Consider the following 50,588-nt stretch of genomic DNA (forward strand, 5'->3'; position numbering starts at 1 on the left):
GGCCGGGCACCCCACCGCGCCCGACGGCGCCGACCCGGCCGCCGCGGGCCCCCTGCCGTCCCGCCGGGCGCTGCTGTTCGGCTGCGGCGTGGTGCTGCTGGCCGGCGCGGGCGGGCTGACCGCCTGGGCGCTGGGCGGCGGCACGACGAAGGACCCGGCCCCGTCGCCGGCCCCGTCGACCGGCGGCCCCACCGGCAGCCCGACCGCCGCCGCGTCGAGCGCCGCGCCCAGCCGCGCCCCCGGCATGCCCCCGGCCCCGCTGTGGACGTACCGGACCGCGGGGAACAACGCCGGCAGCCTCGGCATGGCCTTCTCCCCCGGCCTGCTGCACCTGGGCAGCGCCGACCTGGTCGCGGTGAGCCTGGCCGACGGCAAGGAGAAGTGGATCACCAAGGACGCGATGGCCTACAACATGGCCTGCGCGGGCGGCACGATCAGCTACGGCACCGTCTCCGACCTGATCACGGTGGACGCCGCCACCGGCACCGTGCTGTGGAAGTACCAGGCCGAGCGCGGGAAGCCGAACGGCACCCAGATCGCCTCGGACATGGTGCTGAACGCCGACGACCGCGCCGTGTACGCGATGTGCTCGTACCTGCAGATGGACGACAAGGGCATGCCCGACCTGGGCGCCAAGACCGGCAAGGGCATCATGGCGCTGTCCCGCAAGGACGGCTCGATGCTGTGGAACCAGCACCGCCAGCAGACCGCCGACTACACGGTCAGCTCCGACCTGACCGCGGACGCCCTGCTCTACACCGACAGCAAGGAGAACCTGGTCGCCCGGTCGCTGGCCGACGGCACCCAGACCTGGTTCGCCGCCACCAACTCCCGCTCGGAGTACCAGCCGGTGCTCCAGGACGGCCTGGTGTTCTGCTCGGTCGAGCCGAACGGCATCCAGGGCGTGCGGGTCTCCGACGGCAAGCAGGTCTGGACGAAGACCTCGGACCGCGCGACCCACATGTGGTACTCGCCGCCCGCGGCGGGCAACCACGTCGTGTACTCGGTGCTCGGCGGCATGACGCTGACCTACCAGGGCACCACCTACACCCCGGCCGCGGCGACCCGGGTGGTGGCCTTCAACGCCGCCGACGGCACCGAGCTGTGGCACCTGGAGCTGCCGGTGGAGGTGTCGATGGACACCAACCCGGTGCTGGTCAAGGAGACCCTGTTCGTGCCCAGCCCCGAGCACGGGATCTACGCCGTCGACGTGGTGAACCACAAGATCCGCTGGGTGTTCCAGACCAACGCCGGGGCCGAGCTGCCCTGGCACCTGGCCGGCGGCGAGGACCTGCTGATCGCCGTCCAGGGCAACCAGGTGATGGCGCTGCCGACCGTCTAGGAACGCGCCGGGCCGGGGCCGTGGACGGCCCCGGCCCGCAGTGCGGTCGGTCTCCGGTCAGACGTTCACGCCGAAGTCCTGGGCGATGCCGCGCAGGCCGGAGGCGTAGCCCTGGCCGATGGCGCGGAACTTCCACTCGTCGCCGTTGCGGTACAGCTCGCCGAAGACCATCGCGGTCTCGGTCGAGGCGTCCTCGGAGAGGTCGTACCGGGCGATCTCGGCGCCGCCGGCCTGGTTGACCACCCGGATGAACGCGTTGCGGACCTGGCCGAAGCTCTGCTGCCGGTTCTCCGCGTCGTAGATCGACACCGGGAAGGCGATCTTGGCGACGTCGGCCGGGACGCCGGCCAGGTTCACCTTGATCTGCTCGTCGTCGCCCTCGCCCTCGCCGGTGAGGTTGTCACCGGTGTGCTCGACCGAGCCGTCGGCGCTCTTCAGGTTGTTGAAGAAGATGAAGTCGGCATCGGAGCGGACCCGGCCCTGCTCGGTGCAGAGCAGCGCGCTGGCGTCCAGGTCGAAGTCCGTGCCGGTGGTGCTGCGCACGTCCCACCCGAGGCCGACGACCACGGCGGTCAGGCCGGGCGCCTCCTTGGTGAGCGAGACGTTGCCGCCCTTGCTGAGGCTGACACCCACGTGGTCCTCCAAGAAGTCGGGTTCCCGATCCGTCAACGGCCCGATCGTAGTGCGGGGTTCCCGGGCCGCCCCCGCGACTCGGCCCGGCGCCCGGCGGAAAGTTCCGCCGCACCGGGCCGGGAGGGCTGCCGGCGGGAGGGTCAGAGCGCGCCGAGGGCGGCCAGGTACTCCTGGGTGTCGCGGGCGTCCGGGAGGCCGTTGACGATGCTCCAGCGGACGGTGCCCTCCTTGTCGATGACGAAGGTGCCGCGCACCGCGCAGCCCTTCTCCTCGTTGAAGACGCCGTAGGCGCGGGAGACCTCGCCGTGCGGCCAGAAGTCCGACAGCAGCGGGTACTCCAGGCCCTGCTGGTCGCCGAACACCCGCAGCGAGAACGGCGAGTCGTTGGAGACCGCGAGCACCTGCACCTCGTCGTTCTGCAGGCGCGGCAGCTCCTTCTGGATCTCGCAGACCTCGCCGGTGCAGACGCCGGTGAAGGCGAACGGGTAGAAGACCAGGACGACGTTCTTCTCGCCGCGGAAGTCGGACAGCTTCACCGACTCGCCGTGCTGGTTCTTCAGCTCGAAGTCCGGGGCCTGGGTGCCGATCTCGACGGTCATGGGGGGACCTTCCTGCCGATGCGATGGTGCGGTCGGGAAGATCCTCCCACTCGTCCGCCCCCGTTCGACCGTTCGGGTGAGCCGGACCGGCCGTCCGGGCGCCCCGTTCGCCCTGGGTGAACACGCCGGAACGCCGACGGGCCCCGCCGGCGCGTCCCGGATTCCGGGTGCTCGCCGGCGGGGCCCGCCGCGGGGGTTGCTCCGAAGGTCAGCGCTTGCCGGCCTTCGACGCCTTCGGGGTGGCCAGGCGGGTGCCCGCCCAGTCCTTGGCGATCGCCACCGAGCTGGTCTGCGAGAGGCCGGCGGTCTTGGCCGCGTCGGCGATCTCGTGCGCCTCGACGTGCCCGTCACGGCCGGTCTTCGGGGTGAGCAGCCAGATCAGGCCGCCCTCCGCCAGGTACTCCAGGGCGTCGACCAGGGAGTCGGTGAGATCCCCGTCCTCGTCGCGGTGCCACAGCAGGACGCCGTCGGCGACGTCGTCGTAGTCCTCGTCGACGAGTTCGGTGCCAGTGATCTCCTCGATCCCCTCCCGGAGGTCCTGGTCACTGTCTTCGTCGTACCCGAGCTCCTGGATGATCTGGCCCTGTTCGAAGCCGAGGCGGAGAGCCGGGTTGGACTTGTCCGCGGGGTCCGCGGTCGCGCTCACGGGAATAACCTCCAGTATTCGGCCCGGCGTCCATGCCGGGGCTGTGGCCGTAGTCCACACGGGAGCGGCGGTTCGCGCAAGTACCCGACCCCCGATCCCACCCAAAGGTTGACGTGTCGCCGGGCGACACGCCGCCCACTGTGGTGGTGAACACACCCATATGTCCGTGTCCGTACCGACAAGGATGCTTCGTCTCGTACCCGCTTCCGACCCGTTCACCCCCCGCACGCCTGCCCGAGATACGAACGGCATTCGGGTCCGGGCAGGGTGCGGGCGTAAAGTCTCCTGTTGGCCCTCATCCCGACCGGCCGCCATCGTCCGGCCGGGGTCCCAGGTCGGACCACCTCCTGAACCGTACCGTCCACCAGGCGGAACGGTTACCGATCGGTAGAGATGACGGATCTCCGAACGCGGTAGCACGATGGAGGCGGCGCGACAACTCAGTTTCGACCGACAGTGAAGGAACAGCGTGGCTTCCGGATCCGATCGCAACCCGATCATCATTGGCGGCCTCCCGAGCCAGGTCCCGGACTTCGATCCCGAGGAGACCGCGGAGTGGCTGGAGTCGCTTGACGCTGCCATCGACGAGCGCGGGCGCGAGCGCGCCCGCTACCTGATGCTGCGGCTGATCGAGCGCGCCCGCGAGAAGCGCGTCGCCGTGCCCGAGATGCGCAGCACGGACTACGTCAACACCATCGCCACCAAGGACGAGCCGTTCTTCCCCGGCAACGAGGAGATCGAGCGCAAGATCCTCAACGCGACGCGCTGGAACGCGGCCGTCATGGTCTCCCGCGCCCAGCGGCCCGGCATCGGCGTCGGCGGCCACATCGCCACCTTCGCCTCCTCCGCGTCCCTGTACGACGTGGGCTTCAACTACTTCTTCCGCGGCAAGGACGCCGACGGCGAGTCCGGCGACCAGGTCTTCTTCCAGGGCCACGCCTCGCCGGGCATCTACGCCCGCGCCTTCCTGCTGGACCGACTGACCGAGCAGCAGCTCGACGCGTTCCGCCAGGAGAAGTCCAAGGCGCCGTACGGCCTCTCCAGCTACCCGCACCCGCGGCTGATGCCGGACTTCTGGGAGTTCCCGACCGTCTCGATGGGCCTCGGCCCGCTCGGCGCGATCTACCAGGCCCGGATGAACCGCTACCTGGAGCACCGCGGCATCAAGGACACCTCCGACTCGCAGGTGTACGCCTTCCTCGGCGACGGCGAGATGGACGAGCCCGAGTCGCTCGGCCAGCTCTCGCTGGCGGCCCGCGAGGGCCTGGACAACCTGACCTTCGTGGTGAACTGCAACCTGCAGCGCCTCGACGGCCCGGTCCGCGGCAACGGCAAGATCATCCAGGAGCTGGAGTCGCAGTTCCGCGGCGCCGGCTGGAACGTCATCAAGCTGGTCTGGGACCGCAGCTGGGACCCGCTGCTGGCGCAGGACCGCGACGGCGTCCTGGTCAACAAGCTGAACACCACCCCGGACGGCCAGTTCCAGACCTACGCCACCGAGACCGGCTCGTACATCCGCGAGCACTTCTTCGGCGGCGACCTGCGCCTGCGCGCGATGGTCGAGAACATGAGCGACCACCAGATCCAGCACCTGGGCCGCGGCGGCCACGACCACCGCAAGGTCTACGCCGCGTTCAAGGCCGCCCGCGAGCACAAGGGCCAGCCGACCGTCATCCTGGCGCAGACCGTCAAGGGCTGGACGCTGGGCCCCAACTTCGAGGGCCGCAACGCCACCCACCAGATGAAGAAGCTGACGGTCGAGGACCTGAAGCGCTTCCGCGACCGGCTGCACCTGCCGATCACCGACAAGCAGCTGGACGAGGGCTACCCGCCCTACTACCACCCGGGTCGCAACTCGGAGGAGATCCAGTACATGCACGACCGCCGGCAGGAGCTCGGCGGCTACGTGCCCACCCGCAAGGTGCGCCCGCGCAAGCTCGAACTGCCGGGCGACGACGCGTACAAGGCGGTCAAGAAGGGCTCCGGCAACCAGACCATCGCCACCACCATGGCGTTCGTCCGGGTGCTCAAGGACCTGATGCGCGACAAGGGCATCGGCAACCGCTTCGTGCCGATCGCGCCCGACGAGTACCGCACCTTCGGCATGGACTCGCTGTTCCCGTCCGCCAAGATCTACAACCCGCTCGGCCAGACCTACGAGTCGGTCGACCGCGAGCTGCTGCTGGCGTACAAGGAGTCCCCGTCCGGCCAGATGCTGCACGACGGCATCTCCGAGGCCGGCTGCACCGCCTCGCTGATCGCCGCCGGCTCCTCGTACGCGACGCACGGCGAGCCGCTGATCCCGGTGTACGTCTTCTACTCGATGTTCGGGTTCCAGCGCACCGGCGACCAGTTCTGGCAGATGGCCGACCAGCTGGCCCGCGGCTTCGTCATCGGCGCCACCGCCGGCCGCACCACCCTGACCGGTGAGGGCCTGCAGCACGCCGACGGCCACTCGCACCTGCTGGCCTCCACCAACCCCGGCGTGGTCGCCTACGACCCGGCCTACGGGTACGAGATCGCGCACATCGTCCAGGACGGCCTGCGCCGCATGTACGGTTCCTCCGCCGAGCACCCGCACGGCGAGGACGTCTTCTACTACATGACGGTCTACAACGAGCCGATCAAGATGCCGGCCGAGCCGGAGGGCGTCGACGTCGAGGGCATCCTCAAGGGCCTCTACCGGCTCAAGGGCGCCGAGGCCGGCCAGATCCCGGCGCAGATCCTCGCCTCCGGCGTGGCCGTGCCGTGGGCCCTGGAGGCCCAGCGCATCCTCGCCGAGGAGTGGAACGTCAAGGCGGACGTCTGGTCGGCGACCTCCTGGAACGAACTGCGCCGCGACGCCGTCGAGGCGGAGGAGTTCAACCTGCTGCACCCCGAGGAGCCGCAGCGCGTCCCGTACGTGACCACCAAGCTCTCCGGGGCCGAGGGTCCGTTCGTGGCCGTCTCCGACTGGATGCGCGCCGTCCCGGACCAGATCTCCCGCTGGGTCCCCGGCCAGTACCAGTCCCTGGGCGCCGACGGCTTCGGCTTCGCCGACACCCGCGGCGCGGCCCGTCGCTTCTTCCACATCGACGCGCAGTCGATCGTCCTGGGCACGCTCACCGAGCTGGCCAAGCAGGGCAAGATCGACCGCTCGGCGCTGAAGGACGCGATCGACCGCTACCAGCTGCTCGACGTGGCGGCGGCCGACCCGGGCGCGGCGGGCGGCGACGCCTAAGCGCTAGCCGCTGACCGGAAAGGTCCGCCCGGAGAGGGGGTTTCCCTCTCCGGGCGGACCTTTCCGTCTGTCCGTGGCTGCGCGAGCGACCCCGGCAACGCGAGGATCCGCCCGGGAAGGGAACTCCCTTCCCGGGCGGATCCTCGGGCGGTGCGGCCGGCTCAGATGTGGACCGAGGGGCCCGTCTCGTTCACGCCGCGGCGGGTGAGCAGGCCCAGCGCCGCCGCCGCCAGGGCGACGATCGCGGCGACCACGAAGGCCAGGCCCATGCCGCTGACGAAGGAGGAGTGGACGGCGTCGGCGACGCCCTGGGGGGCTCCGGGCGGGGCCATGCCGAGCTGGGCCAGCTGCTTGAGCTGCTCGCCCTGCTCGCCGCCGGGCAGCGGCTGGCCGGTCGCGGCCTGCCACTTGTCGGGCAGCGCGCCGGTGACCTTGGAGGCCATCACCGCGCCGAGCACGGCGGTGCCGAGGCTGCCGCCGACCTGCATCGCGGCCTGCTGGAGGCCGCCGGCCACGCCGGACAGCTCCATCGGGGCGTTGCCGACGATGACGTCGGTGGCACCGACCATGACCGGGCTGAGGCCCAGACCCATCAGCAGGAACCAGAGCGACATCACGCCGGTGCCGGAGTCGACGTCCAGGGTGGACATGCCGAGCATCGCGGCGGTGGTGAGCACCATGCCGCCGACGATCGGGATCCGCGGCCCGACCTTGCCGATCAGGACGCCGGCCACCGGCGCGCCGACGATCATCATGCCGGTCATCGGGAGCAGGTGGACGCCGGCGTCGACCGGGGCCATCCCGTGCACGTTCTGCAGGTAGAAGGTGACGAAGAAGATGCCGCCGAAGAAGGCGAAGGCCATCAGCACCATCAGCAGGGTGCCGGCCGAGAGCGGCACCGAGCGGAACAGCGAGAGCGGGATCAGCGGCTCCTTGGCGTACTTCTGCCAGATCGCGAAGAACACCAGGGCGAGCAGCGCGCCGCCGAGGAACAGCAGGGTGGTGGGGTCGCCCCAGCCCCAGGTCGGGGCCTTGATGATGCCCCAGACCAGCATGAACATGGCGCCGGAGAGCAGCACGATGCCGGGGATGTCGAAGGACTTGGCGGCGTTCTCGGCCCGGACGTCCTTGAGCACCAGCAGGCCCAGCACCAGGGCGACGATGCCGACCGGGATGTTGATGTAGAACACCGACTCCCAGTTGACGTGCTCGACCAGCAGGCCGCCGACGATCGGGCCGGCCGCGGTGGAGGCGCCGATGACGCCGCCCCAGATGCCGATCGCCATGTTCAGCTTCTCGGCCGGGAAGGCCCCGCGCAGCAGGCCGAGCGCGGCGGGCTGGAGCAGCGCGCCGAACAGGCCCTGGAGCACGCGGAAGAGGATCACCTGCTGGATCGAGCCGGCGAAGCCGATCGCGGCGGAGGTGGCGGCGAAGCCGACCGCGCCGACCAGGAAGGTGGTCTTGTGGCCGAACCGGTCGCCGATCTTGCCGGCGGTGATCAGGAAGACCGCGAGGGCCAGCAGGTAGCCGGAGGTGACCCACTGGATGTTGGCGGGCGAGGCGTGCAGGTCCTGCTGGATGGCCGGGTTGGCGATGGCGACGACGGTGCCGTCGAGGGCGACCATCATGACGCCGACGGCGACGGTGAGCAGCGTCAGCCAGGGGTGTCCCCGCAGCCGGCCGCCGGCGGTCGGAGCCGCTTCCTTGTCGAGTACTACGGACTGGCTCATGTCTCGGGACTTCCCCGTTCGTGTGGTGACGCTGGGACCGCTGGGAACGAAAAACGGCGGCGTCCGGCCCTCACGCCCGTCCCCACGAGCTCCAAGACAGACGGACACCGCCATCGCGGAACATTATGTCAGCTGCTGACATTCGACAAACGGTGACTCCTGTCACGTGATGCCAGTTCACGATCACGGCGCTATCGTTGGCCCCATGGCCATGCCCACCACCGCCGCCGACCCGCAGCCCGTCGGCCTGCGGGAACGCAAGAAGCGGCGCACCCGGGACGCCCTGGTCGACGCCGCCCACCGGCTGTTCCTCTGCCACGGCTACGGACGCACCACGGTGGACGAGATCGCGTCCGAGGTGGAAGTCTCCCAACGCACCTTCTTCCGGTACTTCGCCAACAAGGAGGAGGTCGCCCTCGCCGTGCTGGCAGAGGCCGAGGAGGCGTTCCTGGAGTTCCTGCGCGCCCGCCCGGCCGGCGAGAACCCGCTGGAGGCGATGCGCGGCGCGGTCCGCGAGGTCTGGCAGGCCGTCGACCGCGGGCAGGACAGCGGGCCGGCCGCGCTGGAGCTGTTCGAGCTGATCGAGTCCACCCCGACGCTGCTCGCCGCCCACCTGCGGCACGCCATCCAGCAGGAGGTGGAGGTCGCCCGGATCCTCGCCGACCGCGAGGGCCTCGACCCGGCCGTCGACCTGCGCCCCCGCCTGCTGGCCGCCGTGTTCGGCACCGTGGTGCGGATCTCGCACCTCGCCTACGCCGCCGACCCGGACGCCCACCGCCACTCGATGGACGGCATGCTGGCCCTGATCGAGCGCCACTTCGACCAGTTGGGCCCGGCCCTGGCCGGCTCCTGGCGCTGACCGGCCGGGCGCCCCGCGCCGACCCCCTACCGCGGTGGCACCCGGACGCGCTACCGGAGTATGAGGACAGCGCCGCCTCCCCGGCCTACCCTCGGCCCGGTGACCATCCGGGAAGACTTCCTGCGCGCCCTCACCGAGCCCCTCGGCGTCCGCCGCCCGCCGCTGGCGACGGCCCGCCGGGCGTGGATCCGGGCGGTCCCGTACCTGCTGGCGGGGGCCGCGGTCGGCGCCCTGCTGCCGACCGGCATCGTGGCCCTGATCCGGTTCCACGGGGTGGACCCCTCGCTGGCCACCGTGCTCGCCGTGGTGCAGTCCGGGGTGCTGCTGCTGGGCCTGACCCGGCCGCTGCTCGCCTGGCAGCTGATGGTGCCGTCGGTGCTGGTCGGCGCGGCCGCCGCGCAGGGCACCGCCGCCGAGCAGCCCTGGCCGTGGCCGATCACCACGCTGCTGTCGTACCTGTTCCTGATGGTGCTGCTGGCGATCCGCGAGCGCGGCCGCACCCTGCTCGCCGTCTGGGTGGTCACCTTCCTCGGCTGCAGCCTGAGCTGGACGGTCTTCAACCAGCACTTCGACGGCACCTCGGTGGTGGTCACCGCGCTGTCCGGGGCGGTCCTGCTGCTCGGCTGGAGCCTGCGCGGGCGCGGCGAGGCCAAGCGGCTGCTGGCCGAGCAGGAGCAGATCTCCGGGACCGAGCGGGCCCGGCGCACCCTGCTGGAGGAGCGCGCCCGGATCGCCCGCGAGCTGCACGACGTGGTCGCCCACCACATGTCGGTGATCACCGTCCAGGCCGACAGCGCGCCCTACCGGATCGCGGGCCTGCCCCCGGCCGCCGTCGAGGAGTTCGGGCAGATCGCCGCCGCCGCCCGCGGCTCGCTCGCCGAGATGCGCCGCCTGCTGGGGGTGCTGCGGGCCGACGGGAGCGCCCCCGACAAGACCCCGCAGCCCGGCCTGGCCGACCTGCCGAAGCTGCTGGCCACCGCCGGGCAGGCCGGGGTGCGGGCCGAACTCGCCGTCGAGGAGGGGGTGTCGGCGCTCGGCCCGGTGCCGGACGCGGTCGCCCTGTCCGCGTACCGGGTCGTCCAGGAGGCGCTGGCCAACGTCGTCCGGCACGCCCCCGGCGCCACCGCCGAGGTCCGGCTCTCCCCCGCGGACGGCGCGCTCGCCCTGACCGTCCGCAACGGCCCGCCGCCCGGCCGGGCCGCCGCCGTGGAGAGCTCCGGCGGCACCGGGCAGGGACTCGTCGGAATGCGCGAGCGCGTCCGCCTGCTGGCTGGCACCCTGGACACCGGCCCGACCGCCGACGGCGGCTACCGGGTGAGCGCCGTCCTGCCGCTGCACGGCGCCGCGACCGGCACCGACCCGGGCGCCGGCCCAGGCGCGGACACCGACGCAGGCATCGACCCCGGGGAGAGCACCGCATGACCATCCGCGTCCTGATCGCCGACGACCAGGCGATGGTCCGGGCCGGGTTCGCCGCCCTGCTGAACGCCCAGAGCGACATCGACGTGGTCGGCGACGCGGCCGACGGCCGGCAGGCGGTCGAGGCCAGCGGCCGCACCCACCCCGACGTGGTCCTGATGGACGTCCGGATGCCCGAGATGGACGGCCTTGAGGCCGCCCGCCGACTGCTCGACCCGCCACCCGGGGTGGTCCACCGCCCGCGCGTGCTGATGCTCACCACCTTCGACGTCGACGACTACGTGTACGAGGCGCTGCGGGCCGGCGCCAGCGGCTTCCTGCTCAAGGACGCCCCGCCCGCCGACCTGATCTCGGCCGTCCGGATCGTCGCCGCGGGCGACGCGCTGCTCGCCCCCTCGGTCACCCGCCGCCTGATCGCCGACTTCGCCCGCAGCCGCCCGGCCCCGCGCCGCGACCCGCGGCTGCGCCTGAACGGCCTCACCCCGCGCGAGACCGAGGTGCTCGAACTCATCGCCCGCGGCCTGTCCAACCAGGAGATCGCCGCCCGCCTCGTCCTCGCCGAGCAGACCGTGAAGACCCACGTCGGCCGGATCCTCGGCAAGCTCGACCTGCGCGACCGCGCCCAGGCCGTCGTCCTCGCCTACGAGAGCGGCCTGGTCCAGCCCGGCGTGCAGTAGGGCGCACCCGCTACCCCTCCGGTATGACCCGCGGGTTGGCTCCGCGGGGTGACGCCCGGCCGCCCGTCCCGTTCCTACCTTCCACCTCGTTGCCGAACGAGCGGAGGAGGAGCGGATGTCGTCGCGTCTGCGTCGGGGGACGGCCGCGGTCGGGCTGGTGCTGGCCGCGGTGCTGGGGGTGGGGTCGTGGGCGTCGGCGGACGCGCAGACGCCGCTGACGGGGCCGCCGCCGGGAACGGCGGCCTGGCGGGCCGACACCGCGCTGGGGGTGCGGCTGCCCGATCCGGCGAGCGCCCCGCCCGCCGAGGTCGCCGCGTTCTTCGCGGGCCTGGCGCCGGCCCGGCGCGAGTCCCTCGCGGTGCGCCACCCGCAGGTGGTCGGCAACCTGGACGGCGCCCCGGTCGCCCTGCGGCTGCGGGCGAACGCGCTGGCCGTCGCGGAGGAGCGGGAGCAGCAGCTGGCCCGCGCCCGGGACGCCGCGCTGCCGTCCGCCGAGCGCGCCGCGGCCGCCGCGCGGGCCGACCGCTACGGGGAGCTGGCGCACCGCGCGCTGCTGGCCTTCGACCCGCGCGGGCGCGGCCAGGTCGCCGAGGTGTTCGGCGACCTGGAGCACGACGAGCGGACGGCCGTGCTGGTGCCGGGCTCGGACACCGACCTGTCGACCTACGACCGGCCCTCCGCGGCCGGCTACGACACGGCCGCCGGGATGGCCCGCTCGCTGCGGGCCGCGAGCGGCGGCCGGGTCGCGGTGGTGGCCTGGGTGGGCTACACCACGCCGGTCGGCCTGGGGACGGACGCGGCCCGCGAGGAGCTGGCCGAGGCGGGCGCCGTGCGGCTGGACCGACTGCTGGCGGGGCTGGCCCCGGTGACCGGGCGGGTGGAGCTGTTCTGCCACTCGTACGGGTCGGTGGTGTGCGGGCGCTCGGCGCCGGACCCGGCGCTGGTGGCCTGGGTGGTGGCGGTGGCCTCGCCCGGGATGGGCCTGGAGCGGGCGGACGAGCTGCGGGTGCCGGTGTGGGCGGTGCTCCGCAACGCCGAGGACTGGGTCGGCGACGTCCCGCACGTCTCGCTGCTGGGTTTCGGCCACGGCGCCGACCCGACCTCGGGCGGTTTCCGCGCCCGGCTGCTGCCGTCCACCGGTTCGCGCGGCCACAGCGGCTACTTCGCGCCCGGCTCGGTCTCCCTCGCGGTCCTCGCCGCCCTCGCCCTGGCCCCCGACGCCTGACCGCCCCTCCCCTCCGCCCCTCCCCACTTCCCTCCCCCATCCCCTTTCCCCCGACCGGCCCTGACGATCCGTCGGCGACCCGAGGAGACCCCGTGACCACTGCCCTGGCCCGACTGCGCCGCACCGCGGCGACGGTCGACGCGAAGACCCCCGCCACCCGGGACCGCGCCCTGGACGGGCTGCGCGCCCTGGCCCTGCTGTCCGTCCCGGTCGGGCACTGGCTGCTCGGCGGATTCACCACCGGGGGCGGGGTGCTGCACAACGCCAGCCCGCTGGGGGCGCTGCCGTCCATGGCGCCGCTGAGCTGGCTGCTGCAGATGCTGGGGGTGTTCTTCCTGGTGGGCGGCCGGGCCTCGGCGCTGTCGCTGCGCCGGGCGACCGACCGCGGGGTGCCGGTGGGCAGTTGGCTGCGCGGCCGGGTGCTGCGGCTGGTGCGCCCGGTGCTGGGGGTGGCGGCGGTGTGGGCGGCGCTGGTGCCGCTGCTGCGGGCGCTGGGCGTGCCGGACGGGACGGTGCGCACGGGCGCGGTGCTGATGGTGCAGCCGCTCTGGTACATCGCGATGTACCTGGTGCTGACCGCGCTGACCCCGCTGTGCGTCAAGTTCGGTGCCTGGGCCAGGGGTTGGGGCGCGGCCGGGCTGCTGGCGGCGGTCGCGGCGGTGGACCTCCTGCGGTACGGGCCGTGGGGCGCCTCGATGCCCGGCTGGCTGAGCCTGCTGAACCTGCTGCCGGGCTGGCTGTTCGCCTACCAGTTGGGCGTGGACTGGGCGCACGGCCGGCTGACCCGGGCCGGGGCGAAGCTGCTGGCGCTGGGCGGGGCGGCGCTGTTCGCGGTGCTGCTGCTGGTGTTCCACTACCCGGCGAGCATGGTCGGGGTGCCGGGCGCGGCCCGGACCAACTCGCACCCGCCGTCCCTGCTGGTGCTGGCGCTGGCCTCGGTGCAGGGCGGCGCGGCGGTGCTGCTGAAGGACCGGCTGGGCCGGGCGCTGCGGCGGCCGCTGCTGTGGCTGCCGGTGGTGGTGGTCAACCTGGGCGCGATGACGGTCTTCTGCTGGCACCAGAGCGCGATGTTCCTGACCGCGCTGGCCGGTTCGCACTTCGGCGCGCTGCCCGGCCTGACCACCGCCCCGGACTCGGTCGGCTGGGCGCTGGCCCGGCTGGCCTGGCTGCCGGTGTTCGGCGCGGTGCTGGCGCTGATCGGCCGCTGGGCCCGGCGTTTCGACGCCCCGTGGCCGTCGCGGACCTGGCGGGCGCTGGCGGGCGCGGGCGCGGCGCTGTTCGCGGTGTACGCGCTGGGCGCGGTCTGAGTTCGCGTCAACTGTCGGTGCGGGCACCTACCCTGACGTCATGGCGACCTTCGAGGAACTGACCGCGCTGGCCCTGGCCCTGCCGGGCACCCACCAGGAGGAGACCTGGGAGCAGGTGACGCTGCGGGCCGGGCGGAAGATCTTCGCGATGGGCCGCCCGGAGACGGGCGAGGCCACGGTGAAGGCCGCCCCGGCCGAGCAGGCCGAACTGGTCGCCGCCGCGCCCGGGGTGTACTCGGTGGCGCCGTACACCGGCCGGTTCGGCTGGGTGCGGGTCCGGCTGGCCGGGGTGGAGGCGGACGAACTGCGCGAACTGCTCACCGACGCCTGGCGTTCGGTCGCCCCGAAGCGGGTGGTGAAGGAGTACGGGGGGTAGCGTCCGGGCGAATGTGACGGGGAACACTGTTTGCTCCCTGCCTCCGGGGTCGGTCGCCCTCTACGCTGGCTGACTAGTAGTTGGCAGTCACAGCACCGTCGGGCCCGTCCCGCCGCGATGTACCGGCCCGAGGGAGTGGACGCCATGCACCGCAGGCGGGTCAAGCGGATCCTGATCGGCGTGTTCGCCGGCTGCGCCGCGCTGGTGGACGCGGGTGCGGCCGCCGCGACGGCCGCCGCCTCCAACGAGCAGCTGACCATCACCACCCCGCCCGCGGGCAGCACCGCCTGGGTCGCCGACCACACCCTCGGCCGCCCGCTGCCGGACCCGGCCACCGCCGACCCGGCCGCCGTGGCCGCGTTCTTCGCCTCCCTGTCGCCCGCCGAGCTGGACCACCTGGTGGCCGAGTACCCGCTGGTGGTCGGCAACCTGGACGGCGCCCCGCCGGCCGTCCGCTACCGGGCCAACCGGGTGGCGATCACCGCCGAGCGGGACCGCGCCCGGCAGCGCGCCGCGGACACCTCCCAGGACGCCACCACCCGCGCGCTGGCCGTCTCGCGCGCCAACGACTCTGACCGGCTGCTCGCCGGGGACCGGCAGATCCTGGCCTTCGACCCGCGCGGCCGCGGCCTGGTCACCGAGGTCTGGGGGGACCTCGCCACCGCCCAGCGGGTCGCCGTCCTGGTGCCCGGCTCGGACGCCGACCTCGGCCACTTCGACCAGAGCGGCGACCCGCTGCGCTCCCCGGCCGGCATGGCCCGCGCGCTGTACGCCGAGGAGCACGCCCAGTCGCCCGGCACCCGCACCGCGGTGATCGCCTGGACCGGCTACGTCACCCCGCAGGGCCTCGGCCCGGACGCGGTCACCTCCCGGCTGGCCGACGCGGCCGCGCCGCGGCTGAACCGGCTGCTGGCCGGCCTCAAGCAGACCGCCCACCCGGACGCGCCGCCCGCGCTGCTGTGCCACTCGTACGGCTCGGTGGTGTGCGGCACCGCCGCCCCCGCGCTGCACGACGCGCAGCCCACCGACGTGGTGGCCTTCGGCAGCCCCGGGATGGGCGTCGACTCGGCCGCCGAGCTGGGCACCGGTGTCCAGGTGTGGGCGGCCCGCAACCTCAGCGACTGGATCGGCAACGTCCCCTACCTGGAGGTCGGCGGCCTCGGCCACGGCGCCGACCCCACCACCCACGCGTTCGGCGCGGTGTCGATCTCCTCGGTGGGCGCCAGCGGCCACACCGGCTACCTGGCCGAGGGCACCGCGAGCCGGCACAACTTCGCCGCCATCGCGCTCGGCCACTACGGCGAGGTCAGCGGCCCGTCCGAGAGCCAGGGCTGACGGACCGCCACCTCACCGGCCCTCAGACCTCGCGGGCGTCCGCCGTGGAGCTCATGTCGGCGTAGCGGCCGCCGGAGACCCGGCCGGAGACCGGCTCCAGCTCGGCCAGGTCCTCCTTGTCCAGCACCAGCCGGGTCGCGCCCAGGTTCTCCTCCAGCCGGCTGCGCTTGCGGGTGCCGGGGATCGGCACCACGGCGCTCAGGCCGTGCACCTCGGCCCGCTGCTGCACCCAGGCCAGCGCGACCTGCGCGGCCGTCGCCCCGTGCCGCTCGGCGATCGCCCGGACGGGGGCGACCAGTTCGGCGTTCCCGGCCGCGTTCGCGCCGGTGAACTGCGGCAGGTGGCGGCGGAAGTCGCCCGCGTCCAGCTGCCCGGCGTCGGCGAACGCCCCGGTCAGGAAGCCCCGGCCGAGCGGCGAGTACGGCACCAGCGCCACGCCCAGTTCAGCCGCGGCGGGCACCGCGCTGCGCTCCACGCCCCGGGCGAAGAGCGACCACTCGGACTGCAGCGCCGCGATCGGGTGCACCGCGTGCGCCTCCCGCAGCTCCGGGCCGGTCACCTCGGACAGGCCCAGGTGCCGGACCTTCCCGGCCGCGACCAGCTCGGCCATCGCGCCCACCGACTCGGCCAGCGGCACGTTCGGGTCGCGGCGGTGCATGTAGTAGAGGTCGATCACGTCGACGCCGAGCCGGCGCAGCGAGGCGTCCACCGCCGTGCGGATGTACGCCGGGTCGTTGTTGATCCCCCGGTAGGCGGGGTCGTCGGCGCGCCGCTCGATCGCGAACTTGGTGGCCAGCACCACCTGTTCGCGGTGCGCCCGGACGAACGGGCCGATCAGCTCCTCGTTGGCGCCGGAGCCGTAGATGTCGGCGGTGTCGAACAGGGTCACGCCCAGTTCCAGGGCGCGCTCCAGGGTGGCCAGCGCCTCCCCGGTGTCGGTCGGGCCGTAGAACTCGCTCATGCCCATGCAACCCAGCCCCTGCACGCCCACGACCGGGCCGCCGGTGCCGAGCCGGGTGGTCTCGATGCTGCTCATGCGCTCTTCCTGTCCTGTGCGGAGTGGTCCGAGGTCGTCGTCTCGCCGGGGACCGGGTGGTCGGACCCGCCGTAGTGGTCGATCTTCTTGTCGATCACGGCGAGCGTGGCGTGCAGGTCGGCGAGCCGCTGCCGGACCTCCTCGCGGTGCGCGACCAGCAGGTCCCGCCGCTCGGCCCGGGTGCCGTCCCCGGCCCGCAGCAGCTCGACGTACCGGACCATGTCGGCCACCGGCATGCCGGTCAGCCGCAGCTTGGTCAGGAACGCCAGCCGGGCCAGGTCCGCGTCGCTGTAGCGGCGCTGCCCGGCGTGCGAGCGGTCCACCGGCTCCAGCAGGCCGATCCGCTCGTACCAGCGCAGCGTGTGCGCGCTCAGCCCGCTGATCGCGGACACCTCGCTGATGCCGTGCCGCGGCGTCGGGTCCGGTGCGGGCACCGGAGCTCCGAACGCCGTCGCGCACTCCGCCGCCCCCTGCTCGGGCACTGCCATGATCTCCGGACCCCCGTATCGACGACGACGACTGACGCTACCGAGTTGGAGCGCACTCCAAGCAAGCCTGGCACGCCGCCCGCCCTCCCGGGCCCGGCCCGCTGGGTAGAGTGCGCCCATGCAGAGCTTGCGGATGATCGAGGACTGGCCGGTACCCCACGCCGCGGCGGCGGTGGTCCGCGGGAGCGACGGCGCGCTGCTGGGCGCGCACGGCCCGCAGGAGCACCTCTTCCCGCTCGCCTCGGTGACCAAGCTGCTCAGCGCGTACGCCGTGCTGATCGCGGTCGAGGAGGGCGTCTTCGAACTCGACGACCCGGCCGGCCCCGACGGCTCCACCGTCCGCCACCTGCTGGCGCACACCTCCGGCCTGGCCTTCGACGAGCACCGGGTGATGGCCGAGCCCGGCAACCGGCGGCTCTACTCCAACGCCGGCTTCGACGTGCTGGCGGCGACGCTGGAGGACGCCGCCGGGATCCCGTTCGCCCAGTACGCCGCGGAGGCCGTCTTCCAGCCGCTCGGCATGCACGCCACCCTGATCAACACCGCCCACCGCGCCCCCGCCGGCGCGGGCGGCCTCTCCACCCTCGCCGACCTGGTCCGCTTCGCCGCCGAACTGCAGTCCCCCAAGCTGCTCGACCCGGCCACCGTCCGGACCGCGACCCGCGAGGTCGCCTTCCCCGGCACCAGCGGCGTCCTCCCCGGCTTCGGCCACCGCCGCCCCAACGACTGGGGCCTGGGCTTCGAGATCCGCGACCACAAGTCCCCCCACTGGACCGGCACCGCCAACTCCCCCGCCACCTTCGGCCACTTCGGCCAGTCCGGCACCTTCCTCTGGGTCGACCCCGCCGCCGACCTCGCCTGCCTCGCCCTCACCGACCGCGACTTCGGCCCCTGGGCCGCCGAAGTCTGGCCGCGACTCAGCGACGCGGTCCTCGCCGAAAACGGCTGACACCGGCCCCACGGAGGGCGCGCCACCGCACCAAACCCCCGCGCAGCCAGGAGCGCGGGGAGAACTGCCGCATCAGACCCCGCGAAGCCAAGAACGCGGAGCGAAGCACCAAACCCCGGCGAAGCCAGGGGCGCGGAGCGAACTACCGCGTCAAACCCCCGCGAAGCCAGGGGCGCGGGGAACTGCGCGAGCAACCCCGCACCCACCGCGAGATCGCGGGCCGACATCAACTCGCCGCCCGCCTCGCGGCCTTGCGGACGCCCACCTGCCGCCGCGCGCAGTTCCCCGCGCCCCTGTCCGCACCGTTCCGCCGTTCCGCCGTTCCGCCAAGTCCCGCTAGCCGTACGTGACCGGGCTGTGCATCTCCCAGAGCAGCAGTTCGACGCCGTCCTCCCCCGCCGTCGGGTCCGCGAACGCGTCGCCGGTGATCCGGACGGAGTCGCCCGCGACCGCCGAGCGGCCGCCGCCCTGCGGGCCGGGGACGGTGCGGTAGCCAACCGAGCCGGACACCACGTGGACGTAGCGGTAGGGGGCGGCCGGCAGTTCGGGCAGCGGCATCCAGGCCGGGGTCCGGACCAGCCAGAGCGCCGCGTCCCCGCGCCGCAGCCGCAGCGCGCGTTCCGCGTCCGCCGGCCGGCCCGAGGCGAGCAGGGTGAGGCCGTCGCCGTCGGGGACGGTGCGCAGGCCGAGGCCGGGCGCGGCGCCGTACGCGTCGGGCTGGAGCCACATCTGGACGAAGGTGACGGGTTCGGTGGCCCCGCCGGCGTTGCGTTCGGTGTGGGTGATGCCGGTGCCGGTGGACTGCACCTGGACGGTGCCGCGTCGCACGACGCTCGCGTGGCCCGCGTCGTCGCGGTGCGCGAGGGCCCCCGACACCACCCAGGTGACGATCTCGGTCTCGCTGTGCCGGTGCGCCTCGTACCCGGCGCCGGGGGCGAGGGTCTCCTCGTTGCAGGCGAGCAGCGCGCCGAAGGAGGTGTTCTTCGGGTCGTAGTGGCCGGAGAAGGAGAAGGCGTGCCGGGTGGTGATCCCTTCGGCGGGTTCCGACAGGTAGCGTTCGGCGGTGCGCCTGAGGTCGGCGCGGCCGCGCTCCTTCCGGAGCGGACCGGACGCCGGTTCGAGGGGCTCGAATGCCTGCCCGCCCCGGGGCGAAGATTCCACGCTCACGGGCACCACGGTAGCCGGTGTGACGGGGGCCACCGGACGACATCGGGCCCGGCGTGCACGAGCACCCTTCGGCGTGAGGCAGGCTAGTGCCGTGCCAGCCGCTTCAGCGAAACCCGACAAGCCCTCCGACCGGTCGTCCGGCGAGCGCTCCTCCCCGGAGCGGCCCGCCGAGAAGGCGGCGGAGCGGAAGCCCACCCGGCGCGCCGCCGCGTCCGGGCGTCCCGCCGCGGTGCCGGGCCGGGGCCGGATGACGGCCGAGGAACGCCGGTTGGCGGCTGACCGGGCGGAGTTGCGGGCGGCGACGCTCAAGCGGCTGGAGAAGTCGGCGGGCAAGCTGGCGTCGGCGGCGATCGCGCGGATGGACGACCAGCTGACCTGGTACCGGCGGATGCCGCCGGAGCACCGTTCGTGGATCGGCCTGGTCGCGCAGGCGGGCATCGCGGCGTTCACCGAGTGGTACCGGCGTCCGGAGGCGTCGCAGGCGATCTCCACGGACGTGTTCGGGACCGCGCCGCGGGAGTTGACCCGGGCGATCACGCTGCGGCAGACCGTGGAGCTGATCCGCACCACCATCGAGGTGATGGAGGAGGCCATCGAGGAGGTGGCCGCGCCCGGCGACGAGGCGGGGATGCGCGAGTCGGTGCTGGTCTACGCCCGGGAGATCGCCTTCGCGACGGCCCAGGTGTACGCGCAGGCCGCCGAGGCGCGCGGCGCGTGGGACGCCCGGCTGGAGGCGCTGGTGGTGAACTCGCTGCTGTCCGGGGACGCCGACGAGGGCGTGCTGTCGCGGGCGGCGGCGCTCGGCTGGGGGCAGCCCAGCCAGGTGCGGGTGGTGATGGGCAGCGCCCCGGACGGGGACAGCGAGCTGGTGGTGGAGGCGATCCGGCGCGCGGCCCGGTACGCCAAGCTGCACGTGCTGACCGGTGTGCTGGGCCGCCGCCTGGTGGTGGTGGTCGGCGGCGACAAGGAGCCGGTGCACGCGGCCCGGGCGCTGATCGGCCAGTTCGCGCCGGGCCCGGTGGTGGTCGGTCCGACGGTCGGCGACCTGCTGTCGGCGACCCGCTCGGCGCACGCCGCCGCGCAGGGCCTGAAGGCGTGCGCGGCCTGGCCGGACGCGCCCCGCCCGGTGCTGGCCGACGACCTGCTGCCGGAACGGGCCCTGGCGGGCGACGAGGTGGCGCGCCGTCAGCTGGTGGAGGAGATCTACACACCCCTGGAGGAGGCCGGCTCGGCGCTCCTGGAGACGCTGAGCGTCTACCTGGAGCAGGCGTCCTCGTTGGAGGGGGCCGCCCGGATGCTCTTCGTTCACCCGAACACCGTGCGCTACCGGCTGCGTCGTGTGACAGACGTCACCGGCTATGCTCCGTCAGACGTACGTTCGGCCTTCACCCTGCGCATCGCCCTTGCTCTGGGGCGTCTCGGTTCCGGCTCTGACCAGGGCTGAACCGACTGTAGGGACCCCACAAGCCGACGTGCTTTTCTTCGTCATCGTCGCCTACCCGCCCCCGGGCGTCCGGCGAGAGAGGGTTGAACCGTGCTCGTTATCGTCGCCCCTGGACAGGGTGCCCAGACTCCCGGCTTCCTCAACCCCTGGCTCGAACTGGACGGCGCCGCCGACCGGCTGCGCCGGTGGTCGGCGACCGCCGGGCTCGACCTGGTGCACGCCGGTACCGCGGCCTCCGAGGAGGAGATCAAGGACACCGCCGTCGCCCAGCCGCTGCTGGTGGCCGCCGGCCTGGTGACCGCCGCCGCGCTGTTCCCGCAGGGCCCGACCGGCCCGGTGGGCGCGGTGGCCGGCCACAGCGTCGGCGAGATCACCGCCGCGGCGCTGGCCGGGGTGCTCTCCGAGGAGGACGCGCTGGGCTTCGTCCGCGAGCGCAGCCTGGGCATGGCGGAGGCCGCCGCGGCGACCGCGACCGGCATGACCGCGGTGCTCGGCGGCGACCCGGCCGAGGTCCTCGCGAAGCTCGCCGAGCACGGGGTGACCCCGGCGAACAACAACGGCGGCGGCCAGATCGTCGCGGCCGGCACGCTGGAGCAGCTGGACGCGCTGAAGGCGGACCCGCCGGCCGGTGCGCGGCTGATGCCGCTGAAGGTCGCGGGCGCCTTCCACACCGCGCACATGGCCCCGGGCGTGGCCCGGCTGGAGAAGCTGGCGCCGACCCTCACCGTCGCCGACCCGGCCGTCACGTACCTCTCGAACAAGGACGGCGAGGTGGTCGGCTCCGGCGCCGAGGTGCTCGCCCGCCTGGTCTCGCAGGTCTCCAACCCGGTCCGCTGGGACCTGTGCATGGAGACCCTGCAGCGGATCGGCGCGACCGCCGTGATCGAGCTGTCCCCCGCCGGAACCCTCACCAACCTGGTCAAGCGCAACGTCAAGGGTGTCGCCACGCTGGCCCTGAAGACCCCCGCCGATCTCGACAAGGCCCGCGCACTCGTGGCCGAGCACGGCAACCAGGAGACGACCGCATGAGCGCGACCATCAAGCCGGCCACCGGCGCCCAGTACTCCCGCATCCACGGCGTGGGCGGCTACCGGCCGACCCGGGTGATCCCCAACTCCGAGGTGCTGAACTGGATCGACTCCTCGGACGAGTGGATCCGCACCCGGTCCGGGATCGCCGAGCGCCGCTGGGCCGGCCCGGAGGAGACCGTCGCCGAGATGTCGGTGCAGGCCGCCGGTAAGGCGATCGCGATGTCCGGGATCCGTCCGGAGCAGATCGGCGGCGTGATCGTCGCCACCGTCTCGCACCTGAAGCAGACCCCGGCGATCGCCACCGAGATCGCCCAGCGGCTCGGCTGCGGCACCGCCCCGGCGTTCGACATCTCGGCCGCCTGCGCGGGCTTCGGCTACGGCCTGAGCCTGGCCGACGGCATGGTGCGCGGCGGCAGCGCCGAGTACGTGCTGGTGATCGGCGTGGAGCGGCTGTCCGACCTGACCGACGTCACCGACCGCTCGACCGCGTTCATCTTCGGCGACGGCGCGGGCGCCGCGATCGTCGGCCCGTCCGAGACCCCCGGCATCGGCAAGGTGATCTGGGGTTCGGACGGTTCGCAGGCCGAGGTGATCTCGCAGACCCAGGCCTGGGACACCGCGTTCGCCAAGCCGGACGCCGTCAACGGCGCCGGTGCGGAGACCAAGTGGCCGGCCCTGCGGATGGAGGGCCAGACGGTCTTCCGCTGGGCGGTGTACGACATGGCGAAGGTCGCCGAGCAGGCCCTGCAGGCCGCCGGGATCACCGCCGACCAGCTGGGCGCGTTCATCCCGCACCAGGCGAACATGCGCATCATCGACGCCATGGTCAAGAAGCTGGACCTGCCCCCGAACGTCCCGGTCGCCCGCGACATCGCGGAGACCGGCAACACCTCCGCCGCCTCCATTCCGCTCGCCATGGAGCGGATGCTGGAGCGCGGCGAGGCCAAGAGCGGCGACCTGGCGCTGATCATCGGCTTCGGTGCCGGTCTGGTCTACGCCGCCGCGGTCGTTACTCTCCCCTAGGCGTTTTTCCCCGCCCCACCCCTGGAAACCCGCGCCGGTCCGCCGGACCGGCGCGTTCAACACCGAGAAGGAGCAGCCGATATGGCTACCCGCGAAGAGGTTCTCGAAGGTCTCGCCGAGATCGTGAACGAGATCGCCGGCATTCCCACCGAGGACGTCGCGCTCGACAAGTCCTTCACCGACGACCTGGACGTCGACTCGCTGTCCATGGTCGAGGTCGTCGTGGCCGCCGAGGAGCGCTTCGGCGCGAAGATCCCGGACGACGAGGTCAAGAACCTCAAGACCGTCGGCGACGCGGTGGACTTCATCGTCGCCAACGTCTGACCTCCCGTCAGACCCCCGGTCGGGGCGCGCCCCGCGCGTCCCGGCCGGACCCCTCCCCCTCCTGCCCCGGTCCTCCCCTCATAAGTGAGAGAAGAAGAACCAGTGACTGCTGAAAACCGCACCGTGGTCGTCACGGGTATCGGCGCCTTCACGCCGCTGGGCGGCGACGCCGCCACTTTCTGGGAGGGCCTGCTGGCCGGCAAGTCCGGGGTCCGCGCCCTCACCGAGGACTGGGCGGCCGAGCTGCCGGTCCGGATCGCCGCCCGGGTCGCGGTCGAGCCCGGCGAGATCCTGCCCCGCCCGCTGGCCCGCAAGCTGGACCGCTCGGCGCAGTTCGCGCTGATCGCCGCCCGCGAGGCGTGGAAGGACGCGGGCTACGAGGCCCCGGCCACCGACGAGGCCAACCCGCTGGCCCCCGAGCGCCTGGGCGCGGTCATCGCCTCCGGCATCGGCGGCGTCACCACCCTGCTCGACCAGTACGACGTGCTCAAGGAGCACGGCGTCCGCAAGGTCTCCCCGCACACCGTCCCGATGCTGATGCCCAACTCCCCGGCGGCCAACGTCGGCCTGGAGGTCGGCGCCCGCGCGGGCGTGCACACCCCCGTCTCCGCCTGCGCCTCCGGCGCCGAGGCGATCGGCTACGCGATCGAGATGATCCGCACCGGCCGCGCCGACGTCGTGGTGGCCGGCGGCACCGAGGCGGCGATCCACCCGCTGCCGATCGTCGCCTTCTCCAACATGATGGCGATGTCCAAGAACAACGACGACCCGCAGCACGCCTCCCGCCCGTACGACAAGGCCCGCGACGGCTTCGTGCTCGGCGAGGGCGCGGGCGTGATCGTGCTGGAGTCCGCCGCGCACGCGGCCGCCCGCGGCGCCCGGGTCTACTGCGAGGCCGTCGGCCAGGGCCTGTCCTCGGACGCCCACCACATCGCGCAGCCCGAGCCGACCGGCGCCGGCGTGGCCCGCGCCATCGACGACCTGTTCGCCCGCAACGAGCTGGACCGGTCCGAGGTCGTGCACGTCAACGCGCACGCCACCTCGACCCCGCAGGGCGACACCGCCGAGATCAAGGCGCTGCGCCGCACCCTGGGCGAGCACCTCGACCACGTGGCGATCTCCGCCACCAAGTCGATGACCGGCCACCTGCTCGGCGGCGCCGGCGGCATCGAGACCGTCGCCACCGTGCTCGCGCTGTACAACCGGATCGCCCCGCCGACCGTGAACGTGGACGACCTGGACGACGACATCGACGCGGACATCGTCCGCGACGAGGCCCGCAAGCTGCCGGTCGAGGGCCGCATCGCCGCCCTCAACAACTCCTTCGGCTTCGGCGGCCACAACGTGGTGCTGGCCTTCCGCACCGTCTGACGCACCGTCCGTTCCGGGCACCCGGAAGGGGGGTGCGGGGTCTCCTCCCCGCACCCCCCTTCCGCCGTCGGTCAGACCACCTGGTGCAGCCAGCGCACCGGCGCGCCCTCGCCCGCGTAGCGGAACGGCTCCAGTTCGTCGTCCCAGGGCTTGCCGAGCAGCCTGGAGATCTCCGCCTCCAGGTCGCCGCCCTCGCTGCGGGAGCGCAGCAGCACGGCGCGCAGCCGGTCCTCGGGGATCAGGATGTCGCCGTGGATGCCCGTGACGGCGTGGAAGACGCCGAGCGCGGGCGTGGAGGAGTACCGCTCGCCCTCCGCCGTGGCGCAGGGCTCGCTGGTCACCTCGTAGCGCATCAACTGCCAGCCGCGCAGCGCGGAGGCGAGCTTGGAGGCGGTGCCGGGCTCTCCCTGCCAGGAGAGCTCGGACCGCCAGTGGCCGGGCGCGGCGGGCTGCCGGATCCAGTCGAGGTTGATCCGCACGCCGAGCACCCCCGCGACCGCCCACTCGACGTGCGGGCACAGCGCGCGGGGCGCGGAGTGGATGTAGAGCACACCACGTGTCGTCACCGGGACCTCCTGGCTGTGGACGAGGGTCGCCTTCCCCAGCTGCCTCGCACCGCCGCCGGCAGGTACTGACCAGTGGCTACCCCGTGAAGCTCAACTTATTCGACATTAGGTCATCAAATCGAGCAAAACGGACAAGCTTTCACCCCATGCTAGTCGGTTCCCCCGACAGGTCTACCCCCGCAGCGCCCACCTCCCCCGAACGGCCGCACGCGCGCGCCCCCACCGGGAACCGCGCTCCGGTGGGGGCGTGCTGACGGCCGGACAGCCGGCGGGACGTCAGACCTTGACGACCATCTTCCCGGTGTTGGCGCCGCGCAGCAGGCCGATGAAGGCCTCGGCGGTGTTCTCCACGCCCTCGACCACGGTCTCGTCGAAGCGCAGCTCGCCGCTGCGCAGCCAGCCGCCGACCTCGGCGAAGAACTGCTCGCGCAGCGCGGCGTGGTCGCCGACGATCATGCCCTGCAGCCGCAGCCGCTTGCCGATGGCCAGCGCCAGGTTGCGCGGCCCGGCGGGGGCGGAGGTGTCGTTGTACTGGGCGATCGCCCCGCACAGGGTGACCCGGCCGTGCACGTTGAGCGCGCCGATCGCGGCCTCCAGGTGCTCGCCGCCGACGTTGTCGAAGTACACGTCGATGCCCTCGGGAGCGGCCTCGGCGAGCTGCTCGGCGACCGGGCCCGCCTTGTAGTCGAAGGCGGCGTCGAAGCCGTACTGCTCGACCAGGGTGGCGACCTTCGCCGCGGAGCCGGCCGAGCCGACGACCCGCTTCGCGCCCTTGAGCCGGGCGATCTGGCCGACCAGCGAGCCGACCGCGCCGGCCGCGCCGGAGACGAAGACGGTGTCGCCCTCCTTGAAGGAGGCGACCTCCAGCAGCCCGGCGTACGCGGTCATGCCGGGCATGCCGAGCACTCCCAGGTAGGCGGAGAGCGGGGCGAGCTCCGGGTCGACCTTCACCGCGTGCGCGGCGCCCAGCGTCGCGTACTCGCGCCAGCCCAGCCCGTGCAGCACGGCGTCCCCGACCGCGAACCCCTCCGCCTCGGAGGCCACCACGTACCCGACCGCCCCGCCGTCCATCGGCCCGCCGAGCGCGTACGGCGCGACGTAGGACTTGACGTCGTTCATCCGGCCGCGCATGTACGGGTCGACCGAGAGGTAGGCGTTGCGCACCGTGATCTCGCCCGGGCCGGGGCGTCGGACGGGGGCCTCGACCAGGGCGAAGTCCGCCGGGACGGGCCAGCCCTGCGGGCGCGCCGCCAGGTGCCACTCGCGTCCGGTGGCGGGGACGTCCTGCTCTGCTGCCATCACGCACTCCTCAGGGTGAAATGTTCACTAGCTAAAGCAATCGTGGAGATGAAAGGTTCAGGTTGTCAAATGTTCAGTTAGACTCGAAGGCATGGCGCAGCGGGAGGAGCAGGTCATGGCCGAGGAGCAGGCACCGACTGTCGACCCGATCACCCTGGAGGTCGTCGACCTGATGGCGCGCCTGGTCGGGGTCTTCCACCGCGAGTACGAGGAGGCCGCGGCCGCCCGTTCGCTCACCGGCGCCCAGGCCAAGGTGCTGGCCCTGCTGCGGCGCGGGCCGATGCCGATGCGGCACATCGCGCAGACCCTCTCCTGCGAGCCCTCCAACATCACCGGCATCGTCGACCGGCTGGAGGGGCGCGGCTTCGTCACCCGGGAGGCCGACCCGCAGGACCGCCGGGTCAAGCTGGTCGTCGCCACCGACGCCGGCCGCTCGGCCTCCGCCGAACTGCGCGAGTCGCTGAACTTCGCCCGCGAGCCGCTGGCCGCCCTGGCGGGCGAGCAGCGCGCGCAGCTGCGCGACCTGCTGCGGCAGATGCTCGACTCCACCGGCGGCAAGACCGGCTGACCCCCCGTCGGGGCGCCGCGCGCCGCCCCCGGAAGGCACCCCCGCCGCGGCTCCGCGGGACCGCTGTGGCACTGTGTCACCGGCCTCCGCCCCGGTTCGAAGAAACTCTCGAAAAAGATGGTTCGCGTGTAACCATTCCGTGCGGCGAACCGTCCAAGTAATGACGAGTGCGATCCGCAGTGCCGCGGATCAGCCGGGTGCCTGCCCTCGGGCACGAGTTGCCGCTGCGCGCAGAGAGACCGCCGACCGATGACCGACGCCACGCCGACGACCGCCCCGGCCCGTTCCCGGGGCCGCCGAATAGCCCGGGGCCTGGGGGCCGCCGCCGCCGCGCTGGTCGTCACCGCCGCCGGGGCGGGCGCCTGGTACTACCAGCGGCTGGACCGCAACATCACGACCTTCGCGCCCGAGGGCATCGCCTCCAGCCGCCCCCCGGTCGCCACGCCCGCGCCCACCGGCGGGGTGCCCGTCAACATCCTGCTGCTCGGCTCCGACACCCGCGACGACGGCAACGGCGCGCTGGGCGGCGGCGACGAGGGCGTGGGCCACTCCGACACCGCGATCCTGCTGCACGTGTACGCCGACCACAAGCACGCCGTCGGCGTGTCGATACCCCGCGACACCCTGGTCACCATCCCGCCCTGCCTGCTGCCGGACGGCAGGTGGAGCCCCCAGCGGACCAACCAGATGTTCAACTCGGCCTTCACCGTCGGCGAGTTCCAGGCGGGCAACCCGGCCTGCACGCAGAACACCGTGGAGACGCTGACCGGCCTGCGGATCGACCACACCCTGGTGGTCGACTTCAAGGGCTTCGCGGCCATCACCAGCGCGGTCGGCGGCGTGGACGTCTGCGTGCCCAACGACGTCGACTCCTACGGCATCCACCTCAGCAAGGGCCGGCAGACCGTCTCCGGCCAGCAGGCCGTGGACTACGTCCGGGCCCGGCACGGCATCGGCGACAACTCCGACATCGGGCGGATGCTCCGCCAGCAGGCGTTCATGTCCTCGCTGATCAAGAAGGTGCAGAGCAAGGGCTTCGACCTGACCACCCTGCTGCCGCTCGCCGACGCCGCCACCAAGTCGCTCACCGTCGACCCCGGACTCGGCTCCCCCTACAAGCTCGCCGAGTTCGCCCAGTCCCTCCAGGACATCCAGCTCTCCGACATCCAGTTCGTCACCCTCCCCTGGCGCTTCCAGGGCGCGCGCGTCGCCGTGGTCGAACCCGACGCCGGCATCCTGTGGAACCTGCTGCGCCAGGACCGCACCCTCGACGGCCGGCTCACCGGCACCGGCGCCACCCCGAGCGCGAGCCCGGACGCCGGCGCCCCCGGCGCCACCGGCTCGGCCTCGCCCGGCACGTCGCCCTCCGCCCCGGCCTCCCCGACCGGCGGCGTCGGCGCCGCCGATCCCGCCCTGCTCGACGTGCCCGTCACCGTGCACAACGCCGCGCTCTCCGGCGGCCTCGCCGGCCGCACCGCGCTCGCCCTGCAGGGCAAGGGCTACACCGACATCACCATCGGCGCCGACACCAAGGCCCGCCGCACCACCCTGATCGAGTACGCCCCGTCCCGGCGGGCCGCCGCCGAGCAGCTCGCCCGGCTCTACCCCGGCGCCGAACTGCGCGCCGGAAGCGTCGACGGCATCGTCCTCACCCTCGGCCAGGACAGCGCCACCCCCAACACCCCCGACCTGAACACCCCCGACCTGCCCGACGCCTCCGGCGCCACCGGCAGCGGCTCCCCCACCGCCCTCCCCTCCAGCATCCCGTCCGGGATCGCCGACAACACCCGGCCCGCCGACACCGACCTCTGCAACGACCTCAGCTTCGGCTGACCGACCCCGCGACGGCACCCGGCGGGGCCGGGACGGGAGCGGGGCCGGGACGGGAACGGGGGCCGGGGCGGCTTCAGTCCACCGGGTCCGGCACCCCGGTCACCACCACCGTCACCCGGCACCCGCGCAACCCGCCCGCCCGCAGCGTCCCGTACCCGCCCCACAGCGCCTTGGCCACGTAGCGGCGCTCCACCGGGACGCCGTGCGCCTCCTCGAACCACCGGGCGAACCGTTCCAGCTCCAGCGGGACGCGTCCGTAGCCGCCGCCGTGCCAGTCGTGCGACAGCCGCCAGTTGGCGAACTCGCGGCCGTACCCGGCCCGCTGCAGCGCCGTCACCTCCGCCTCCAGGTAGCCCTCCCCGCGCAGCACCGCCACCCCGAGCGCCCGCGGTCCCGCGGGCAGCCCCGCCGCGATCCCGGCCAGGGTGCCGCCGGTGCCGACCGCGCAGCACACCACGTCCCGGGGGCCGAAGTCCGGCAGCTGGTCGGCGAGTTCCCGGGAGATCTGCGCGGCGCCGCGCACGGCCGGGCCGTTGGAGCCGCCCTCGGGCAGCACGTAGTAGCCCTCCCGGTGCTCGTGCCGACCGGAGGACGCCTCCCGGTAGGCGGAGCGCTCGACGAACTCCAGCACCATGCCGTCCCGTTCGGCCCGCGCCAGCGACCAGTTGCGCGGCCGCCCGGCGAGCTCCGCGCCGCGGATCACCCCGGTGCTCGCCAACCCCAGCCCGCGCGCCGCGGCGGCCACCGCCCGCACGTGGGTGGAGTACGCCCCGCCGTAGGTGAGCAGCCCCCGGGCGCCCCGGACGAGGGCCAACTCCAGGTTGGGCGCGAGCTTGCGCCACTTGTTGCCGGGCACCGTCGGGTGCGCCAGGTCGTCCCGCTTGAGCCACAGTTCCGCCCCCGCCGCGGCGAACTCCGGATCGTCGACCCTCGTCAACGGCGTGGGCAGGGCAGCAGCAGGAAGCACCCGCCCACCCTAGGCCCTGCCCCGGACGGGCCCACCGGGGCACCGCGCTCGGGGCGGGGTGCCCGGGTGTCGCACTCAAAGCGCCGCACGCTCGGGGCCCGCAGGCTCGGGGCGCCGCGCTCAAAGCGCCGCAGGCTCGGGCGCTGCACGCTCAGAGCACCGCCACTCCCAGTGGTCGCTGTCCGGCCTCCAGTCGGTGGGTGGCCCCGGTGTCGAGGTCGACCAGGGTGATCCCGTCCCAGTAGCCGTCCCGGGTGAAGCCCCCGGTGACGTACGCCGTCCGCCCGTCGGCCGAGACCGCGACGTTCTCGTGCGGGAGGCCGAGCGGGTAGACCCGTTCGCTGCCGTCGGGGTCGCGGACCGTCAGGCTGGGGCCCCGGTCGTCGCGGGTGATCGGGCCGGAGCCGACCACGAACAGCCGCCCGTCCGGGGTGACGGTGGCGCCGTGCTGGTGGGTGTTCGCGGTCATCGGCTCGATCGACACCTGCCCGGTCGCCGGGTCGACCACGGCCAGCCGCTCGCCCTCGAAGGGCAGCAGCAGCCTGCCGTCGCCCGGCCGGACCACTGCGTAGTGCGGTTTCAGCCAGGAGCCGAGCCCGCCCTCGGTGCCGTACGGCGCGACCTGGATCCGTCTCGTGGCCAGGCCGTCCGCCGCGACCACCGTCACGTCGAAGGAGTCGTGACCGGTCGCGTAGACCTCCCGCCCGCCGGTCGAGACGTCCACGTCGAAGGGCCACCGGCCGACCGGGGCCACCCCGGTGACCTCGCCCTTCGCGGTGTCGACGACCTCCAGCACGCCGGAGCGCCCGGGCACGTTCACCCCGACGTACAGCCGGGTGCCGTCCGGCGACAGGGCCAGGCCCATCGCGCCGCCCCGGTACTCGCCGGCCCCGCCCGGGCCGGTGTCGGTGCGCGAGGCGACCTTCCGGAGCAGGGTGCGGCTGCCGGTGTCGACCTCGGCGACGCCCTCCGCGGTGCTCACCCAGGCCCGCCCGCCCGGGCCGAGGGCCACCGCGTACGGCGCCGTGCCGACCCGCACCGAGCCGATCGCCCCCTGCGCCGGGTCGACGAAGGTGACGGTGTCGGCCCCGAAGTCGGCCACCAGCAACGTCCCGTCGGGGGTACGGGCCGGAGCACTCGCCGGGGCGGCCGGAGCGGCCGGAGCGGTGGCCGCCGACCGGGGCGGGGAGGGCAGACCGCCCGCCCCGCTGCCGCCGGGGTCGGCGCAACCGGCCAGCAGCACGGCCAGCACGGAGGCGGCCACCAGCAGCAGGCCGGTGTGCCTGCGGCGGGCGGTCATCGCCGTTCCCCGGGCGCCGCGGTCTCGGCCTCCCGCAGCAGCGCGGCCAGGGCGTCGAAGCCGCGCCGTTCGGCGTGCTGCCGGGCGGTCACGCCGTCGGAGTCGGCGAGCCGGGGGTCGGCGCCCGCGGCCAGCAGCAGCCGGACCACCTCGGCGTGCGCACGGCCGCCCTCGCCGAGGATCACGGCCTCCAGCAAGGCCGTCCAGCCGAGCCGGTTGACGTGGTCGACGTCGATGCCGGTCTCCGCCAGCACGGCCCGCACGTAGGGCACGTGGCCGCGTTCGGCGGCGGGTATCAGACTCACGCCGCCGAACCGGTTGGTCAGCCCGAAGTCCGGCCCGGCGGGCAGCAGGGCGCGCATCATCGGCACGCTGCCGGTGACGCCGGTGACCAGCCACGGGCTGTCCTCCCGCTCGTCCTGCGCGTTCGGGTCCGCCCCGGCGGCGACCAGGAGTTCGGCCACCGGCACCCGGTCGGCGAGCGCGGCGAGCAGCAGCGCCGTCCGCCCGTGCGGGTCGCGGGCCTCCGGGTCGGCGCCCTCCGCCAGGGCGGCCCGGGCGGCGTCGAGGTCGCCGGCGTGCGCGGCGGTGAGCAGGCGTCGGTCGATCGCGGTCATCACGGTCCTCCTCCTGAGGGACGGCAGGTGCAGCACGGAATGCCTCAACAGATGCGGGGGCGGCGGGTGGGAGCGGACGGGTCGGCGTCCTGACTCCATACTTGCCCCGCTCCAGGCATCGCTTCGTCGGCGAACCGGCCAGACCTGGCTGGCGTTCCGGTGGACCCCGGCATCATCCGATCGGTCGATGCGCGAGCGCGCAGGCCGCGTTTCCGCAGCTCAACACCGCCCCCCGTCCCCCCGGCCGTGAGCAAAAAGCTGCCCCACCCGCGCCCGCGCCGCCCGGGAACCGAACCCCCGACCGCCACCCGGCGACCCCGGAATTCAGGTCACCCCGACCCCTGCACCAATGTGTTCAAGGAGGCCCAGCAGGCCCAGGCCGATTCCTCGGCACCTGGCCCCGTACCGCTGCCGTATCCGAGCACGTGGAGGTGCTACTCGGGGTCAGACTGGGCCGCCAGCAGATCGGTGAACCCGAAGCGCCGGGCCAGGTCCTGGTAAGTGGCGTTGTCGCCCTCTCCCAGTTCCTCCAAGAACTCCCGCCACACAGCGTCCCCTTCCGGGCCGAGGTGTACGGTGGCCTGCTTCATCTCCTCCAGGCTGTCGTTCACCCGCCGCCCCCAGTTCTGGCCGTTGTCCCACCAGGCGCTGAGAACAGCCCGCAGGGTCTCCAAGTCCAGGAAGGGCCCGCACGGGATCACCACCCTATTCGCGATTGCCGCTCCAGCGTCGAAATTTATGACCCCTTCACGACCGAGGACCTCAGCGAGGTAGGACGTGAAGAAGGCGTCCGCCCGCCTGGCGATCAGCACTGCCTTCGCGCGGGGGTGCAAGTTCTCGAACGCCTGCACCAGTGCGGGCAAGGACTGGCGAAGCTCAGCGTGAACAACCAGCGCGAGAGCCTTGATCTCATCCAGCTCCAGCACGGCAGGGGATCGACCCTTCAGGCCCAGCTGCACGATCTTGGCCTCGAACCACCCTCGGAGAGTCTCAGGAACCGCCTTCCAAAAGGAGGGCAGGTCGCCGAGCCTGATGAAGGCTGCGAGCTGCACACCGGACTCGGCGTTGCCGAGCTTGCCCATCTGCTTGGCCAGAGCGTTCGTCACGAGCCCAGAATCCCGGTCTGCGAAGCAGCGAAGGCACTCTGCCATCCGGTCGGCAAGCTGTTTAGCCTCCAGCCCAACGGTGGGGTCGTCGACCTGAAGGACGGCGAAGCGGGCCGCGAACTCCACCACCTTGTTTCGGGCCGCCGGCCGGACCCGGTCGAAGTAGGTGTGGGTCAGGTGAGCCGGGTGCAGGACGAAGCTCGGGTCGGCGACGGCGGCGGCGAAGCTCGCCACGATCTTGCGCCCCTGGCTCGGGGGGTGGATCAGCAGTGCGTCCAGCGCGGCCAGGAGGTGGGCGCGGGCGTACTCGGCGGTCGGCTCGTACAGCTCGCCGAGGGGCCGCAGGGAGGGGTGGGCGCTCTGGTGGCGGTCCTCGCGCAGCCGGTCCAGTTGGACGTGCTGGCTGGAGTCGATCAGTTCCAGCGCGAGGGCGGTGTCGAGGATCTCCCGCTCGACTTCGAGCATCTTCCCTACGCCCTCCCGGCGCTTCTTCTCGTCGCTGGAGCCGCCGAGCTGCTGGGCTTCCTCGACCTTGTGCGCGAGGGCCTTGGCGTCGGGCTCGCCGTCCTCGGCGAGGACCTGGGCCTTGGCGATGAGGTCGGCGCAGACCGCAGTCCAGGTGAGGACGATCGCGGCTCGCGGGACGCCGGTGGTGTAGCTCCGGTGGGCGTCTTGGACGAGCGGTCGGACGTCGGGGTTGTGGACGCGGGTGAGGCGTTCTTCGAGGTCGATCACCGGCTGGCCGTTCTTCCTGACCTCGCCGGGGTGCCCGCGCCGGGTGCCACGGTGAGGTGCTGCTTCCGTTGTCGGCCGGGCGGGTGGCTGCGGCCGGGTGAAAGCGTGTCAGACGGGGACTCTGCTGCGCCATGTCCACTGGAAGTCCACTGGAGGGTGAACTTTCGGGCCGGAGGAGGGCGAGTGGCGAGCCGGTGCTCTACGATTTTCGTGACCCGTCCGGCGTTTCGCCTGATCAGGGGGCCCCACCGGCTGACTCTCCGTCAACGGCCGAGGTAGGGCGGGTGGGACTCGAACCCACGACCAAGGGATTATGAGTCCTCCGGCGAGTTCGATCCGTGTTCACTCGCCTTCTTCGCCCTTACCCATCCTTGCAGGTCAGGGCCACAATAGCCGCTTCGGGAGCCTCTGGCTTTCACCGGCCTTCACCGGCTTTCACCAACCTGACTTCCCCCCAGGTTCCCCCCGCTCCTGCCTCCGAAGCACGGAAAGCCGGGCAGCAGGCCGGGTGAGCTGGGCAAAGCACCCGGGCCAAAGTGACAGCCAAGGGACATCCCAACCGATGCAAAACGGCTTCGCCCCACCTTGCAGTGGGACGAAGCCGTTCCGTGCGCATCGCGCAAGCTCTACGGGAAGATCATACCGGCAGGCCGGGGGTAATCCCAGTGCCCCGTACCCTCGACAGCGGTCAGAGAAGGCTCTGCTGCTGGTGCTTCGGCTCGGGGGTGTAGTTCGAGCGGTAGACCTTCACGAGGTAGCCGCCGCCGCGCGCCTTGCCGGGCTCGTGCCGGTCGTTGGCGACGTTGGTGTACACCTTGAGCGGGCCGCCGGTCTCGAACCAACCGGTCGGGTAGACAGCTTCGAGGTAGGCGCGGATCCGCTTCGCGTTCTTGCCGCCGGTGCCCTGCGGGACGACCGGGAGGCTCCGCCAGCCGGGGTGGGTGTGGTCGAGGGCGTCTTCGACGGCGCTGTTGTGGTCGCGGCGCAGTGGGCCTTCCCAGGGGCAGGCGAGGCAGGCTCCGCGTCGGCCGGGCAGGTCGGCAGATTGCTCGATCACGGTCGCGGTGTGCTGCTCGGTCGGGCTGGTGGGGTTGGTGGGGTTGAAGCCGGGGTGTCCCCAGGAGATGTGCCAGGCAGCGCGGATCGTGTCTCGGGGCGCTGCGGTCTTGTTCAGCGTCAGGTAGGTGTTGTGCCGGGCGACGGCCCCGGCGGCGGTCCAGCTGGCGATCCATGCCGCCACGGTGCTGACGCACGCGGCGGTGTCGGCCTCGCAGCTGAGGTCGCCGGGGCCCAGGTAGACCTGGAGGTAGTCGCCGGAGTCGGCGGGGTCGTGGAAGTGCAGGGCGCTCCAGGCTTCGTGGTCGGTGGGCAGGTGGGTAACGTCGGCGTCCTCGGTGAGCCAGAGGGTAGTGCCGTCGGGCAGGTCGATGGCGATGGCGCGTCCGGCGCTGGTCTCGTCGATCCTGGGGGTCAGGCTGGTGTTGACGAGGGCGTCCCAGAGGAGGTGGCCCGCCGCGGTGTAGTTGGCCAGGTCGGTGCGGCCTTGCCGCGGCAGAATGAGCGCGCGCTGCTTCTTGGGGCTGAGCATCGGTGTCCTTCGAGCGGGTTAGAGGAAGGTGAGCTGTTCGGGGGCCGGGATGAGGTGGAATCCGGCTTCGGCCAGTTGCGTGCCGCGGGACAGCTGCTGGTGGCCGTCGTGGTGCCGGCGGAGGAGGTACGCGGTGTACTGGCTGCCGGTCCCGTGGATCGGGAGTTCGATGTGGCGGGTGGCGGTGACGGTCCAGGTGCCGTCGGGGCTGCGGAGGTGTTCGCCGGGGCGCAGCGCCCGTCCGGGCTGGGTGGGCGTCGGCGCGGCTTGGCCGGGCTGGAGGTGGGCGGCGGTGCAGGTGGGGCAGAGCCAGCGGGGCTGCTCCCACGGCCGGTAGAGGCTGACGGACGCGGTGGTGCAGGTGGCGCAGCGGGCCGGGTCGGTGAGGTAGTGGGTTCGGATGCGGGTGACGCACGGGTAGCGGGTCACCTCGTGTCCGAGGCGGACCGACTTCGTCGTCGTGATCTTCATGGCCGGTTCCGGGGGTGAGGAGGGTCGGTTGGTGGTGGAGTTCGTCGAGCCAGCCGAGGAGGCGGGGGAGGTTCTGGTCGGGGCCGTAGGTGAGGTAGGTGCCGTCGGCCGAGCTGCAGCCGAGCCAGTCGGCGGTGGTGAGGCGGCGGCGGGAGTTGACGCGGCCCATGTGGACGTCCTTGCCGAGGTCGCGGGCGTGGCGGGCCAGGCGTTCGGCGACGGTGCCGAGCTTCCAGGCCGTGCTGCCGGCGATGAACAGGACGTCGAGGTCGGGCCAGGGGATGAGGTGGTCGATGTCGGAGCCGTCCTGGGCAGCGTAGGCCGCGGGGATACCGAGGGCGCGGATTCGGGGAAGCCAGGGGACGGAGTCGGCGAGGGTTCCGGGGGCGTCGATGGGGCGGTCGGGGGCGACGGCGAACAGGCAGCGGTCGGGGCCGTAGCGGTGGACCTGGCCGGTGAGCCAGGTCCACCACCGGGCGGTGCCCGGCCAGCCCTTGCCGAAGCGGCCGTTGTCGGCCGCCCACCACGTGCCGGGCGGTACCGGGTTGCCCTGGCGCGGGGTGGTGATGCAGCCGAGGTCGCCTGCGGCCATCGCCGCCCTGATCTCAGCCGTTGAGGGGTTGGCCAGGTACAACATCGACGGGCTGGTCCGGGAGGATGCGGGCGTTGTAGGTGTCGCAGAAGATCCGGACGCAGGTCGGGACCTCGGCGGTCGTGATGTTGTGGAGGCGGCGGAACGGGTTCTCGTGGTTGAGCTGGTCGAGGATCTGGTGGTAGAGGTTCCCCCGGCGTTCGATGATCACGAGCTGGTAGTAACGGTCCTCGCTGTGGAGGTGGAGAGCCGCGCCAGCGTCACCGGCCCGGGTCTGGTGCGGGTGGGCGGGGAGCCCGGCGGCGGTGAGCGCGGCCACGATCGGGTGGACGGGCACGGGGGCGGGCTGCCAGTTCTTCGGGGTGCCCCACTCCACGGTCTCCAGCTGCTCCGGTCCGCGGCTGGTGGTGTTGGCGACGGTGAGGCTGACGGCCGGGCGGAGCTGGACGAGGGGGGCCAGGTTGACGGGGTGTACGGCGATGATCGGGGCGTTGGCGACGTACGGGCCGGAGAAGATCCCGTTGGGGGTGCGGTAGTGGGTGAGGCCGGTGTAGGTGGTACGGGGGGTCATGGCTGCTCCAGGGGTGTGTGGAGGCGGGTCGGGTCGGTGATGGGCTGGCAGGCAGCCGGGCAGGGCTGGTACTTCCAGGGGCGGCCGAGGGGGTAGCGGTGCTGTTCGTGGTGGCGGTTGGGGTCGTCGGCGGTGCAGCGGACGGGGTAGTGGCCCCGGGAGCCGCAGTGCGGGCACAGGCCGAGGGGGTCGGTGTTGTCGAGGGTGACGGGGTGGGGGTAGGGGCGGCCGGAACCGTTCGCGGGGTGCCCATTGGTGGGGTTGAAGAGGAAGAACGAGGAGCGGGGGTGGATGGGCAGGGACCACCAGGGGTGGGCGGGGTGGCTGGTGAGGATGTGGCGGGTGTTGAGGACGGCTCGGCCCTCGTGCAGGGGGGTCCAGCGGACGAACGCCCAGCCGGGGCCGCCGAAGCGGGTGTAGGTGCGGGTGGCGTAGCGGGTGAGGGCGCCGGGGATCGTGGGGGCGGCCTGTTCGAGTTCGCGGCGGGTGCGGGCGATGACTACGGGGACGAGGTCGAGGGGGAGATCGGTGAGGTCGATTTCGACGGGCACGGTGGGGACTTCCGGAAGTGGTTGGGCCCGTGCCGGGCGGTGGCTGGCGTCGCCCGGCACGGGAAGTGTCAGAGGTCGACGAGTTGGGTGAAGGAGGTGACCTGGTTGGGGCCGATGTGCGCCTGGACGTGGTGCAGGGTCGGCCCGTCGGACCAGGTGATGGCCCGGCCCGTCGGGGTGGGGGCGACGCGGAACTCGGTGTCGCGGAACACCTTGCGGAGGTGGGCGAGGAGTTCGTCGTCGGTCTTGCGGACCCGGTAGGTGCCGGGGGTGCCGGTGCAGCCGGGGTGTCGGCGGTTGTGGCCCCGGCTGGCGCGCAGGTGGGAGTAGAAGAGGGGGCCGTTCCAGTCGCAGCCGTCCCGGCCGCAGGTGAACTCCCAGTGGACGTCGGAGCCGGGGTAGGGGTGTTCGGGGATGAGTTCGAGTTCTTCGACGCGGCCGACGGCGCGGTAGGCGGAGGCGGCGTTGCGGCGGGTGCTGAGGTCGAGCGCGGGCACGAGGCCAGTCCTTCGCGGGGTCAGTGGGCGGGCTGGTAGGCGGGGGTGCCGAGGCGCAGCGAGTCGTTGTTGGTGAACAGGCTGCGGATGTAGTTGTCGCTGGTCGGCTTGGTGTCGGTGGTGCGGGTGGTGTTGCGCCAGGTCCCCCCGGTGCGCTCCCAGATGATCGAGTCGTGGACGACGTGGTCGCCGTCGGCGAACTGGGCGGGCACCGGCGGGTAGGGGATGGTCGGCAGCGACCGGGGGTCGTGGTGTCGGTGGGCGAGGATGGTGACGGCGTGGGCTCCGCCGCTGGAGCGGGTGAACGGGTACTGCCAGTGGGTGGCGGGCAGGTTGGCGGTGCCGCCGCGGGTGGGCGGGGTGATGGTGCGGGTGGTGCGGCGGTACTGGTTGCTGTGGCTGAGCCGCTGGTTGGCGACGACAACTGCTTCGGCGCCGGTGGCGGTGTGCACGGTGACGTCGCCCGGCCGGAGGTAGCGGGCCGGGAGGTTCATGACGCCGTGCTCGCCGATCGGGCGGTCCGGGTGCCGGGCGGCGGGGCTGTTCTTCCAGTTGGCGATGTAGGCGGCGGTGTCGTCGGCGGCGGCGGCGACCTCGGCCTGGATGGCGTCGGGGCTGGCGGTGTTCGGGTCTCGGGGGGCGTTGTGGATGGTGATGAAGTTGTTCGGTTCTTCGTCGGGGTCAGCGAGGTAGTGGACGATCATGAGCCCGAGGCTGTCGCTCGGGTCGATGTCGACCTTGGCGTCCTGGTCGAACGCCTGTATCTGGGTGCCGCCGGGCAGGTGGATCTCCAGCCAGGAGGAGTTCGCCGACCTGTCGGCGTTCTTGGTGGTCGTGGTTCCCCGCTTGTGGAGGGCGGCCGCGAGGTGTTGGCCGAGGGTGTACGTGTCGGTGTCGATGGCGGTCATGTCGTCTCCAGAGGTGACGGGGGGCGCGGCTGGCGCGCCCCCGGGGTGGTGGGCGAGTTCAGACGGTTTCGGCGGCGGTCTTTCGGCTGCGCGGCTTGGCCGGGGTGGTGGTCTTCGTCGCGGCGGTCTTCTTCACTGCGGCCTTGCGGGTGGGCTTGGCGTCGGTGGCGGGTGCTGCGGCCTTCTTGGCGGTGCTGCGAGCGCGGGGGGTCTTGGCGGAGGAGGTCGTGGCGGCCTTCTTCGCGATGCGCTTGCGGGCGGGGCGGGACGGTTCGGGAGTGGCATCGCTCAGGGAGGGGGGCTCGCTGGTGTTCCCCGCAGGGGCCTCAGCCAGCGCATTCGGTCCTGGCTCGGGCTCGGGCTCGACGGCGGTCGCCTCCGGCTCCGACTCCGACTCGGGGGCCGAGACCGCTGTCGAGGTCTCCCAGGGACGGTCGCCGATGAAGCGGGGCTTGCGGTCGAAGACGGGCAGGAGGTTGCCGGCAACAGCGGCGTGGATGACGGCGGCCGGGTCGCCGTCGAGGCCGCCGACGTCGAGGAGGGTGTGGTAGCTGCGGCCGGGGCGCAGGCCGGGGCCCGCGTGGGGGGTTCGGCGCTTGCTGGGGGCGGTGACCCAGAGCTGAACGATGTTGCCGGACAGCCGGATCCGGCCGCCGATCGTTCGTCCGTCGGCGTCGGTGAGTCGTTGGACGTTCGGGCCGTCGTCGGGCAGGCGGTTGGTGGTGTAGCCGGGGAGTTGGGTGGCGAGGCCCTCGAAGGCGGAGGCGAAGGTGGTGTTGGTGAGGAACACGGTCGGTTCTCCTTGTCGGGGGTGGGGCGGATTCTCCGCCCCACCCTTATATATATTTCATACTCATTTTTGGCATGGCTACACACTCCCGGCATCGCCGGGGCGGCGTCATGCCGGAGCGGAGGCGAAGCCGACATCCGAGGCGCCGCGCGAGTCGATGGCGTCGATCCAGGAGGCGAGGCTCCGAACGGCCTGCCAGGTATTGAGGCGCAGAATGTCCGCCCTGGCCGCGCGGAGCACGTTGCCGGCGAGGTCCAGCCTTTCAAGCTCGAAAACATCCCCGCGAGGGTCTTTGGGGCGGGGGAAGAGAGTGACCTTGATGATGTCCGGCCCCCCTTCTCGGATTGGGGCGACCACAAGGGTCCTGGCGTCGACGGCGATCCCGACGGTGGGGCGCGAGTCGTTGCTGAATTCCTCGGCCACCAGTTCCAGCACCCGGCTGCCCATCTCGTTCTCCTCTCGCTCGATCGGGAGACTCCCTCCCTGGTATCTTTATTTTATACTCATTTTGGGCGTGGTGTCCACTCGCCCACCCGAAGGTTCAGGCAGCTTTCCGCGTCGCCCCGGCAAGCAACTCCTCGGCTTGGCGGACAGCAGCGACCGTGGCGGCCTTCCAGCGCAGCTCCTGGCGGTACTCGTAGATCTGGGCCTTCTCCTCCAGGGCCAGCCGCTCGGTGTCGGCCTGCGCGAGGGTGTCGCCGCACCAGACGGTGCTGTTGGGGCCCAGCTTCCACAGCAGGACGTTCACGGCGGCGCCGGCTGCGGCGATCGGGTCGATGTCGCATAGGTGCCAGCGGCAGGTGGCGGGGTCGATGCCGCGCTCACGCAGCATCTGCACGACGGCCCGCAGCATGCCGCCGGTGCCGGCGGCCGGATCGCAGAAGGAGTGGCCGGGCTTCACCTCGGAGCAGTCGCCGACGATCTTGCGGGCCATGAGTTCGCAGATCTCCGGCGGCGTGTGGTACTCCCCCAGCCACTTGCGGGAGCCGCTGCTGCGCATGCTGGTGATCATCCAGGACATCAGGTCGAAGTCCGCGAGCATGTAGGGGTCGTCGGTACCGGTGAGGTCGAACAGGCCCTGGGTGATCGCGGCGCGTGCCACCGCCTTGATGCAGCGCAGGTCGTGCGCACTCATGCCTTCGTCGAGCCACGAGGCGAGCGGGGCGGCCCGGTGGACCAGGTCGGGGCGGATCGTCCACCACTACGCCCAGCATTCACGCAGCGCCTGGGCGAGGTCCTTGGCGTCGAGCTGGAGGAAGAACTCCGCGCACAGCGGCCCTCCGGGCCCCTTGAGCGGCCACAGCGCCAGGGCGGCGACGACGCCGACGGGTATCTCCATCCAGTTGCCGCCGTGCTCGCGGTCCCAGGCTTCGACGACGGCTTCCGCGATCTGCCGGGCGGCGTCGTGCGAGCGGGTGCCGTACGGGATGCGGTACTTGCTGATCGCCTTGACTCCGGGCTTGGCCTGGGTCGCGGCACGGCTGTCGGCCGGGGCTGCGAGCTGGGGCTTTGCCGCAGAGGTCTTGACGGGGGCCGTCGGCGCAGCGGCCGGGGACCGGCGCGGCGCAGGGCCGTCCTTGGGCTGGAAGTAGTCGTATTCGTCGTCGTCGCCCGCCGTGATGCTGAACAGGTCGGGCTGCCGTTGCCGTTTCGCCATGGTTTGTCCGCTTCTTGGGTGTGAAAAGGCCCGGCGGTCGCGTGGGGCGACCGCCGGGCCGCTGGGTGGATGGCCGGGGTCAGTTGCTGGCGGGCCGGGGGTTCTCCTCCAGGCGCCGGGCCTCGGTCTCGATGAGGTGCCGGGCGACGGCAACGGCAAGGGCGTACTGCTTGCCGATCGGGCCGTCGGGGGTGAGGCGGGCGGCGATGGCGAGGGCCGCGGGTTCGGCCTGGTCGTAGTCGAGCCGGTTCAGGTGTTCGGCTGCGGCGGTGATGTCGTCTTCGAGGCCGGGCATGGCGTCGGCCAGGCCGGGCGGGCCGTGGAAGACGCCGCCGCGGGACCGCCGGGCCGGAGGCTGCGGCCGTGCCGGCCGGGGCAGGTTGCTCGCCTGCGGTGCGCCGCGCAAGAGCCGGTCGAAGGCGTGGAGCAGGTAGGCGGCGGCGCGGCGGTAGTCGCCTCCCAACTGGAGGGCGGTGTAGCCGTACACCTCGGCGACGGCGGCGGGGTGGAGGTCGGCGCGGTACTGCTCGGGGGTCAGGTCGCGCTGGCGGGCGGGTCGGTGGTGGTAGCCGCTGTCGATCGCGGCGTCCAGGACGGCCGAGATCGCGGGCTCAAGTTCCGCCTTCACCCGCAGGCGGGCACGGACGGCCTGCACGGCTTCGTCGAGTGCGGCGTTCATCGGCCCGCCGCCAAGCGCACGGCATGCTCGACGAGCCGGTTGTGGATGAGGTCCACGCCGCCCTCGTGGAGGTCGTCGAGGACGCGCAGCGCACGTGCGTAGGCGGACGGCAGGGAGTGGGCCCGCAGAACGAACACCGCGACGTGGCCTGCGTCGCGCAGGGACGTCTCGTCCACGGCGGTGAGGCGACCGGCCCGGACTTGGGAGATCTCGCCGTGCTCGTCGAGGGCGATCGTCCACTGCTGGACGTCTTCGGGGAGGGGTTGGATCGCACCGCAGTCCTCGCAGCCCCGGTGGGGGCGGTGGTACTTGCGGGCGAGGCCGGTGATGTGTTCGGTGACGGCCGGGGGTGCGCCGTCGAGGTCGGTGGCGTTGAGCATCCAGGCGTGGGTGCGGACCTGGTCGGCGGTGCCGGAGTCGACGACGTGGAGGTGCAGGCGCAGCTCGGCCGGGTCGAAGGGCGCCTGCTCGTTGTAGGTGAGGCGGCCGTTGAGGTAGGCGCGGACGTTGGTGGTGCCGGTGAGGGCGCTGCGGTTGATGATCAGGTCGGCGCGGGAGGGTTCGTCGCGGAGGGCCGCGGCGAGCGTGAGGATTCGGGTCGCGTCGGTGAGCGCCTGGGTGGCGGTCGGGACGGGCGTGGTCATGGGTGTTGGCTCCGGGCGGGTGCGGTGTTCAGCGGTTGGCCAGGTAGGGGTGCTTGGCGTAGGCGCGCCGGATGACGTGGGCGGCGGTGAGGAGGTCGCCGATGCGGGCCGTGTCCGTGTGGAGGGCGAGGTGGAACAGCGAGGCGTAGTAGGCGTTCACGATGACGTCGCGGTACTGGCCGAGGGTGAGCTCTGTGGCCTGGCCGAACCAGGCGGTGGTGATGGCGTCCTCGATGAAGCGCGAGGCGGTGCGCACGCACTCCTCGCACGCCTTGTGGCGGGCGATCTGGGTGGCGACGCCGGGGAGGTGGTGGACGGGGACGCGCCCCATCTCGGTGGCGAGGCTCTGGGAGGTGTTGGCGGTGAGGTCGGTCAGGGACATGGCGGGTGGCCTCTCTTGGCTCGGGTGGGGCCCGGCCGCCGGGCGGCGGCCGGGCTGGGGTGGTGGTGGGTCAGCGGGTGAGCTGGGTGTCGGCGGCCAGGATGCGGACGATGTCGCTGGCGAGTTCGGGAACGCGGTCCATGTCGCCCCCGAGTGCGAGGGCCTGCCGGTACAGGTCCGGGTAGTCGCGGTGCTGGACGAGTTCCTGGAACTGGCGGAGCGTGGTGCCCGCGCTGTAGTCGGGGGCGGTTCCCCAGACGTGGGTGATGGCGTGTTCGATCAGCGCGGGGGCCAGCGCGATGGCGCCGCAGGAGAGGGCGGGGGCCTCCAGGAGCGCCCCGAAGGTGGCGCTCTTGTGATGGCGGGGGCCGGGGACCTCGATCGCGGTGAGGCCGTAGTCGGTCATTGCTGTGCTCCGTTCGGGTTGGGCGTGGCGGGCGTCCTGCCGGACTGGCAGAACACCCGATGTCTTTATTTGATACTCGTTCTGGATGTGGGTTACCCGGAGGCGCACCCCTCGGGGCGCGCCCTTGCGGGGAGGCAGGTCAGCGGGTGAGCTGCGGGTCGCTCAGCAGCGCCGGGGCGATGTCCGAGGCCAGGTCGCCGATCCGGTCGAAGTCGGCACCCAGCCGGAGGGCCCGCCGGTACAGGTCGGCGTAGTAGCGATCTCGGACGAGCTGGTGGAACTGGGTGAACGTCAGGGAGAGGAAGGCGTCGGGGCGGGTGGCCCAGGCGACGGAGATGGCGTGCTCGACCATTCCGAATGCGCCCGCGATGACCTCCGCCGGGAAGAAGGCGGTCATGTTGTTGATGCTCTCCATGACGGCGGGCAGGTGGTGCGCCGGGCCTCTGACCTCGGCGCCGGTGGGGAGGATGCTCTCGTGGGAGCCAGTCATTGGGGATCTCCTTGCTGGACGGGCAGTCGGTTGGGATTGTCGGGCCGGGCGGCCCGACCGGGGGCCGGGCCGCTGGCGTGTTCAGGCAGTGAGGTAGTCGAGGACGGCAAGAGAGAAGCCGCCCGGGAGGGCGCCGGGGCCGGCGTCGTGGCAGGTGGCGTAGTTCTCGGCGATGTCGAGGGCGTCGAGGACGGCGGCCTCGCGGTCGGGGCGGCCAAGGAGCCGGGCGACCGAGTCCAGGGCCATCGCGGCGGCGGAGAGGGTGAGGCGGTGGAGCTCCTGTTCGGCCCGGGCGGCGCGGGAGCGGGCGATGGTCGCGTAGTGGCGGACCTCGGAGATGGCTGCCTCGGTGAGCGCGTTCATGGCGATTCCTCCCTCTCGGCGGGGGCCCCTCCCCCTCTCTCATGTCTTTATTTTATACTCATTTAGGTTGGGGTTCCACTCTGCCGGAAAGTTCTCAAGGGGTGGACGCTGCCCCGATCCTGCGGGTCAGCGGTCCGGGAACGCGATGACGAGGGAGGTGGCGTTGTCCGCCGGACCGTCGCCGCCGGAGCGGTGCCGCTCGACCGCCCGGCTGACCACCCACCCGGCCGCGCTCTTCGCCCAGTAGCGGTCCAGATAGTTCCGGTCGAAGTAGTCCGCGGTCTGCGCCAGGTTGGGCCCCGCCCCGTCCCCGAGGGGGAAGTACGCGCCGTCGGTGCACAGCAGCAGGCGGTCGAGTTCCCCGTGTTGCGTGCGGGTGCCGATCTCGCCCCAGCTGAGGTCGGCCGTCAGCCGGTGGTGGTCGTCCGGGTCGACGGGCTCGCCGGCCGCCCGGCGCTGCTGGGCGAGGTTGTGGTCCGCCGTCAGCAGGCGCCCCTGCCGGCCGACCTTGATCTCGTAGGCCCGCGAGTCGCCCGCCCAGGCGATGTTGATCCTTCTCCACAGGGCGTGCCACGTCACCACGACGGCCGTCGAGGAGACGTCCTCGCCCACCCCCCGCCGCTGCTGCCACGGCTCCACTTCCTTCCGGATCGCCTCGATCGCCTTCTCCGGTCGCTGGAGGGTCGCGGCGGCCCTGGCGAGCCGCGGGGTGAAGTGCCGGACGAAGTCGGCCGTGTCCTGGCTGTCGCCGATCCCGTCGCAGACCGCGAACGCCCAGACCCCGGTGGTCTGGTCACGGTGCACGGCGAAGGCGTCGCACTGGCGCTTGCGGTCTCCCTGCATCTGCGCCGCGCTGACCACCAGCCCGTCGGGCTCCAGCCACCGGGTGGGCGTCTGGGCGAGGGCCGCGAGGTGCTCGATCTCGGAGAAGTCGAGCAGCCGGTGCGTGCCGTCGAGGAGCTTGCGCCCGGTGACGAGGACGGTGCCGCGCAGGACCGACGTCGGGCCGCCGCCGGCGAGTCCGGTCCACAGCTGCCCGGCGTAGTGGTTGACCTCCTGGACGTACGGCGGGTTTCCGTGGTGGACGACGTACCGGCCGAGGCGGTGGGAGCTGTAGTCGGCTCCGAGGTTGGTGGTGAGCTGGCGGGCGTCGAGCCGGATGCGGGCCTGGTCGTCGGCGGGATCCCAGCGGGTGATCGTGTCGTCGGCGCCGTCCGGGTCGATGACGTACGCGAAGGTTTCTTCCTTCATGGGGTTCAACTCTCCTGTTGTGTAGGGGTGTTCACAGGCCCGAGAGGGCCCATTGGTGAGCGAGGACACAGTCTTCGCAGCACAGCTGTCCGTCGATCAGGTCGACCGGGCCCCCGGCTTCGACGGTGATGGGGCATTGGGCGCAGTGAATGGGGCGTAGAGCGGTGAGCATGGTTCGGGTTCCTCGGTTGGGCGGTCTATCCGGTGCGCCCCCGGGCGCTGGGGCGCCATTTCGGGCGGGCCTTCCGGGTGTGGTCGTAGGTCTGCTGCCAGGGGTGCACGAGGGTCATCACGGCCTGGGCGTCGGCGAACAGGGACATCCAGACCAGGCCCTCGACCACCGTGCGGGCGAGGTCCTGGCGGGCCTGCCCCGGGGGGACGGTGAAGCCGTCGGCGGTCGGCCCCGGGTTCTCCCGCCAAGCGATCCAGTCGGCCGCCGAGCAGTGCACCTGCCACAGCGAGCGGATCTTGACCGCCCCGAAGAGGTCCTGGTCCTCCTCCCAGCCGGGGATCATCTTCAGGTGGGCCGGGCAGCCGTCCTCCCCGATGTGGGGGATGCAGTCGCGGGCGTCGGACAGGTACCAGCAGGCGTCGCGGGCCGCGTCGGCCGGGTCGGTGCCCGCTTCCTCCCCCCACCGTTCGGCGTCGAGGTCGACTCTCAGGTCGATGCGGATGATCACCCGCCGGCCGGGGCCCCGAGCATCGGCCGCAGGACCTGAAGGAGGCGTTCGAGCGCGCCGAGCTGGCGGTCGGTGAGTCCGGTCGACCGGCCGTCGTCACCCTCGGGCCCCGCGAAGAGGACCGGGCCGCGCAGCAGCTCGGGCCGGACCTCGCCGCCAAGGGTGTCCAGGATGATCTGCGCATAGTCGTTGACGGCCAGGTCCGCGCTGTCCGCCCGGACGGCGAGGCCGAAGACCGCGCCGTGGGGGCAGTGGACGGCGTGCGCGTTGAAGACGGCCTGCCCTCCGAGGTGGGTGGCAGCGGCGGCGCGCAGCAGGTCCGTGTCCGTCGGGAGGGTGAGCCACCGGCTCTCGCCGGTGTCGGTGACGAGCATGGCGTTCGGCGTGAGGTCGGCGATCTCGTGCGGCCAGTAGGAGCCGGGTTCGGCTCGCGGGTCCGAGTCAAGGCGTACGGCGTACGGGCCGTGCGGGTCGGTGGAGGTGCGGACGACGGTTCCGTGCTGGCCCGCGAGGGTTCCCGCGGTGATGCGGACCCGGCGGGCGGGTGCGGCGGTGGACATGCTTCTCCTTCGGCGAGGGGTGGGGCGGGGGCCGGGTGCGGCCCCCGCCGCGGGTGGGCTCGGTCAGCTGACCGGCTGGAACCAGATGTCGGTGGCCTGGAAGAAGGCGTTGTAGGCGGTCCGGGGGGCATTCTCGACCGGCACGATCGCCATCAGCGCGTCCAGCGGCTTGCGGTCCTGGTCGAGCAGGGAGACGTCCAGTCGGACGGAGCCCGGCTCCGCCGGCGTGAACGCGATCTTGACCAGGCGCGGGTCCTCCGGCGTGACGTCCACGAAGACGGAGTTGAGGACGGCCGTCGCGTGGATGCCGGGGTTGTGGATCTGGGTGGCGACGTCCTTGGCGAGCTGCACGTACATGGTGATTCCTTTCTTGGGGGCCTCTCCCCCACCTCATGTCTTTATTTTATACTCAATAAGTGCCGGTGTCCAACTCGGCGAACCCCAACTCGACTGATTTCAGGACGAGTTCACGGACAGCCATGTCGGCGGAATTCGCTCCTCGCCCGCGAGGGCGCGTCCAGCCGGCAGCCCCCCGCGATCGGGGGCAGGTGAGGGCTGCGCCGCGCGCAGCCCCCGCCAGGCCCGGGAGACTGGACCCCTGGCGTCACCACCAGTCCGTCGCGGGCGCGCTCGCCGCCTCCCGCCCGGCGGCAAAGGCCGCCGAGACGACCTCCAGACCCCCGATCCGTTCCGCGGTCTCCGCCGACCAGTGGAGGACCTCCGCCGTCCCGCCGGGGTTCGCGTACTGGGCGAGGTACGCCTCGTAGGCGGCGTCGGGGCTGGGGTGGCCGGTGGACAGGAACCAGAATTCGCCGTAGCCGTACTCGACGTCCCATTCGTGGTCGAAGTCGTCGGGGTCTGCATCCTCGATCTCCCACAGGCCCGTGTAGGCATAGAAGCCGATGTTCCAACTTCCGCTACTGGATTGCCAGATGACGTGTTCGCGGTTGACGCTCACCATTCTCCCCTTCCCTCTCCTTGTGTCTTTATTTTATACTCGTACATACTGGGGGTCCACTACTTCCGTCGCAATCTCCGCCGGTGGACGGCGAGTTGCCGACAGGATCCTGCTGCGGGCCTCTACGGGCCAGGCCACGGCGGTCAGCGCGCGGCGGTGACGCTCCGGGAGCGCCGCCGCCGGGTGGCCGAGCCAGTCGCGGCCCATGTGGGCGAGCACCGCGGCATCGGCCTTGTCGTAGCGGCCGCTGCCCTCGCACTCCAGGCCGAACAGCTGCGCGACGGCGTCGCGGACCATGCCCTTCGCCACCTTGCTTCGTGCCGCCTTGGGGTAGTCGGCGGCGGGGTACGCGGTGCCGCAGGCGTAGACCTTGAGCTGGGATGGGGTGACGACGGCGTAGGGGATCGAGCGGCGCCACAGCGACTGGGTGACCATCCACCACAGTCCGGCCAGTTCGTGGTGTCCTGCCTGGGCGCCGTGGCCGTAGGCCGGGCCCTCGACGACGGCCAGGTCGGCGCGGCGGACCCGGTCGGTGATCTCGTTGACGATCCAGGCCAGGCGGGGGTGGCCGCGCAGGGTGCCCTTGGGGCGGAGGGCGTCCGCCCAGTCGACGCCGGCGATGCCGGTGCTGGTCAGGGACAGGTCCAGGCCGATGACCAGGGGGGATGGGGCCCTTGGCCGAAGGAGTGTCGGTGCCGGTGCTGCTCATACCGTTCTCTCTGATGGTGGCGGCGCGGCCGGCCCCATCCGGGCCGCGGTGAACTGGGCGATGCCGGCGGTGCAGGCGGCCGCGTGGCGGCCCGCCTGCACCGGCCCGGTCATCGGCTGTTGAGGAGGTCCAGGAACTCGCCGAGGTGGGCGAGGCTGCTGATCTGGTCGCTGTGGCCGCCCTCGGCGCAGGGGCGGTGGAGGTTGAAGGTGGTGGTGTCGCCGTCCTCGCTGAGGGCCCACCGCAGGTACCAGCCGGGGGTGTCGGGCAGGGTGGTCCGCGCCGCGAGCTGTTCGCCGGTCTCGGGCTCGGCCGCCTTCCAGGTGAGGAGTTCGGCCGGGTCTTCGCCGAGGGTCTTCCGGGCGTGGGCGGCGGCGTGGCGTTCCGCGTCGGCGTCCGCCTCGAACTGGTGGTTCTGGCCGTCGGCCCACTGGTCGGCGAGGGCCTCCGCGGCCATGTCTCGGAGTGTCGGCTCGTAGGGGGGCATGCGCTGTTCCTTGCTACTGGTCGGGAGGTGGGGGGGCTGGGTGCTGGCGGCTGCGCGGCGGGGCTCGGGCGCGAGGGCACACCGCCCGGTCAGGCCGCGAAGTCAAGGGCCAGCTGCACGGAGGCGGTCGCTATGGTCGCGGGGAGGCCGGGTTCGGGGTCGTCCTCCGGGGCGAAGGCGCTGCACGGGTCGCACGACTGCTCGCCGACGACGTAGTGCCGCCGCCAGCCGGCGGGTGTTCCGCAGATGGTCCGTTCCTTGCCGGGCATCGGCAGGTCGCGGTCGTCCAGGAACGGGGCGGTGGCGATGACTTCGCCGTCGAGCCACAGCCGCCCGCCGCACACTCCGTCGAACCGGCTTTGGTGGGGCCGGGTTTGGCGGATGCACGTCGCGCGGAACGGGCACGGAACGCAGCGCGCGAGGACCGGCAGGCAGATCTCCTCCAGCTTGGCGCGGGTCTTCCAGCCGTCGGCAGGGCTGAAGTCGCTGTCGCCGAAGCAGTCGGGCAGGCAGCGGTCGGTGTCGGGCAGTGCGCTGAACATTGGTTGGTCTTCCCGGTAGGGGCGGGCCCCGGCTTCGGCCGAGGCCCGGGCGGGCGGAAGGGGGCTGCGGAGCCCCCGGTGGAGGCGAGAGGCGCGGCGGCCGTGTCAGGGCCGGGCGGCGGGTCAGTCGATGCTGAGGCGGCAGGCGTCTTCGTAGCCGTCCCAGTTGTCGACGCCTGCGGCCTCAAGGGCGCGCAGCACCCTGGAGTTGTCTTCCAGCTCGTCGACTCGGCCCTGGAGCCTGTGCACCTCCTCGGCCAGTTCCAGAAGTGCCGCGGCAATCTGCCGGTCGACGGTGGAGCTGGCCGCGAGGGCACGAATCTCGCTGAGGCGGTCGGGGGTCATGGCGGACTCCTTGGGCAAATGGAGCGGGTGGCTGGCGGAGCGGCTGACGTACGGGCTCAACGTGGGTGAACTGGCCTGCTGGGGTGAGGAGTTCGTCCAGCGCGAGACGAACGGCACCATCAAGTTGCCGAGTTGGGGCGGGGGCTCCTCGCCGCTGTCGCGGCACGCCGTCGGTCGGAGGCTGTATCCGGGCGGGAATCCGAGTGCGGCGGCCAGGCCCTCTCCCGTCGGGCGGGTCAGGGCGGTCACAGGACCTCCAGGAGCTTGCGGCCGATCCACTGGGCGACGTTGACGCTCACGGCGTTGCCTGCCTGCATCGTTCGCTCTGCTCCGTTGCCGAGGACGATGTACGTGTCGGGGAACCTCTGCCCGGCCAGCTGTTCTTCGGGCTTGAGCATCCGGAACCAGCAGTCGGCGACGCTCTCCTCGGTAACGACGACCGCGGCGGAGTCCTTGGTCGACAGGGTGTGGAACGGCAGTCCGGCGTGCTTGGTGGCGCTCTTGCGGTACGGGACGACCAGGGTGTTGCGGTCGCGGGGGTCGACGTGGCCGCCGGGCAGGACTAGGCCGTGGTGGTTGCCCTGCGCGGTGACGGTGGACAGCGGGCTGTGGACGCTGCTGCCGGTGGCGTTGTTGCGGAACTCGACCACGAAGGACGGCGAGGTGAGGAGGGCTTCCGACTCGCGGGTGGTGCGGGTGCGCAGGGGCTGGCCGACCGGGTACGGGTCGGTGTTCCAGCTGCCGCCGGTGGGGACGAGCATCGCTTCGCCCTGCTTGGTGGAGCGGGTGGGCAGGGGGCGGTCAATGAGGGCGAAGGCGCGGTCGCCGCCGTCCCGGCCGTGGGTGAGGCTGATCGCGGACGGGACGTGGGGGAACTTCACCAGCCCGGCGCGGATGCGGTCCATGGTGGTGTCGGCGAGGGGCTTGCGGCGGGAGCCGATGCGCTGGCCGAGGTCGGTCCAGTCGATCGCGGCCGAGGCGGGGCGCACCCACGGCTCGACGATCGCGTGGTGGCAGCGGCTGTTGGGGCAGCGGTAGTCGTACTGCTTGGAGTACTTGCCGACGGTGATCTTGGGGTCGCGCCACGTCTGGACGGCGTTGACGTTCTCGCCGCAGACGAAGCAGTAGGCGGCGGGCGACGGCGTCAGGTCGGGCTTGCGCATGCCGCGGCGGGTGAAGACGAAGTTATCTGGACAGATCACCTGATTCAGCGACTGTGCTGGCCGCACGAGGTGCGTATGGTTCCGGCCGTGCGAGTAATGAAGGTGCCCGATG

The 50,588-nt window shown here is 72.5% G+C and carries 56 protein-coding genes and 1 tRNA gene; 17 read left to right on the forward strand and 40 right to left on the reverse strand.

All coding sequences use genetic code 11. The features are described from left to right. A partial coding sequence (locus tag ABD345_RS30920; protein WP_344556958.1) for an outer membrane protein assembly factor BamB family protein occupies positions 1–1,342 on the forward strand: 1,342 nt, incomplete at its 5' end. Between the two features lie 57 nt (positions 1,343–1,399). Here the strand turns inward: ABD345_RS30920 and ABD345_RS30925 are convergent. From ABD345_RS30925 to ABD345_RS30935, 3 genes are all read right to left on the reverse strand, one after another. Then, a complete protein-coding gene (locus tag ABD345_RS30925) occupies positions 1,400–1,975 on the reverse strand; it encodes a TerD family protein (RefSeq protein ID WP_344557046.1) in 576 nt (191 codons plus the stop codon). A gap of 140 nt (positions 1,976–2,115) precedes the next feature. After that, on the reverse strand, positions 2,116–2,574 hold the full coding sequence (locus tag ABD345_RS30930) for a peroxiredoxin (protein ID WP_344556961.1): 459 nt from the start codon (positions 2,572–2,574) through the stop codon (positions 2,116–2,118). Positions 2,575–2,782: 208 nt separating this feature from the next. Next, on the reverse strand, positions 2,783–3,220 hold the full coding sequence (locus ABD345_RS30935) for a DUF3052 domain-containing protein (protein ID WP_344556963.1): 438 nt from the start codon (positions 3,218–3,220) through the stop codon (positions 2,783–2,785). A gap of 469 nt (positions 3,221–3,689) precedes the next feature. Between ABD345_RS30935 and aceE the strand changes: the two genes are divergently transcribed. After that, complete coding sequence (aceE, locus tag ABD345_RS30940) at positions 3,690–6,440, forward strand: pyruvate dehydrogenase (acetyl-transferring), homodimeric type (protein WP_344556965.1); 2,751 nt, start codon at positions 3,690–3,692, stop codon at positions 6,438–6,440. Between the two features lie 161 nt (positions 6,441–6,601). On the opposite strand, the gene ABD345_RS30945 is transcribed toward aceE, so the two are convergent. After that, complete coding sequence (locus ABD345_RS30945; RefSeq protein ID WP_344556967.1) at positions 6,602–8,170, reverse strand: MFS transporter; 1,569 nt, start codon at positions 8,168–8,170, stop codon at positions 6,602–6,604. A gap of 205 nt (positions 8,171–8,375) precedes the next feature. Between ABD345_RS30945 and ABD345_RS30950 the strand changes: the two genes are divergently transcribed. The 7 genes from ABD345_RS30950 to ABD345_RS30980 all read left to right on the forward strand — a co-directional run bounded on the left by ABD345_RS30950 (position 8,376) and on the right by ABD345_RS30980 (position 15,368). Next, the gene (locus ABD345_RS30950) at positions 8,376–9,029 is read left to right on the forward strand and encodes a TetR/AcrR family transcriptional regulator (protein WP_344556969.1); all 654 of its coding nucleotides are present in this window, start codon (positions 8,376–8,378) and stop codon (positions 9,027–9,029) included. Between the two features lie 99 nt (positions 9,030–9,128). Continuing rightward, on the forward strand, positions 9,129–10,451 hold the full coding sequence (locus ABD345_RS30955) for a sensor histidine kinase (protein WP_344556971.1): 1,323 nt from the start codon (positions 9,129–9,131) through the stop codon (positions 10,449–10,451). Next, positions 10,448–11,125, forward strand: a complete 678-nt coding sequence (locus tag ABD345_RS30960) for a response regulator (protein WP_344556973.1) — start codon at positions 10,448–10,450, stop codon at positions 11,123–11,125. Before ABD345_RS30955 ends, ABD345_RS30960 begins: the two co-directional genes overlap by 4 nt. 115 nt (positions 11,126–11,240) lie before the next feature. Next, complete coding sequence (locus ABD345_RS30965) at positions 11,241–12,350, forward strand: alpha/beta hydrolase (protein ID WP_344556975.1); 1,110 nt, start codon at positions 11,241–11,243, stop codon at positions 12,348–12,350. Positions 12,351–12,442: 92 nt separating this feature from the next. After that, entirely contained in the window at positions 12,443–13,657 is a 1,215-nt protein-coding gene (locus ABD345_RS30970; RefSeq protein WP_344556976.1) for an acyltransferase family protein, read from the forward strand. A gap of 40 nt (positions 13,658–13,697) precedes the next feature. Beyond that, positions 13,698–14,033, forward strand: coding sequence for an MmcQ/YjbR family DNA-binding protein (locus ABD345_RS30975; protein ID WP_344556977.1), 336 nt, complete (start codon positions 13,698–13,700; stop codon positions 14,031–14,033). A gap of 144 nt (positions 14,034–14,177) precedes the next feature. Next, positions 14,178–15,368: an alpha/beta hydrolase gene (locus tag ABD345_RS30980; protein ID WP_344556979.1), complete on the forward strand. Its 1,191-nt coding sequence runs from the start codon at positions 14,178–14,180 to the stop codon at positions 15,366–15,368. 22 nt (positions 15,369–15,390) lie between these two features. Here ABD345_RS30980 and ABD345_RS30985 read toward each other — a convergent pair whose 3' ends face one another. Beyond that, entirely contained in the window at positions 15,391–16,404 is a 1,014-nt protein-coding gene (locus ABD345_RS30985; RefSeq protein ID WP_344556981.1) for an aldo/keto reductase, read from the reverse strand. Continuing rightward, positions 16,401–16,892 carry a MerR family transcriptional regulator gene (locus ABD345_RS30990; protein WP_344556984.1) on the reverse strand — a complete coding sequence of 164 codons (492 nt, stop codon included), beginning with the start codon at positions 16,890–16,892 and terminating at the stop codon, positions 16,401–16,403. The genes ABD345_RS30985 and ABD345_RS30990 overlap by 4 nt, the downstream gene beginning before the upstream one ends. A gap of 118 nt (positions 16,893–17,010) precedes the next feature. Between ABD345_RS30990 and ABD345_RS30995 the strand changes: the two genes are divergently transcribed. Further along, positions 17,011–17,841, forward strand: coding sequence for a serine hydrolase domain-containing protein (locus ABD345_RS30995; RefSeq protein WP_344556985.1), 831 nt, complete (start codon positions 17,011–17,013; stop codon positions 17,839–17,841). Positions 17,842–18,177: 336 nt separating this feature from the next. Here ABD345_RS30995 and ABD345_RS31000 read toward each other — a convergent pair whose 3' ends face one another. After that, positions 18,178–19,008, reverse strand: coding sequence for a pirin family protein (locus tag ABD345_RS31000; RefSeq protein WP_344556986.1), 831 nt, complete (start codon positions 19,006–19,008; stop codon positions 18,178–18,180). A gap of 247 nt (positions 19,009–19,255) precedes the next feature. Here ABD345_RS31000 and ABD345_RS31005 point away from each other — a divergent pair, with 247 nt between their 5' ends. The 5 genes from ABD345_RS31005 (at position 19,256) to fabF (ending at position 24,201) form a co-directional block, all read left to right on the forward strand. Further along, on the forward strand, positions 19,256–20,452 hold the full coding sequence (locus ABD345_RS31005) for a PucR family transcriptional regulator (protein ID WP_344557048.1): 1,197 nt from the start codon (positions 19,256–19,258) through the stop codon (positions 20,450–20,452). Positions 20,453–20,542: 90 nt separating this feature from the next. Continuing rightward, on the forward strand, positions 20,543–21,481 hold the full coding sequence (locus ABD345_RS31010) for an ACP S-malonyltransferase (protein WP_344556987.1): 939 nt from the start codon (positions 20,543–20,545) through the stop codon (positions 21,479–21,481). After that, entirely contained in the window at positions 21,478–22,506 is a 1,029-nt protein-coding gene (locus ABD345_RS31015) for a beta-ketoacyl-ACP synthase III (protein WP_344556988.1), read from the forward strand. The genes ABD345_RS31010 and ABD345_RS31015 overlap by 4 nt, the downstream gene beginning before the upstream one ends. An 81-nt stretch (positions 22,507–22,587) precedes the next feature. Continuing rightward, positions 22,588–22,830, forward strand: coding sequence for an acyl carrier protein (locus ABD345_RS31020; RefSeq protein ID WP_014135627.1), 243 nt, complete (start codon positions 22,588–22,590; stop codon positions 22,828–22,830). A gap of 102 nt (positions 22,831–22,932) precedes the next feature. Continuing rightward, a complete protein-coding gene (gene fabF / locus ABD345_RS31025; protein ID WP_344556989.1) occupies positions 22,933–24,201 on the forward strand; it encodes a beta-ketoacyl-ACP synthase II in 1,269 nt (422 codons plus the stop codon). Between the two features lie 71 nt (positions 24,202–24,272). Here fabF and ABD345_RS31030 read toward each other — a convergent pair whose 3' ends face one another. Both ABD345_RS31030 and ABD345_RS31035 read right to left on the reverse strand, forming a co-directional pair. Then, positions 24,273–24,767 carry a DUF3145 domain-containing protein gene (locus ABD345_RS31030; RefSeq protein WP_344556990.1) on the reverse strand — a complete coding sequence of 165 codons (495 nt, stop codon included), beginning with the start codon at positions 24,765–24,767 and terminating at the stop codon, positions 24,273–24,275. Between the two features lie 276 nt (positions 24,768–25,043). After that, complete coding sequence (locus ABD345_RS31035; RefSeq protein ID WP_344556991.1) at positions 25,044–26,066, reverse strand: NADP-dependent oxidoreductase; 1,023 nt, start codon at positions 26,064–26,066, stop codon at positions 25,044–25,046. Between the two features lie 91 nt (positions 26,067–26,157). Between ABD345_RS31035 and ABD345_RS31040 the strand changes: the two genes are divergently transcribed. After that, positions 26,158–26,634 (forward strand): MarR family winged helix-turn-helix transcriptional regulator, encoded by a 477-nt coding sequence (locus tag ABD345_RS31040; RefSeq protein WP_344556993.1) that lies wholly within the window; start codon positions 26,158–26,160, stop codon positions 26,632–26,634. A gap of 249 nt (positions 26,635–26,883) precedes the next feature. Continuing rightward, positions 26,884–28,467 carry an LCP family protein gene (locus tag ABD345_RS31045; RefSeq protein WP_344556994.1) on the forward strand — a complete coding sequence of 528 codons (1,584 nt, stop codon included), beginning with the start codon at positions 26,884–26,886 and terminating at the stop codon, positions 28,465–28,467. Between the two features lie 73 nt (positions 28,468–28,540). On the opposite strand, the gene ABD345_RS31050 is transcribed toward ABD345_RS31045, so the two are convergent. The 31 genes from ABD345_RS31050 to ABD345_RS31200 all read right to left on the reverse strand — a co-directional run bounded on the left by ABD345_RS31050 (position 28,541) and on the right by ABD345_RS31200 (position 50,515). Next, positions 28,541–29,434, reverse strand: a complete 894-nt coding sequence (locus tag ABD345_RS31050; RefSeq protein ID WP_344556995.1) for a 1-aminocyclopropane-1-carboxylate deaminase/D-cysteine desulfhydrase — start codon at positions 29,432–29,434, stop codon at positions 28,541–28,543. Positions 29,435–29,585: 151 nt separating this feature from the next. Next, positions 29,586–30,734 (reverse strand): YncE family protein, encoded by a 1,149-nt coding sequence (locus ABD345_RS31055; RefSeq protein ID WP_344556996.1) that lies wholly within the window; start codon positions 30,732–30,734, stop codon positions 29,586–29,588. Beyond that, on the reverse strand, positions 30,731–31,351 hold the full coding sequence (locus ABD345_RS31060) for an ankyrin repeat domain-containing protein (RefSeq protein WP_344556997.1): 621 nt from the start codon (positions 31,349–31,351) through the stop codon (positions 30,731–30,733). The genes ABD345_RS31055 and ABD345_RS31060 overlap by 4 nt, the downstream gene beginning before the upstream one ends. A 434-nt stretch (positions 31,352–31,785) precedes the next feature. After that, the gene (locus ABD345_RS31065; protein WP_344556998.1) at positions 31,786–33,192 is read right to left on the reverse strand and encodes a hypothetical protein; all 1,407 of its coding nucleotides are present in this window, start codon (positions 33,190–33,192) and stop codon (positions 31,786–31,788) included. A gap of 276 nt (positions 33,193–33,468) precedes the next feature. Continuing rightward, positions 33,469–33,554 (reverse strand) — tRNA-Met (locus ABD345_RS31070). Between the two features lie 326 nt (positions 33,555–33,880). Then, positions 33,881–34,780: a DUF6349 family protein gene (locus ABD345_RS31075; RefSeq protein ID WP_344556999.1), complete on the reverse strand. Its 900-nt coding sequence runs from the start codon at positions 34,778–34,780 to the stop codon at positions 33,881–33,883. 18 nt (positions 34,781–34,798) lie between these two features. Further along, complete coding sequence (locus ABD345_RS31080; RefSeq protein WP_344557000.1) at positions 34,799–35,251, reverse strand: hypothetical protein; 453 nt, start codon at positions 35,249–35,251, stop codon at positions 34,799–34,801. Between the two features lie 605 nt (positions 35,252–35,856). Then, entirely contained in the window at positions 35,857–36,414 is a 558-nt protein-coding gene (locus ABD345_RS31085; protein ID WP_344557001.1) for a hypothetical protein, read from the reverse strand. Further along, entirely contained in the window at positions 36,411–36,965 is a 555-nt protein-coding gene (locus ABD345_RS31090) for a hypothetical protein (RefSeq protein WP_344557002.1), read from the reverse strand. Before ABD345_RS31090 ends, ABD345_RS31085 begins: the two co-directional genes overlap by 4 nt. A 68-nt stretch (positions 36,966–37,033) precedes the next feature. Then, the gene (locus tag ABD345_RS31095; protein WP_344557004.1) at positions 37,034–37,462 is read right to left on the reverse strand and encodes a hypothetical protein; all 429 of its coding nucleotides are present in this window, start codon (positions 37,460–37,462) and stop codon (positions 37,034–37,036) included. 20 nt (positions 37,463–37,482) lie between these two features. After that, positions 37,483–38,370 (reverse strand): hypothetical protein, encoded by an 888-nt coding sequence (locus tag ABD345_RS31100; RefSeq protein ID WP_344557006.1) that lies wholly within the window; start codon positions 38,368–38,370, stop codon positions 37,483–37,485. A gap of 58 nt (positions 38,371–38,428) precedes the next feature. Next, positions 38,429–39,160, reverse strand: coding sequence for a hypothetical protein (locus ABD345_RS31105; protein ID WP_344557008.1), 732 nt, complete (start codon positions 39,158–39,160; stop codon positions 38,429–38,431). A 108-nt stretch (positions 39,161–39,268) separates the two neighbouring features. After that, entirely contained in the window at positions 39,269–39,607 is a 339-nt protein-coding gene (locus ABD345_RS31110; protein ID WP_344557010.1) for a hypothetical protein, read from the reverse strand. Between the two features lie 94 nt (positions 39,608–39,701). Further along, the gene (locus ABD345_RS31115; protein ID WP_344557012.1) at positions 39,702–40,295 is read right to left on the reverse strand and encodes an N-6 DNA methylase; all 594 of its coding nucleotides are present in this window, start codon (positions 40,293–40,295) and stop codon (positions 39,702–39,704) included. A gap of 66 nt (positions 40,296–40,361) precedes the next feature. Beyond that, positions 40,362–40,817 (reverse strand): hypothetical protein, encoded by a 456-nt coding sequence (locus tag ABD345_RS31120; protein WP_344557014.1) that lies wholly within the window; start codon positions 40,815–40,817, stop codon positions 40,362–40,364. A 79-nt stretch (positions 40,818–40,896) separates the two neighbouring features. Next, entirely contained in the window at positions 40,897–41,496 is a 600-nt protein-coding gene (locus tag ABD345_RS31125; RefSeq protein WP_344557016.1) for a hypothetical protein, read from the reverse strand. Next, the gene (locus ABD345_RS31130; protein ID WP_344557018.1) at positions 41,493–42,140 is read right to left on the reverse strand and encodes a hypothetical protein; all 648 of its coding nucleotides are present in this window, start codon (positions 42,138–42,140) and stop codon (positions 41,493–41,495) included. Before ABD345_RS31130 ends, ABD345_RS31125 begins: the two co-directional genes overlap by 4 nt. Before the next feature lie 28 nt (positions 42,141–42,168). Then, entirely contained in the window at positions 42,169–42,522 is a 354-nt protein-coding gene (locus ABD345_RS31135) for a hypothetical protein (RefSeq protein ID WP_344557020.1), read from the reverse strand. Positions 42,523–42,592: 70 nt separating this feature from the next. Further along, positions 42,593–42,928, reverse strand: a complete 336-nt coding sequence (locus ABD345_RS31140) for a hypothetical protein (RefSeq protein WP_344557022.1) — start codon at positions 42,926–42,928, stop codon at positions 42,593–42,595. A 139-nt stretch (positions 42,929–43,067) separates the two neighbouring features. Continuing rightward, a complete protein-coding gene (locus ABD345_RS31145; protein ID WP_344557024.1) occupies positions 43,068–43,418 on the reverse strand; it encodes a hypothetical protein in 351 nt (116 codons plus the stop codon). Positions 43,419–43,499: 81 nt separating this feature from the next. Further along, positions 43,500–43,781, reverse strand: coding sequence for a hypothetical protein (locus ABD345_RS31150; protein WP_344557026.1), 282 nt, complete (start codon positions 43,779–43,781; stop codon positions 43,500–43,502). A gap of 126 nt (positions 43,782–43,907) precedes the next feature. Next, positions 43,908–45,032, reverse strand: a complete 1,125-nt coding sequence (locus ABD345_RS31155; RefSeq protein ID WP_344557028.1) for a PP2C family serine/threonine-protein phosphatase — start codon at positions 45,030–45,032, stop codon at positions 43,908–43,910. 197 nt (positions 45,033–45,229) lie between these two features. Next, the gene (locus ABD345_RS31160; RefSeq protein WP_344557030.1) at positions 45,230–45,712 is read right to left on the reverse strand and encodes a hypothetical protein; all 483 of its coding nucleotides are present in this window, start codon (positions 45,710–45,712) and stop codon (positions 45,230–45,232) included. Then, positions 45,709–46,272: a hypothetical protein gene (locus tag ABD345_RS31165; RefSeq protein WP_344557032.1), complete on the reverse strand. Its 564-nt coding sequence runs from the start codon at positions 46,270–46,272 to the stop codon at positions 45,709–45,711. The genes ABD345_RS31160 and ABD345_RS31165 overlap by 4 nt, the downstream gene beginning before the upstream one ends. A gap of 63 nt (positions 46,273–46,335) precedes the next feature. Further along, the gene (locus ABD345_RS31170) at positions 46,336–46,629 is read right to left on the reverse strand and encodes a hypothetical protein (protein WP_344557034.1); all 294 of its coding nucleotides are present in this window, start codon (positions 46,627–46,629) and stop codon (positions 46,336–46,338) included. Positions 46,630–46,876: 247 nt separating this feature from the next. Beyond that, positions 46,877–47,233 (reverse strand): hypothetical protein, encoded by a 357-nt coding sequence (locus tag ABD345_RS31175; protein ID WP_344557036.1) that lies wholly within the window; start codon positions 47,231–47,233, stop codon positions 46,877–46,879. A 30-nt stretch (positions 47,234–47,263) separates the two neighbouring features. Further along, a complete protein-coding gene (locus ABD345_RS31180) occupies positions 47,264–47,665 on the reverse strand; it encodes a hypothetical protein (RefSeq protein WP_344557037.1) in 402 nt (133 codons plus the stop codon). Positions 47,666–48,048: 383 nt separating this feature from the next. After that, positions 48,049–48,396, reverse strand: coding sequence for a hypothetical protein (locus ABD345_RS31185; protein WP_344557038.1), 348 nt, complete (start codon positions 48,394–48,396; stop codon positions 48,049–48,051). A gap of 119 nt (positions 48,397–48,515) precedes the next feature. Continuing rightward, the gene (locus ABD345_RS31190) at positions 48,516–48,968 is read right to left on the reverse strand and encodes a hypothetical protein (RefSeq protein WP_344557040.1); all 453 of its coding nucleotides are present in this window, start codon (positions 48,966–48,968) and stop codon (positions 48,516–48,518) included. Between the two features lie 123 nt (positions 48,969–49,091). Next, positions 49,092–49,562 (reverse strand): hypothetical protein, encoded by a 471-nt coding sequence (locus ABD345_RS31195; protein ID WP_344557042.1) that lies wholly within the window; start codon positions 49,560–49,562, stop codon positions 49,092–49,094. Then, a complete protein-coding gene (locus tag ABD345_RS31200; RefSeq protein WP_344557044.1) occupies positions 49,559–50,515 on the reverse strand; it encodes a DNA cytosine methyltransferase in 957 nt (318 codons plus the stop codon). Before ABD345_RS31200 ends, ABD345_RS31195 begins: the two co-directional genes overlap by 4 nt. Between the last annotated feature and the right edge of the window lie 73 nt (positions 50,516–50,588).

Source organism: Kitasatospora saccharophila (assembly GCF_039529925.1).
Classification (GTDB): Bacteria; Actinomycetota; Actinomycetes; order Streptomycetales; family Streptomycetaceae; genus Kitasatospora; species Kitasatospora saccharophila.

Excerpts from the sequence above, each read along its gene's own strand:
- ABD345_RS31185 (WP_344557038.1), bottom strand. The coding sequence starts at position 48,396 with ATGGCCGCGGAGGCCCTCGCCGACCAGTGGGCCGACGGCCAGAACCAC.
- ABD345_RS31110 (WP_344557010.1), bottom strand. The coding sequence starts at position 39,607 with ATGGGCAGCCGGGTGCTGGAACTGGTGGCCGAGGAATTCAGCAACGAC.
- ABD345_RS31180 (WP_344557037.1), bottom strand. The coding sequence starts at position 47,665 with ATGGTCACCCAGTCGCTGTGGCGCCGCTCGATCCCCTACGCCGTCGTC.
- ABD345_RS31155 (WP_344557028.1), bottom strand. The coding sequence starts at position 45,032 with ATGAAGGAAGAAACCTTCGCGTACGTCATCGACCCGGACGGCGCCGAC.
- ABD345_RS31060 (WP_344556997.1), bottom strand. The coding sequence starts at position 31,351 with ATGACCGCGATCGACCGACGCCTGCTCACCGCCGCGCACGCCGGCGAC.
- ABD345_RS31175 (WP_344557036.1), bottom strand. The coding sequence starts at position 47,233 with ATGGTGAGCGTCAACCGCGAACACGTCATCTGGCAATCCAGTAGCGGA.
- ABD345_RS31085 (WP_344557001.1), bottom strand. The coding sequence starts at position 36,414 with ATGACCCCCCGTACCACCTACACCGGCCTCACCCACTACCGCACCCCC.
- ABD345_RS30980 (WP_344556979.1), top strand. The coding sequence starts at position 14,178 with ATGCACCGCAGGCGGGTCAAGCGGATCCTGATCGGCGTGTTCGCCGGC.
- ABD345_RS31125 (WP_344557016.1), bottom strand. The coding sequence starts at position 41,496 with ATGAACGCCGCACTCGACGAAGCCGTGCAGGCCGTCCGTGCCCGCCTG.
- ABD345_RS31035 (WP_344556991.1), bottom strand. The coding sequence starts at position 26,066 with ATGGCAGCAGAGCAGGACGTCCCCGCCACCGGACGCGAGTGGCACCTG.
- ABD345_RS31045 (WP_344556994.1), top strand. The coding sequence starts at position 26,884 with ATGACCGACGCCACGCCGACGACCGCCCCGGCCCGTTCCCGGGGCCGC.
- ABD345_RS31165 (WP_344557032.1), bottom strand. The coding sequence starts at position 46,272 with ATGTCCACCGCCGCACCCGCCCGCCGGGTCCGCATCACCGCGGGAACC.
- ABD345_RS30965 (WP_344556975.1), top strand. The coding sequence starts at position 11,241 with ATGTCGTCGCGTCTGCGTCGGGGGACGGCCGCGGTCGGGCTGGTGCTG.
- ABD345_RS31075 (WP_344556999.1), bottom strand. The coding sequence starts at position 34,780 with ATGCTCAGCCCCAAGAAGCAGCGCGCGCTCATTCTGCCGCGGCAAGGC.
- ABD345_RS30975 (WP_344556977.1), top strand. The coding sequence starts at position 13,698 with ATGGCGACCTTCGAGGAACTGACCGCGCTGGCCCTGGCCCTGCCGGGC.
- ABD345_RS30960 (WP_344556973.1), top strand. The coding sequence starts at position 10,448 with ATGACCATCCGCGTCCTGATCGCCGACGACCAGGCGATGGTCCGGGCC.
- ABD345_RS30990 (WP_344556984.1), bottom strand. The coding sequence starts at position 16,892 with ATGGCAGTGCCCGAGCAGGGGGCGGCGGAGTGCGCGACGGCGTTCGGA.
- ABD345_RS31055 (WP_344556996.1), bottom strand. The coding sequence starts at position 30,734 with ATGACCGCCCGCCGCAGGCACACCGGCCTGCTGCTGGTGGCCGCCTCC.
- ABD345_RS31015 (WP_344556988.1), top strand. The coding sequence starts at position 21,478 with ATGAGCGCGACCATCAAGCCGGCCACCGGCGCCCAGTACTCCCGCATC.
- ABD345_RS31120 (WP_344557014.1), bottom strand. The coding sequence starts at position 40,817 with ATGGCGAAACGGCAACGGCAGCCCGACCTGTTCAGCATCACGGCGGGC.
- ABD345_RS31040 (WP_344556993.1), top strand. The coding sequence starts at position 26,158 with ATGGCGCAGCGGGAGGAGCAGGTCATGGCCGAGGAGCAGGCACCGACT.
- ABD345_RS30950 (WP_344556969.1), top strand. The coding sequence starts at position 8,376 with ATGGCCATGCCCACCACCGCCGCCGACCCGCAGCCCGTCGGCCTGCGG.
- ABD345_RS30945 (WP_344556967.1), bottom strand. The coding sequence starts at position 8,170 with ATGAGCCAGTCCGTAGTACTCGACAAGGAAGCGGCTCCGACCGCCGGC.
- ABD345_RS31140 (WP_344557022.1), bottom strand. The coding sequence starts at position 42,928 with ATGACCGACTACGGCCTCACCGCGATCGAGGTCCCCGGCCCCCGCCAT.
- ABD345_RS31135 (WP_344557020.1), bottom strand. The coding sequence starts at position 42,522 with ATGTCCCTGACCGACCTCACCGCCAACACCTCCCAGAGCCTCGCCACC.
- ABD345_RS31115 (WP_344557012.1), bottom strand. The coding sequence starts at position 40,295 with ATGAGTGCGCACGACCTGCGCTGCATCAAGGCGGTGGCACGCGCCGCG.
- ABD345_RS31100 (WP_344557006.1), bottom strand. The coding sequence starts at position 38,370 with ATGACCGCCATCGACACCGACACGTACACCCTCGGCCAACACCTCGCG.
- ABD345_RS31170 (WP_344557034.1), bottom strand. The coding sequence starts at position 46,629 with ATGTACGTGCAGCTCGCCAAGGACGTCGCCACCCAGATCCACAACCCC.
- ABD345_RS31020 (WP_014135627.1), top strand. The coding sequence starts at position 22,588 with ATGGCTACCCGCGAAGAGGTTCTCGAAGGTCTCGCCGAGATCGTGAAC.
- ABD345_RS31145 (WP_344557024.1), bottom strand. The coding sequence starts at position 43,418 with ATGACTGGCTCCCACGAGAGCATCCTCCCCACCGGCGCCGAGGTCAGA.
- ABD345_RS30995 (WP_344556985.1), top strand. The coding sequence starts at position 17,011 with ATGCAGAGCTTGCGGATGATCGAGGACTGGCCGGTACCCCACGCCGCG.
- ABD345_RS31130 (WP_344557018.1), bottom strand. The coding sequence starts at position 42,140 with ATGACCACGCCCGTCCCGACCGCCACCCAGGCGCTCACCGACGCGACC.
- ABD345_RS30985 (WP_344556981.1), bottom strand. The coding sequence starts at position 16,404 with ATGAGCAGCATCGAGACCACCCGGCTCGGCACCGGCGGCCCGGTCGTG.
- ABD345_RS31190 (WP_344557040.1), bottom strand. The coding sequence starts at position 48,968 with ATGTTCAGCGCACTGCCCGACACCGACCGCTGCCTGCCCGACTGCTTC.
- ABD345_RS30930 (WP_344556961.1), bottom strand. The coding sequence starts at position 2,574 with ATGACCGTCGAGATCGGCACCCAGGCCCCGGACTTCGAGCTGAAGAAC.
- ABD345_RS31150 (WP_344557026.1), bottom strand. The coding sequence starts at position 43,781 with ATGAACGCGCTCACCGAGGCAGCCATCTCCGAGGTCCGCCACTACGCG.
- ABD345_RS31005 (WP_344557048.1), top strand. The coding sequence starts at position 19,256 with ATGACGGCCGAGGAACGCCGGTTGGCGGCTGACCGGGCGGAGTTGCGG.
- ABD345_RS31080 (WP_344557000.1), bottom strand. The coding sequence starts at position 35,251 with ATGAAGATCACGACGACGAAGTCGGTCCGCCTCGGACACGAGGTGACC.